Source organism: Wolbachia endosymbiont (group A) of Barypeithes pellucidus (assembly GCF_964030885.1).
Lineage (GTDB): Bacteria > Pseudomonadota > Alphaproteobacteria > Rickettsiales > Anaplasmataceae > Wolbachia.
Genome location: NZ_OZ034985.1, coordinates 865,073 through 922,743, shown reverse-complemented (window position 1 = coordinate 922,743; position 57,671 = coordinate 865,073). Strand labels below are relative to the sequence as shown.

56 protein-coding genes and 9 pseudogenes (1 of these 65 cut by a window edge) are annotated in these 57,671 nt (G+C 35.8%); 39 read left to right on the top strand and 26 right to left on the bottom strand.

The annotated features are described in order from the left end of the window. Positions 1-752: 752 nt before the first annotated feature. Positions 753-2,468 (top strand): ABC transporter ATP-binding protein, encoded by a 1,716-nt coding sequence (locus ACQH1X_RS04740; protein ID WP_425385849.1) that lies wholly within the window; start codon positions 753-755, stop codon positions 2,466-2,468. A 627-nt stretch (positions 2,469-3,095) separates the two neighbouring features. Here the strand turns inward: ACQH1X_RS04740 and ACQH1X_RS04735 are convergent. Then, positions 3,096-4,046 (bottom strand): IS481 family transposase, encoded by a 951-nt coding sequence (locus tag ACQH1X_RS04735; RefSeq protein ID WP_425385848.1) that lies wholly within the window; start codon positions 4,044-4,046, stop codon positions 3,096-3,098. A 149-nt stretch (positions 4,047-4,195) separates the two neighbouring features. Here ACQH1X_RS04735 and ACQH1X_RS04730 point away from each other — a divergent pair. Then, positions 4,196-4,947, top strand: a pseudogene (locus tag ACQH1X_RS04730) (IS5 family transposase). A gap of 252 nt (positions 4,948-5,199) precedes the next feature. Here the strand turns inward: ACQH1X_RS04730 and ACQH1X_RS04725 are convergent. The 6 genes from ACQH1X_RS04725 to ACQH1X_RS04700 all read right to left on the bottom strand — a co-directional run bounded on the left by ACQH1X_RS04725 (position 5,200) and on the right by ACQH1X_RS04700 (position 10,230). Then, positions 5,200-5,682 carry an IS630 family transposase gene (locus ACQH1X_RS04725; protein ID WP_252154099.1) on the bottom strand — a complete coding sequence of 161 codons (483 nt, stop codon included), beginning with the start codon at positions 5,680-5,682 and terminating at the stop codon, positions 5,200-5,202. A 28-nt stretch (positions 5,683-5,710) separates the two neighbouring features. Continuing rightward, positions 5,711-6,058, bottom strand: coding sequence for an IS630 transposase-related protein (locus ACQH1X_RS04720; RefSeq protein WP_425385784.1), 348 nt, complete (start codon positions 6,056-6,058; stop codon positions 5,711-5,713). Positions 6,059-6,361: 303 nt separating this feature from the next. After that, positions 6,362-7,300, bottom strand: a complete 939-nt coding sequence (locus tag ACQH1X_RS04715) for a hypothetical protein (protein WP_425385847.1) — start codon at positions 7,298-7,300, stop codon at positions 6,362-6,364. 152 nt (positions 7,301-7,452) lie between these two features. After that, complete coding sequence (tatC, locus tag ACQH1X_RS04710; protein WP_425385846.1) at positions 7,453-8,211, bottom strand: twin-arginine translocase subunit TatC; 759 nt, start codon at positions 8,209-8,211, stop codon at positions 7,453-7,455. Then, positions 8,208-9,326 carry a type I glyceraldehyde-3-phosphate dehydrogenase gene (locus ACQH1X_RS04705; RefSeq protein WP_425386670.1) on the bottom strand — a complete coding sequence of 373 codons (1,119 nt, stop codon included), beginning with the start codon at positions 9,324-9,326 and terminating at the stop codon, positions 8,208-8,210. The genes tatC and ACQH1X_RS04705 overlap by 4 nt, the downstream gene beginning before the upstream one ends. Positions 9,327-10,035: 709 nt before the next feature. Continuing rightward, positions 10,036-10,230: a hypothetical protein gene (locus ACQH1X_RS04700; protein WP_425385845.1), complete on the bottom strand. Its 195-nt coding sequence runs from the start codon at positions 10,228-10,230 to the stop codon at positions 10,036-10,038. 209 nt (positions 10,231-10,439) lie between these two features. Between ACQH1X_RS04700 and ACQH1X_RS04695 the strand changes: the two genes are divergently transcribed. Beyond that, on the top strand, positions 10,440-10,973 hold the full coding sequence (locus ACQH1X_RS04695; protein ID WP_425386669.1) for an HK97 family phage prohead protease: 534 nt from the start codon (positions 10,440-10,442) through the stop codon (positions 10,971-10,973). Between the two features lie 442 nt (positions 10,974-11,415). Beyond that, the gene (locus ACQH1X_RS04690) at positions 11,416-13,038 is read left to right on the top strand and encodes a coiled-coil domain-containing protein (RefSeq protein ID WP_425385844.1); all 1,623 of its coding nucleotides are present in this window, start codon (positions 11,416-11,418) and stop codon (positions 13,036-13,038) included. Here the strand turns inward: ACQH1X_RS04690 and ACQH1X_RS04685 are convergent. Further along, positions 12,979-14,208: an IS256-like element ISWpi15 family transposase gene (locus tag ACQH1X_RS04685; RefSeq protein ID WP_425385843.1), complete on the bottom strand. Its 1,230-nt coding sequence runs from the start codon at positions 14,206-14,208 to the stop codon at positions 12,979-12,981. The two genes, ACQH1X_RS04690 and ACQH1X_RS04685, sit on opposite strands and share 60 nt — an antisense overlap. A gap of 61 nt (positions 14,209-14,269) precedes the next feature. Further along, complete coding sequence (gene murG / locus ACQH1X_RS04680) at positions 14,270-15,286, bottom strand: undecaprenyldiphospho-muramoylpentapeptide beta-N-acetylglucosaminyltransferase (RefSeq protein WP_425385842.1); 1,017 nt, start codon at positions 15,284-15,286, stop codon at positions 14,270-14,272. Between the two features lie 69 nt (positions 15,287-15,355). On the opposite strand from murG, the gene ACQH1X_RS04675 reads away from it, so the two are divergent. Continuing rightward, positions 15,356-15,751, top strand: coding sequence for a hypothetical protein (locus tag ACQH1X_RS04675; RefSeq protein ID WP_425385841.1), 396 nt, complete (start codon positions 15,356-15,358; stop codon positions 15,749-15,751). 1 nt (position 15,752) lies between these two features. Here the strand turns inward: ACQH1X_RS04675 and lpdA are convergent, their stop codons facing one another. Continuing rightward, on the bottom strand, positions 15,753-17,138 hold the full coding sequence (lpdA, locus tag ACQH1X_RS04670) for a dihydrolipoyl dehydrogenase (protein WP_425385840.1): 1,386 nt from the start codon (positions 17,136-17,138) through the stop codon (positions 15,753-15,755). Positions 17,139-17,553: 415 nt separating this feature from the next. On the opposite strand from lpdA, the gene ACQH1X_RS04665 reads away from it, so the two are divergent. The 4 genes and pseudogenes from ACQH1X_RS04665 to ACQH1X_RS04650 all read left to right on the top strand — a co-directional run bounded on the left by ACQH1X_RS04665 (position 17,554) and on the right by ACQH1X_RS04650 (position 20,589). Then, entirely contained in the window at positions 17,554-18,246 is a 693-nt protein-coding gene (locus ACQH1X_RS04665; RefSeq protein ID WP_425385839.1) for a WD_0033/WD_0034 family tandem repeat-containing protein, read from the top strand. Then, on the top strand, positions 18,168-19,148 hold the full coding sequence (locus tag ACQH1X_RS04660) for an IS481 family transposase (RefSeq protein ID WP_425385838.1): 981 nt from the start codon (positions 18,168-18,170) through the stop codon (positions 19,146-19,148). The genes ACQH1X_RS04665 and ACQH1X_RS04660 overlap by 79 nt, the downstream gene beginning before the upstream one ends. Next, positions 19,114-19,523, top strand: a pseudogene (locus ACQH1X_RS04655) (IS5 family transposase); the annotation flags it as partial. The gene ACQH1X_RS04660 and the pseudogene ACQH1X_RS04655, both read left to right, overlap by 35 nt. A gap of 67 nt (positions 19,524-19,590) precedes the next feature. After that, positions 19,591-20,589: a pyruvate dehydrogenase complex E1 component subunit beta gene (locus ACQH1X_RS04650; protein ID WP_265025990.1), complete on the top strand. Its 999-nt coding sequence runs from the start codon at positions 19,591-19,593 to the stop codon at positions 20,587-20,589. Between the two features lie 5 nt (positions 20,590-20,594). Here the strand turns inward: ACQH1X_RS04650 and ACQH1X_RS04645 are convergent, their stop codons facing one another. Beyond that, entirely contained in the window at positions 20,595-20,954 is a 360-nt protein-coding gene (locus ACQH1X_RS04645) for a TrbC/VirB2 family protein (protein WP_425385837.1), read from the bottom strand. Positions 20,955-21,450: 496 nt separating this feature from the next. After that, complete coding sequence (locus tag ACQH1X_RS04640; RefSeq protein ID WP_264735368.1) at positions 21,451-22,407, bottom strand: IS5 family transposase; 957 nt, start codon at positions 22,405-22,407, stop codon at positions 21,451-21,453. Between the two features lie 153 nt (positions 22,408-22,560). Here ACQH1X_RS04640 and ACQH1X_RS04635 point away from each other — a divergent pair, with 153 nt between their 5' ends. Next, positions 22,561-22,689: a hypothetical protein gene (locus tag ACQH1X_RS04635; RefSeq protein ID WP_425385836.1), complete on the top strand. Its 129-nt coding sequence runs from the start codon at positions 22,561-22,563 to the stop codon at positions 22,687-22,689. 181 nt (positions 22,690-22,870) lie between these two features. Here the strand turns inward: ACQH1X_RS04635 and ACQH1X_RS04630 are convergent, their stop codons facing one another. Further along, complete coding sequence (locus ACQH1X_RS04630; RefSeq protein ID WP_425385829.1) at positions 22,871-23,893, bottom strand: IS110 family transposase; 1,023 nt, start codon at positions 23,891-23,893, stop codon at positions 22,871-22,873. A gap of 223 nt (positions 23,894-24,116) precedes the next feature. Here ACQH1X_RS04630 and ACQH1X_RS04625 point away from each other — a divergent pair. Both ACQH1X_RS04625 and ACQH1X_RS04620 read left to right on the top strand, forming a co-directional pair. Beyond that, positions 24,117-24,662 (top strand): annotated as a pseudogene (locus ACQH1X_RS04625) (IS256-like element ISWpi15 family transposase); the annotation flags it as partial. 34 nt (positions 24,663-24,696) lie between these two features. After that, a pseudogene (locus tag ACQH1X_RS04620) lies at positions 24,697-25,002 on the top strand (transposase); the annotation flags it as partial. A 41-nt stretch (positions 25,003-25,043) separates the two neighbouring features. Here the strand turns inward: ACQH1X_RS04620 and ACQH1X_RS04615 are convergent. After that, positions 25,044-25,493, bottom strand: a pseudogene (locus tag ACQH1X_RS04615) (transposase); the annotation flags it as partial. A 424-nt stretch (positions 25,494-25,917) separates the two neighbouring features. Here ACQH1X_RS04615 and ACQH1X_RS04610 point away from each other — a divergent pair. The 11 genes and pseudogenes from ACQH1X_RS04610 (at position 25,918) to ACQH1X_RS04560 (ending at position 35,873) form a co-directional block, all read left to right on the top strand. Next, positions 25,918-26,253, top strand: a complete 336-nt coding sequence (locus ACQH1X_RS04610) for a recombinase family protein (RefSeq protein WP_419247151.1) — start codon at positions 25,918-25,920, stop codon at positions 26,251-26,253. After that, positions 26,202-27,707: a recombinase family protein gene (locus ACQH1X_RS04605; RefSeq protein ID WP_425385835.1), complete on the top strand. Its 1,506-nt coding sequence runs from the start codon at positions 26,202-26,204 to the stop codon at positions 27,705-27,707. The genes ACQH1X_RS04610 and ACQH1X_RS04605 overlap by 52 nt, the downstream gene beginning before the upstream one ends. A gap of 42 nt (positions 27,708-27,749) precedes the next feature. Next, positions 27,750-29,156, top strand: a complete 1,407-nt coding sequence (locus tag ACQH1X_RS04600) for a cytochrome ubiquinol oxidase subunit I (protein ID WP_425386668.1) — start codon at positions 27,750-27,752, stop codon at positions 29,154-29,156. Beyond that, the gene (gene cydB, locus ACQH1X_RS04595) at positions 29,149-30,132 is read left to right on the top strand and encodes a cytochrome d ubiquinol oxidase subunit II (protein WP_425385834.1); all 984 of its coding nucleotides are present in this window, start codon (positions 29,149-29,151) and stop codon (positions 30,130-30,132) included. Before ACQH1X_RS04600 ends, cydB begins: the two co-directional genes overlap by 8 nt. A 26-nt stretch (positions 30,133-30,158) precedes the next feature. After that, positions 30,159-31,460 carry a group II intron reverse transcriptase/maturase gene (gene ltrA, locus ACQH1X_RS04590; RefSeq protein ID WP_425385808.1) on the top strand — a complete coding sequence of 434 codons (1,302 nt, stop codon included), beginning with the start codon at positions 30,159-30,161 and terminating at the stop codon, positions 31,458-31,460. An 11-nt stretch (positions 31,461-31,471) separates the two neighbouring features. Beyond that, a complete protein-coding gene (locus ACQH1X_RS04585; RefSeq protein WP_425385833.1) occupies positions 31,472-31,594 on the top strand; it encodes a hypothetical protein in 123 nt (40 codons plus the stop codon). 67 nt (positions 31,595-31,661) lie between these two features. Further along, entirely contained in the window at positions 31,662-32,060 is a 399-nt protein-coding gene (locus ACQH1X_RS04580) for a dihydroneopterin aldolase (RefSeq protein WP_425385832.1), read from the top strand. Then, positions 32,060-33,341: pseudogene (gene folP / locus ACQH1X_RS04575) on the top strand (dihydropteroate synthase). Before ACQH1X_RS04580 ends, folP begins: the two are co-directional and overlap by 1 nt. Then, the gene (locus tag ACQH1X_RS04570) at positions 33,338-33,850 is read left to right on the top strand and encodes a dihydrofolate reductase (RefSeq protein WP_425385831.1); all 513 of its coding nucleotides are present in this window, start codon (positions 33,338-33,340) and stop codon (positions 33,848-33,850) included. Before folP ends, ACQH1X_RS04570 begins: the two are co-directional and overlap by 4 nt. A 76-nt stretch (positions 33,851-33,926) precedes the next feature. Next, positions 33,927-34,706 carry a putative folate metabolism gamma-glutamate ligase gene (locus ACQH1X_RS04565; RefSeq protein WP_425385830.1) on the top strand — a complete coding sequence of 260 codons (780 nt, stop codon included), beginning with the start codon at positions 33,927-33,929 and terminating at the stop codon, positions 34,704-34,706. Positions 34,707-34,850: 144 nt separating this feature from the next. Beyond that, complete coding sequence (locus ACQH1X_RS04560; RefSeq protein ID WP_425385829.1) at positions 34,851-35,873, top strand: IS110 family transposase; 1,023 nt, start codon at positions 34,851-34,853, stop codon at positions 35,871-35,873. A gap of 181 nt (positions 35,874-36,054) precedes the next feature. On the opposite strand, the gene ACQH1X_RS04555 is transcribed toward ACQH1X_RS04560, so the two are convergent. The 3 genes and pseudogenes from ACQH1X_RS04555 to ACQH1X_RS04545 form a co-directional block, all read right to left on the bottom strand. After that, a complete protein-coding gene (locus ACQH1X_RS04555; RefSeq protein ID WP_425386667.1) occupies positions 36,055-36,558 on the bottom strand; it encodes a DUF1016 N-terminal domain-containing protein in 504 nt (167 codons plus the stop codon). After that, on the bottom strand, positions 36,542-36,733 hold the full coding sequence (locus ACQH1X_RS04550; RefSeq protein ID WP_425385828.1) for a hypothetical protein: 192 nt from the start codon (positions 36,731-36,733) through the stop codon (positions 36,542-36,544). Before ACQH1X_RS04550 ends, ACQH1X_RS04555 begins: the two co-directional genes overlap by 17 nt. 826 nt (positions 36,734-37,559) lie before the next feature. Then, positions 37,560-38,270: pseudogene (locus ACQH1X_RS04545) on the bottom strand (Rpn family recombination-promoting nuclease/putative transposase); the annotation flags it as partial. 356 nt (positions 38,271-38,626) lie between these two features. On the opposite strand from ACQH1X_RS04545, the gene ACQH1X_RS04540 reads away from it, so the two are divergent. Next, complete coding sequence (locus ACQH1X_RS04540; protein ID WP_425385827.1) at positions 38,627-38,752, top strand: type II toxin-antitoxin system RelE family toxin; 126 nt, start codon at positions 38,627-38,629, stop codon at positions 38,750-38,752. 486 nt (positions 38,753-39,238) lie between these two features. After that, positions 39,239-40,384: an ATP-binding protein gene (locus ACQH1X_RS04535; protein WP_425385826.1), complete on the top strand. Its 1,146-nt coding sequence runs from the start codon at positions 39,239-39,241 to the stop codon at positions 40,382-40,384. Positions 40,385-40,398: 14 nt separating this feature from the next. Here ACQH1X_RS04535 and ACQH1X_RS04530 read toward each other — a convergent pair whose 3' ends face one another. From ACQH1X_RS04530 to ACQH1X_RS04515, 4 genes are all read right to left on the bottom strand, one after another. Next, a complete protein-coding gene (locus ACQH1X_RS04530; protein ID WP_425385825.1) occupies positions 40,399-40,689 on the bottom strand; it encodes a hypothetical protein in 291 nt (96 codons plus the stop codon). 113 nt (positions 40,690-40,802) lie between these two features. Beyond that, the gene (locus tag ACQH1X_RS04525; protein ID WP_425385824.1) at positions 40,803-41,216 is read right to left on the bottom strand and encodes an AAA family ATPase; all 414 of its coding nucleotides are present in this window, start codon (positions 41,214-41,216) and stop codon (positions 40,803-40,805) included. Between the two features lie 148 nt (positions 41,217-41,364). Further along, positions 41,365-41,505 carry a hypothetical protein gene (locus ACQH1X_RS04520; RefSeq protein ID WP_425385823.1) on the bottom strand — a complete coding sequence of 47 codons (141 nt, stop codon included), beginning with the start codon at positions 41,503-41,505 and terminating at the stop codon, positions 41,365-41,367. Positions 41,506-41,507: 2 nt separating this feature from the next. Continuing rightward, positions 41,508-41,756, bottom strand: a complete 249-nt coding sequence (locus tag ACQH1X_RS04515) for an ATP-binding protein (protein WP_425385822.1) — start codon at positions 41,754-41,756, stop codon at positions 41,508-41,510. A gap of 186 nt (positions 41,757-41,942) precedes the next feature. Between ACQH1X_RS04515 and ACQH1X_RS04510 the strand changes: the two genes are divergently transcribed. Both ACQH1X_RS04510 and ACQH1X_RS04505 read left to right on the top strand, forming a co-directional pair. Then, complete coding sequence (locus ACQH1X_RS04510; protein WP_425385821.1) at positions 41,943-43,001, top strand: RDD family protein; 1,059 nt, start codon at positions 41,943-41,945, stop codon at positions 42,999-43,001. A 178-nt stretch (positions 43,002-43,179) separates the two neighbouring features. Beyond that, complete coding sequence (locus tag ACQH1X_RS04505; RefSeq protein ID WP_425385820.1) at positions 43,180-44,091, top strand: ankyrin repeat domain-containing protein; 912 nt, start codon at positions 43,180-43,182, stop codon at positions 44,089-44,091. Here ACQH1X_RS04505 and ACQH1X_RS04500 read toward each other — a convergent pair. Together ACQH1X_RS04500 and ACQH1X_RS04495 are read right to left on the bottom strand one after the other, a co-directional pair. Beyond that, positions 44,086-44,863 (bottom strand): annotated as a pseudogene (locus tag ACQH1X_RS04500) (IS5 family transposase). The gene ACQH1X_RS04505 and the pseudogene ACQH1X_RS04500 sit on opposite strands and share 6 nt — an antisense overlap. Before the next feature lie 48 nt (positions 44,864-44,911). Beyond that, a pseudogene (locus ACQH1X_RS04495) lies at positions 44,912-45,014 on the bottom strand (4-hydroxy-tetrahydrodipicolinate synthase); the annotation flags it as partial. Positions 45,015-45,512: 498 nt separating this feature from the next. On the opposite strand from ACQH1X_RS04495, the gene ACQH1X_RS04490 reads away from it, so the two are divergent. From ACQH1X_RS04490 to folD, 5 genes are all read left to right on the top strand, one after another. Beyond that, positions 45,513-46,691 (top strand): aspartate aminotransferase family protein, encoded by a 1,179-nt coding sequence (locus ACQH1X_RS04490; protein ID WP_425385819.1) that lies wholly within the window; start codon positions 45,513-45,515, stop codon positions 46,689-46,691. Between the two features lie 90 nt (positions 46,692-46,781). Then, positions 46,782-48,062 (top strand): HlyC/CorC family transporter, encoded by a 1,281-nt coding sequence (locus ACQH1X_RS04485; protein ID WP_425385818.1) that lies wholly within the window; start codon positions 46,782-46,784, stop codon positions 48,060-48,062. 13 nt (positions 48,063-48,075) lie between these two features. Continuing rightward, complete coding sequence (locus tag ACQH1X_RS04480; protein ID WP_341818653.1) at positions 48,076-48,342, top strand: DUF2312 domain-containing protein; 267 nt, start codon at positions 48,076-48,078, stop codon at positions 48,340-48,342. Then, positions 48,335-48,997, top strand: a complete 663-nt coding sequence (locus ACQH1X_RS04475) for a UbiX family flavin prenyltransferase (protein ID WP_425385817.1) — start codon at positions 48,335-48,337, stop codon at positions 48,995-48,997. The genes ACQH1X_RS04480 and ACQH1X_RS04475 overlap by 8 nt, the downstream gene beginning before the upstream one ends. After that, positions 48,981-49,859, top strand: a complete 879-nt coding sequence (gene folD, locus ACQH1X_RS04470) for a bifunctional methylenetetrahydrofolate dehydrogenase/methenyltetrahydrofolate cyclohydrolase FolD (RefSeq protein WP_425385816.1) — start codon at positions 48,981-48,983, stop codon at positions 49,857-49,859. Before ACQH1X_RS04475 ends, folD begins: the two co-directional genes overlap by 17 nt. On the opposite strand, the gene ACQH1X_RS04465 is transcribed toward folD, so the two are convergent. From ACQH1X_RS04465 to ACQH1X_RS04455, 3 genes are all read right to left on the bottom strand, one after another. Next, positions 49,852-50,100, bottom strand: a complete 249-nt coding sequence (locus tag ACQH1X_RS04465; RefSeq protein WP_265035044.1) for a hypothetical protein — start codon at positions 50,098-50,100, stop codon at positions 49,852-49,854. The genes folD and ACQH1X_RS04465 overlap by 8 nt on opposite strands. Then, positions 50,097-50,408 carry an NUDIX domain-containing protein gene (locus ACQH1X_RS04460; protein ID WP_265025840.1) on the bottom strand — a complete coding sequence of 104 codons (312 nt, stop codon included), beginning with the start codon at positions 50,406-50,408 and terminating at the stop codon, positions 50,097-50,099. Before ACQH1X_RS04460 ends, ACQH1X_RS04465 begins: the two co-directional genes overlap by 4 nt. A 266-nt stretch (positions 50,409-50,674) precedes the next feature. Next, on the bottom strand, positions 50,675-51,046 hold the full coding sequence (locus ACQH1X_RS04455; RefSeq protein WP_425385815.1) for an ankyrin repeat domain-containing protein: 372 nt from the start codon (positions 51,044-51,046) through the stop codon (positions 50,675-50,677). Positions 51,047-51,203: 157 nt separating this feature from the next. Between ACQH1X_RS04455 and ACQH1X_RS04450 the strand changes: the two genes are divergently transcribed. From ACQH1X_RS04450 to ltrA (ACQH1X_RS04420), 7 genes are all read left to right on the top strand, one after another. After that, positions 51,204-52,391: an MFS transporter gene (locus ACQH1X_RS04450; RefSeq protein WP_425385814.1), complete on the top strand. Its 1,188-nt coding sequence runs from the start codon at positions 51,204-51,206 to the stop codon at positions 52,389-52,391. 61 nt (positions 52,392-52,452) lie between these two features. After that, a complete protein-coding gene (locus ACQH1X_RS04445; protein ID WP_425385813.1) occupies positions 52,453-52,758 on the top strand; it encodes an integration host factor subunit alpha in 306 nt (101 codons plus the stop codon). Continuing rightward, positions 52,758-53,084, top strand: a complete 327-nt coding sequence (locus ACQH1X_RS04440; RefSeq protein ID WP_425385812.1) for a MerR family transcriptional regulator — start codon at positions 52,758-52,760, stop codon at positions 53,082-53,084. Before ACQH1X_RS04445 ends, ACQH1X_RS04440 begins: the two co-directional genes overlap by 1 nt. Before the next feature lie 53 nt (positions 53,085-53,137). Beyond that, positions 53,138-53,752, top strand: coding sequence for a M23 family metallopeptidase (locus ACQH1X_RS04435; RefSeq protein ID WP_341818814.1), 615 nt, complete (start codon positions 53,138-53,140; stop codon positions 53,750-53,752). A 12-nt stretch (positions 53,753-53,764) separates the two neighbouring features. Continuing rightward, positions 53,765-56,299 (top strand): leucine--tRNA ligase, encoded by a 2,535-nt coding sequence (gene leuS / locus ACQH1X_RS04430; RefSeq protein WP_425385811.1) that lies wholly within the window; start codon positions 53,765-53,767, stop codon positions 56,297-56,299. A 201-nt stretch (positions 56,300-56,500) separates the two neighbouring features. Next, positions 56,501-56,887 carry a hypothetical protein gene (locus ACQH1X_RS04425; RefSeq protein ID WP_246433168.1) on the top strand — a complete coding sequence of 129 codons (387 nt, stop codon included), beginning with the start codon at positions 56,501-56,503 and terminating at the stop codon, positions 56,885-56,887. Positions 56,888-56,913: 26 nt separating this feature from the next. Beyond that, on the top strand, positions 56,914-57,671 hold the 5' portion of the coding sequence (gene ltrA / locus ACQH1X_RS04420) for a group II intron reverse transcriptase/maturase (RefSeq protein ID WP_425385808.1). 544 nt of this gene lie beyond the right edge of the window; only the first 758 of its 1,302 coding nucleotides appear in the window; it begins with the start codon at positions 56,914-56,916; its stop codon lies off the right edge, out of view.

The window sequence follows — 57,671 nt, the reverse complement described above, 5'->3', positions numbered from 1 at the left end:
ACTTGGCGTCTTATTTTTAATTTTTCGCACTATGTGCACCTTATGTCTTCACAATATTTCTAGGTTTTTACCTATATAAGCTGAAACGCGCTTATAAGTCGTTTAAGACAGTATAGTACGCCAATTTGCAGGATTAGAGAGTGACAACTAGCTAACACGGGATTTCTTTGCCTTTTTTTCTGCTTAGTAAATTTCTTAAACATTTAAACAAAAGTGAGTTGCATTTAAAAGCAGCTAAATTGCAGTGTTTAAGACTTAAAAAACGCCAATACTGAAAGTAGACAATGACTAGGGCTTCTTTTGCCTTTTTTTTCGTTTGGTAAATTTCTTAATGTTTGTAGCTAAAAGAGCCCAAGAGAGGTGTCATTCCAGTGCCCCTGTGATGTCATTCCAGTGCTTGACACTGGAATCCAGTTTTCCATATAATCTCATCGAAAACGTTGTAACCACTTTCTATGCTAGTTTGCTTGTAAACAAGCAAACTTTCCTGGATCCCAGTGTCTGGGCACTGGGATGACAGCTAGCCTGACAATCGTCATCCCGCTGCTTGTTAGCTGATGAGATACCGCGGCGGTATGACGGTTCGCGGTGGCATGACGATAAGCTCGTCATCCCGCTGCTTGTTAGCGGCTAAAAGATACTGCGGCGGTATGACGGTTCGTGGCGGCATGACGTTAGCTATTGTGCTACACCTTTCCCCTTTCCCCTGAAACTAAAATCTATATACTTAACTTTAGAAACTTCAAAATACGATGCGATCTAATATTAGAGAGTTATTTTGCTATATAAAGCCTAATCTATCTTATTTCATCATAGCTTTTATTGCAGTTTTATTTTCAGCCTTAACGATCCTCCTCTTTGGCAGAGGCTTAAGCAATATAATTGATTCTGGTACAGAGCACGATTTTACTACCAAACTATTAGTTGCAACACTTATAGTTTTAGCCATTTCTCTCACTGCATTTACTCGGTTATATTTCATTGGCATTGGCAGCGAGAAAGTTATCGCAAGAATCAGATATGACTTATATAGCAGTATCACTGACTTGCAACCAAGTTTCTTTGAGAATACGGGCGTACAAGATGTTATCTCAGCACTCATTACTGATACCTCTGTGCTGCAATCAATAATAAACAGCAGCCTACTCACCATATTGCGAAATTTTGTAATATTAATTGGCAGTGTTGCCATGTTATTATATACAAATCTGCACCTAACTGCGTATGCAGCCGCAATAGTACCTATACTACTCATTATTATGACCTCATTTGGAAAAAAAGTGCGTAGCTATGCACGCTTTGCCCAGGATAAATTAAGTGAGCTTGCATCACTTAGTGAGGAAAATTTTCGATCTATAGTGACTATCAAATCGTTTGTACTCGAAGAAAATGAAAAAACCCGTTTTAAGGAGCATTTAAACTCAGTATCAAAATCATACGTAAAATTAGTACTCTTGCGTGCTATTCTAGTAACTCTAGTTATCACGTGTGTGATAGGTTCACTAGTTGTTTTGCTCTTTTTTGGTATTAAAGAAGTCTTAAGTAATAATATAACTATTGGAAAACTCTCCTCATTTGTGTTTTATTCAGCGCTTGCAGCAGGAGCTATAAATAATTTTAGCGATAATATCAGTGATTTACAACGAGGTCTTGGAATAGTAGAGCGTTTATTTGAATTTAAAAATATGAAAAGCTCTATAGCAGATGCCGATGATCCTATAAAAACTTGTAGTGTTCAAAAGGGAATTTCGTTTAATGGCGTGACATTTTTTTATGAATCTCAGTCTGATAAGCCAGCGTTAAATAACGTATCATTTTCTATAAAGGCAGGTCAAGTAGTATCAATTGTTGGACCATCTGGCAGTGGTAAAAGCACCATTTTAAAACTTCTGCTCCGTTTTCATGATCCAAGCAGAGGCAGCATTACTATCGATGGGCACAATATTAAGTCAATTGCGCTAAATGACCTCAGATCGTTGTTTGGCTTAGTGCCACAAGATAACATAATATTCTCTTGCTCAATAATGGAAAATATACTATATGGCAAACCTGGTGCTGAATATGAAGAAGTGAAGCAAGCAGCTATCAGCGCTTATGCGATGGAATTTATTGATAAGCTGCCTGATAAATTTGATACATTTGTAGGAAAAAGAGGATTAAAACTTTCTGAAGGGCAAAAACAACGTATTATAATAGCAAGAGCCATACTCAAAAACCCTCAGGTTTTAATACTGGATGAAGCAACCTCTGCCCTTGATTATAAAAGTGAGAACCTCGTGCAAAAAGCATTAAGCAAGTTAATGCAAAACAGAACAACGATCGTAATTACACACAGACTATCAACTGCACTTAAAACTGACAAGATTATAGTAATTAATCATGGGAAAGTAGAGGAAGTAGGAACTCATGACTCTCTAATGAGTAAAGACGGGCTATATGCAAAACTGGCGAAGATACAGTGGAATTGAAAGAAAATTTACATCACATCGTTAGTTGATATGCTAGATTTATAATTAAATTATTAAATTTTTAATCATTTTAACTTATAATAATCTCATAGTATTTTTTAGAGGATTATTATGACCCATAATTTTTTCATCTTCATGCACTCCTGTAGATACAGCTTGCATAACGGTAAACTTATGGGCAGCTGTGAAAACAATTCTTCATGTGTGATTCATGTGTAGAAGTAATAAACTCTTCTGTGTTAGATTTAAAAGAGGTTAAAACCTATTTTTCTGTCCATCAGTACCAGAGGGTGCTGTTGATATTATATCAAAGTGATGAAGTGTGTACATTGTCAGTACACACTTTCACTTTATGGTTAATTTTTTAATAATTTCATTTACCAATGGAGGTACTTTATGCTAGTAAAAAATCTTTCTTGTCCGAATCAGGAAAATACAAATTATATGTATCGGTTGCCATTTAATACGTGCTGTGCCAGTGATACATTAGGAATTAATTTTATTATAGATCCATGTGATGATACTGCCAATAGGAGTAAGGTGATCTATAATAAATGTGGTAAAGATCTTAAGTGCGAAATTGATGATGAGACTAAGAATGAATTGAAGAAAAATATTAAGGGTGAACTAGGTGTATGGTCCCAGAGTGTAATGGTGTGGATTTAGTATAAATAATTCTGGAGACTGTGTCCACTGATAACATATAAATTCATAAGGAGTAAGACCCTTAAGAGTTTTGAGTCTCTTTGCATAATTATAAGCCATAACAAAGTTATAAAGGTGTTCTTTAAGTTGCTGGTGCGATTGATAGTAATACTTCTTAACTGTAGCATCCTTTAAAGTTTTATTCATACGCTCAACTTGCCCATTTGTCCAAGGATGGCTAACTTTTGTCAAACGATGTTCAATAACATTCTCTTCGCAAACTCTATTAAATATGTGTTGGAAAGCATACTTATGACGCTTCTGGTTTGTAAATTGTATACCGTTATCTGTCAAAATAGTATGGATTTTATACGGTAAAATTCTAATCAAATTACGTAAGAACTCAGCAGCTATGGGTTTTGTAGCACTGTTACGCAACTCAACATAGGTAAATTTGGATGTCCTATCAATAGCAACAAACAAATGTAATTTGCCCTCCTCAGTTCTAACTTCAGCAATATCAATATGAAAGTAACCGATAGGATATTGTTTGAATTTCTTTTTTGACTTAACTTCTCCATCAACAGTTGGTAATCTGCTAATGTTGTGTCTTTGTAAACAACGATGCAAGCTAGAGCGAGTCAAATGCGGAATTGTAGACTGCAGAGCGTAAAGGCAATCATCTAGTGGCAGTAGTGTATACTTGCGAAATGTAACTATTATAGCTTCCTCTTCTAGCGTTAAAACAGTCGATCTTGGATGCTTTGGACCCATATCAGCATCTTTCGTAAATGAACGTTTTCTCCACTTAATAATAGTTTTTGGATTAAGGTTATAATGCTTGGAGAGTTTTGCTATGCTCTCTTTTCTATTTTGTATTGCTCTACGAATCGTCTGTGTTGTTTTGGCGCACCCATGTAATATTTGTCCCATAACTCCTCCTTTGATGGTATTTTTTTCTCATATTTTATCATACCATCACACTCTAGGACTGTACAACTAGGCTCTGTGGACAAAAAATATGAAAAGAGAGAAAAAGATGGTAGTTTAGCTTAATAGGTAAAAAATGGAGAAACTACCATATGCAATATTACATCAAAGAGGAAAATTGGAAACAAATTTTAGAGTTCATAAAAAGCGTAAAAGGAATGCATAGCAAAGATGAAAAACGTTTAAGAATATTCATAGAGGCAGTGTGGTACATAGTCCGAAGTGGTTGCCAATGGAGACTTTTACCAAAAACTTATGGTAATTACAGGAGTATACATAAGCGATTTAAAAGATGGTGTGAAAGAGATGTCTGGGAAAAATTGCTTGAATATACTAAACAAGAGCCTGATTTAGAAGTTGCTATAATCGACGGTACGATCATCCGAGCCCATCCATGTTCATCTGGATATACAAAAAACTCCAAGGATCAAGAAGCTTTAGGGAGGAGCAAAGGTGGCTTTACAACTAAAATACATGCGCTTGTCGATGCACTTGGAAATCCACTTAAATTTACTCTGACCCCTGGTCAAAGAAATGAGATTACACAAGCAGCAACATTAACTGAAAGTGTCTATAATACCACTGTAGTGGCTGATAAAGGCTATGACAGCAATGCTTTTGTTACGAGTCTTGAAAGCAAGGGATGTACAGCAGTTATTCCTCCGAAGCGTAATCGAAAAGTGCAGAGGGGTTACGATAAACACATTTATAAAGAGCGTCATTTAATTGAGTGTTTTTCGGTAAAATTAAGAACTTTAGGCGTATTTTTTCCAGATTCGATAAAACGGCTGAGGTTTTTATGGGTTTTCTAAATTTTGTCGGGGCTCTTGTATGGCTTCTCTAAAATTTTGTCCACAGAGCCTACCAAACCTTACTATATTATTATCTTGGTAGAAGTTATAATAATTCGTTAACTTGTATTTTAAATCTGTATATAAGTGTACTTTTCTCGTAAGGTGCCAATTGTGAAGCTAATGAACTTTATTTGTTTGAAACTTTGCTGAAATAGCTCTTTTTATACTATGTTTTATATAGCTAAACTGACTTAGATTTACCGACAATTTGAAAAACCGTCATTCCGCTACTATAGTATTTTCTAAAATGAATGATAAATTTCCATTATGGTATTACCAACCAAAAGTTGTAAGTCTGTACATTTATACATTAGAGGTCTGAGGCGGCTTTTGATGGTATGCCAACAGTGTTCTATGGGATTCAAATCTGGTGAATATGTTGGAAGATACAGCACATGACAGCCAAAAGACTCTATTAATGATTTTGTTTTAGTGGTCTTATGAAATGTAGCATTATCCATAACTATGGTTGTGCCAAGTGGCAATTTAGGTAATAACATCTTCTCCAACCATATATTGAATACCTCTTTGTCACACCCACCTTTGAAAGTCATTGGTGCAATAAATCTCATTCCAATCCACCCGGCTACTATACTGATTCTCTCTCGAGTTCTCCCTGGAATATCTGCATAAATTTTCTTTCCTCTTGGAGCACGTCCATATTCTCGGTATAATTTATTATCAACTCCTGCTTCATCTATATATAAGATGCTGGAATGGTCTATTTTTGAGATTTTATCAATAAACTGCTGCCTATCTTCTTGATTGCGCTCTTGATATAGTGTGACTTTTTTTTAAAGTAATTTTTAGCTGTTTTAGTCTATACCAAATTGAATTTATTCCAAATCCAAGATTTTGTTTCATCTCTGCCAGAGTATGATCTGGATTCTTTGTAACATATTCTTCGAGTATTTTTGGGTCTATTTTTCGAATAAAGCTGCCGTTTTTAGATGGCTTGAGGCTTTCACCAGCAGCTTTCTTTTTTAACCAGCGGTACAAAGTTGCTATTCCTATCTCCAGAAGCTCTGCCACCTCAACCTTCTTCTTCCCTTTTCCTATCATCGATATTGCCTTTTCTCTTAAATCCACACTATACGCCATTATAACCCAAATACCTTATTATACCTTTATCATTTACTTTGGGAAATACTATAGTTAGCGGAATCTATACCGCGAATGAATCCACAGCTGTACGAACATTGCAATTAGCAGGTAATTTGCGCAACAGACGGTGTCATCTCAGTGCTCCGACACTGGGATCCAGCTTTTCCATAATGTATATTATGTAATTTTCAATGCTAATAAAACTACTTCCCAACCTTTCAAACAGCAACTTGTTGAACCTCCAGATTAGCACTTAAGAAGAAGTGTTAAAGTATCTCTTTAAGTATTATATATTAGTATTTAGAGATCATTTTTATTATAAATGTCCAAAGTACTCATAACGCGTTCTGAGCAACACTCGCTACTTTGTTTGAGGTCTGGTCCATCTAGTTTATTACTAGGTTTTAATACTGCATATGTAATGCCACCAGCAACAATCCCGACTGCCAGCGCAGCAGCTACAGCTATACCAACTAAAGCCAATATTGGTAATTGAACACCAGCAGCAAAACATCCACCGAAAGCTATTAATCCAGCTATAATACTAGAAGCACCACCAACTTTCATTGCTATATCAATTGCCATACTCTTCTCAATTTTATAAATTTCGTTTAGAGAATCATGATTTTCAGTTACCCATAAAGAACGTTTTAATCTTTCATAATCACTTTCTACCATGCTAGTAAGAACTTCTTTTAATATACCTTCCTCTTTAGCTGCATCTAAAATAGCTTTAGTTCTTTCTCCCCCATCATTAAAACCTAGAGCATAGACAATCGGTGTTGCATACGTATTTGCACAAATAAGAACCTCTTTTAATATACCTTCCTTTTTCGCTGCACCTAAAAGAACTCCAGCTTTTTCTTTCCAATCATTAAAATCTAGAGCATAAGTAAACGGTATTATATATTTCGTACTATCTGGATACTTTTTACATATATTTGCAGAAGTAAGAACTTTTTTTAATATACCTTCCTCTTTAGCTGCACCTAAAAGAACTCCAGCTTTTTCTTTCCAATTATTAGAATCCAGAGTATAGCCAAGCGGTGTTATATCATACTCCACACCATCTTGGCACTTTTTACGTATATTTGCACAAGTAAAAATCGTCAAAAAATCATCTCTTGATCTTCCCTTTAAAAGGTCATTAACACTCTCGCCTTCGCCTTGCTCTATTATTTCCCTTAACTGCTCGTATACTCTCTGTAATCTTTGATCTAACATATACTTACCTAACATAAAAACTTAAGCTTAATTATTCCATATTTTAGCAAAAAAATCAACCGGAGTGGCATCACATATCACATACACTCAAACAAGAAAAGGCGCTCAGGTATTCATCTTTTTTTCAACAACTAATATTCTTGTTTTTTTAAGCACTCTATCTATATTCAATCCTTTGCCTTTTTCTCAATATACCTACATATCAGAATGGACAATTCATATAGAATCAGCATAGGTATTGCAAGCCCTACTTGGCTTAATACATCAGGTGGAGTTAAGATTGCAGCGATAATAAAAATTACCACTATCGCGATTCTGCGTTTATTTGACAAACTTTGTGTAGTGAGTAACCCTACTCTCACCATCAATGTGAGTATTACTGGAATTTGAAATGCAGTGCCAAATGCAAACATAAATTGGAGAACGAGGTCTAAATATTCGCTAACTGATGGCATAAACTCTATTGGTATACCGAAAGATTTCCCACTATGTTCAAAAGTGATGAAAAACTTCCAGGCTAAAGGAAATATATAGTAATATACTACAGTAGCTCCCATTACAAATAAAACCGGTGTTGCAATTAAGTATGGCAACAACACTGCCCTTTCACTTTTATATAACCCAGGTGCTAAGAACATATAGAATTGCCATGCAAACACAGGAAAAGAAAACAAAAGTGCGCTCATTATTGCAACTTGGAGATACACAAAAAATGCCTCTGTTAAGTCTGTGTAAATTAAAGAAAAACCTTCGCTACCTTTTGTTGCTTCTATTAAAGGTGCGAGTAAAAAACGGTATATATTTTCCTTAAAGTAATAACAAAAACCAAAAGCAACGCAAAAAAATAGAAAGCAAAAGATAACTCTTTTTCTGAGTTCCGCAAAGTGCTCATAAAATGAAGCATATTTGTTTAGGTTTCCATTCATACTTTACTATGGCTCAATAATGCTATGTCTAACATTCTCAACGAAAAAGCCCACTCATTGTCATACCACGCTGCAACTCTACAGATGTCACCTGTAACATATGTACCAGTTAAATCCACAATTGCACTATAAGGGTTATGCACAAAGTCTATTGAAACTAAAGGTTCCGTGCATACAGAAAGTACATTTGACATTGGATAACCCTCTGTCATCCTAGTACCCTCTGATGTCATCCTAGTACCCTCTGATGTCATCCGAGTAGCTGACACTGGGATCCAGAAATTAGATTCCAGCGTCACGCGCTGGAATGACGTAGAGGAGAGAGCTGCATCCTTAAACATTTCATTGATTTCTTCAACGGTCGCTTTCTTATCAGTCGTAAATTTAAAATCAACCATAGAAACATTGCTAACCGGAACTCTGACGGCAGTGCCATCTAGCTTGCCCTTTAATTCAGGAATTATAGAACCAATTGTTTTTGCTGCTCCAGTTGTAGTTGGTACCATAGATAATCCGCAAGCCCTTGCTCTACGCAAATCTTTATGATTACCATCAAGAACATTTTGATCATTCGTATAGGCATGTATAGTAGTCATAAAACCGCTTTTTATGCCTAGATTGGAGTGTAGAATCTGCACAATTAGAGCCAGGCAATTTGTAGTGCAAGAACCTGCTGATATTACTTTATGCTCTTTTTTGAGCATACCATTATTCACACCATAAACTATAGTTACATCAGCATCTGGAACTGGAGCAGAGACAATCACTTTCTCTGCATTGTGCCTTATTGCTTCTTCACGCTTGTTAAATGCACCAGTACATTCAAGTATTACATCAATATTCCAAGGAATACTTTCAGGGCTCCGTTCTCTATATAAAGAAAATTTTCTGCCATTTATAGATAGCCAATTTTGAGACTCATTAAAGTCAATATCACCACTGAATTTGCCATGAACGGAATCATATTTAATCAAATGTGCATGCTGCTTTGCACTGAGCGATCCATTGACAGCTACAACTTCTATTTGCTTACTATACTTTTCTATTTCAAAAATAGCGCGTAAAACACTTCTGCCTATTCTACCAAGACCATTAATTCCTACACGAATCGTCATCTCTTTCTTCATCTAAAAAATTTAATTATAGAGGATATCGCTTGATATTTCATTCTATTCTTTTGCTTTTCTATCGATATGAACATTATAGCAAGGAGACAGGGCTAAAAACTTGCTTGACAAACTCCGCCAGCGCCCTTATCATGAAACTGAAGCTATTTATTTATCTTCGCAATCTGTGCAGGTTAATGACAAAAAACTTAGGGTATTTGGCGTTTCATGTTTAATTTTTCGCACTACGTGCATCGCATGTCTTTAAAAATTTTTAGGTTTTTACCTATATAAGCCGAAACGCGCTTACAAAGCGTTTAAGACAGCAAAAAACGTCAAATTGACAAGGGAGAATTTGAATACTAGCTACCCTAGGGTTTCTTTGCCTTTTTTCCTGCTTGGTAAATTTCTTAAACACTTGCGGTGTAGGTTAGTTGCAAGTTAAAAGCAGCTAAATTGCAGTGTTTAAGACTTAAAAAAACGCCAATACTGAAAATAGACAATGATTAGGGCTTCTTTTGCCTTTTTTTTCGTTTGGTAAATTTCTTAAATATTTATGGCTAAAAGAGCCCAAGAAGAGAGGTGTCATTCCAGTGCTCCTTTTTTTGTCATCCGAGTAGCCCCTTTTTGTCATTCCAGTCTGGAATCCAGTTTTCCATATAACCTCATCGAAAACGTTGTATTTTAACGTAAAACATCTATTTTTATGCTTACCAACTTAATAAAATTCCTGGATCCCAGTGTCTGGGCACTGGGATGACATCATCATAAAGGAACCAGTGTCAGCTACTTGAATGACATCATTCTTTTTCCTGGATCCCAGTGTCAAGCACTGGGATGACATTATAGGGGCTACTCGGATGACAAAAAAAGGAGGCACTGGGATGACATCATAGAGGCGCTGGCCTGACAATCGTCATCCCGCTACATGTTAGCGGGATCTAGAGATACCGCGGCGGTATGACGTAGAAGCTATACTTTTATAACCCAGTGTCCAATCTGGATTCCAGTTAGCGTTTTTAGTAACTAAGAAAAGTGCTTCCCCCTTTTAGAGCACTGCATATAATAGAATTATATCGCAGTGCATTGCGAAATAAAATTCCCAATACTACAGGAGGCTTTATGAATAAGAAATTTCTCTATTCACCATTGTCAATAAAAAGCATAGGAGAAAATGGTGTATTTTCTGGTTATGCTAGCGTTTTTAATATAGTTGATAAACAAAATGACCTGATCTTACCCGGAGCATTTAAGGAAAATTTAAACAGAAATAAAATAAAACTCCTTTGGCAGCACAATCCAGGTGAACCTATAGGTAATATTATAGATATTTGCGAAAATGATGTTGGCCTGTATATAACCGCACACTTACTTTTGGGCATCCAAAAAGCAAAGGAAGCGTACTTAATGCTCAAAACTGGAGTAATCAATGGACTTTCCATCGGCTATATACCTATAGAGTATGATGTTGATCATAAAAGCGGAGCTAGAGTGTTAAAACAAGTGGAATTATGGGAAGTCAGTTTGGTCACTTTTCCTGCAAACTTAGCTGCTCAGGTGATCAACGTAAAAAATCAGAACAATGAACAGGAAATGTTAGCAAGAGTGATAGAAAAAGCAAATGCTGTACTTACAAACACGTGTATTTCTGCTTAAAGTGTATTATAGCTAAAGTAGCTCTACAATTTGAAAACCCGTTATTCCGCTACTTGTTAGCGCCGCGGCGGTATGACGTAGGACTGCTGTCATTCCAGTATGGAATCTAGTTCTTATTGTACATTTACTTAGTGTAGAGTTAAGTTTCCTGGATCCCAGTGTCTGGGCACTGGGATGACATCATAGGGGCGCTGGCCTGACAATCGTCATCCCGCTACGTGTTAGCGGATGAGATACCGCGAATGAATCGCGGTATGACGGTCTGCGGCGGTATGACGTAGGAAAACCTTTCTTGGGTTAGCTATAAAGTGTATTAGGCGGGCAAAGACTTTACCATAATTTGATACCTGCGTTAGTATTTATTTAACATTTATACTAATATATATAACTTTACTACTGTTAAAATTTTCTGTAAATCGAAGTTAAAAAATAAGGTAATTTTATGCTAAATACTAACAATACGGTTAATTATGAAATTAATGTTAAACGAAAGGAAAAAAAATACAGTTGGTCTACTGTATTTGCTTGGTTGTACTTAAAAACGGTTGGACGAATACTACCAAAGAAATGGAACAAATGGGCGGAAAATATTCTATCTAATAAAGTGACATTTCAAGATACGACAATGCAGACCGAATGTATTGAAACAACGGATAAAAATAGTGATCAAGCACGGCAGGTTGAAGACTTACAATCAAAAAATGGCTTATTGGAAGTGAAAATTGAAGAATTGCGATCTATAATCATAAGGCTTAAAGCGGACTTACAATCAAAAAATAGCTCGTTAAAAAAGGAAAATAGAGAATTGCGATCTATAATTGAAAGACTTAAAAAGGATTATAGAGAATTGGTAGAAGTTACAGATAAACAAGAGAAAGAGTTTTTAGTAAAGTTGAAGGCAAAATCTGAGATGATAGAGTGCCAGGGAAGAGAATTAACTGAACTCAGAGCAGAATTTACCGATAAAATAAACGAGCTTTTAGAAAGGGTGGGAGAAGTCAGGAAAAATAGTTTAATTAAGCAGTCACAAAAAGAACAGAAGCAAGTAGTAGATCAATCAAAAGCTGATATTAAGAAACTACAGGAAGAAAAAGAAAACATAGAAAAACAATTAAAAATAATGCAACAACAACTGTTAAATCACCAAGAACAACGAAAGTTGGAGGAAAAGTTAAAGGGTGTTGATAAAAGGTTAGAAGATATTGATGGAGAAACTAAAGAACAAACAGAAGCTAAAGCACCAGATACAGTGAGTACAGTATCTACTGCAAAATCAACTACTGGTTCTATGAAATCAACTCAGTCAAACGTTTCAAAGGTTTTCTCTAAGCTTTTTGGGGATAAGAATCTCAATAACTTTTTATCTAGGAAAAACGAGGAGTTAAAAAAAGGGTTTCCTGAATTTAAAGAAAAACACTTTTGCCATAACATGCTTAATGAAACTATAAAGTCTCTATCAAATCAAGATGATGGCAAATTTGAAAGCAGTAAGCTGCTTGAATTATTAGAAAGTAATTTGAAACAATCCGCAAGGGGGATCATAGAAGCCAAGGTTAAAGAAGTTGTCAACAAACATTGTAACATTGGAAAAAATGTAGGTAAAGAACTACGAGATGGCACGTTAAAAGCCAAGTTGTCACCTTCTGTTAGAAAATGCGTAAAAAAATTAGAATTTAACAAACAAGAAGAAGGGGTAAATAAGATTGTAGACTCTATCTTGCACAGCTTTAATAGCAAAAATAATAATAATAACGACTCAGGAGAATTACTTAAAGAAATTGTTGTGAAAGAGCTAGTAGAAGCTAGAATGAGATTTTTTTCAGATAAGATTCAAGAGTTACAACTGACACCAAGCATAAGAGATAAATTTTTATCTCCAGATCAGAAAATGTGTAGCCAAATTCCAGGGAAAGAAAATATGTACGAACTCAGTACTAACAAGGTAAGCAGACCTCATTCCTCGATGAGTTCGGGAGTGTTAAATAAACTGTGTCAAACCGCATTTTTAGTTCGACTCAATTTTCAATCTGCCAGGAAAGAAAACATCAAGTTGAGAGATAGTTAATGCCCAATCATGTACAGGCATCGTCCACTTTTCCTCTGCCTTCTTTATAGCACAATATACCTGCTTATACAAGGCATTTATGCTGGTAAATGAGCCTTTGGTCTTAGTGAATTTCCTAATTTGCCTATGTAGCCCCTCTATGGGATTGGTGGTGTAGATTATCCTCCTAACTGGACCAGAATACTTAAAATAACCAGACAAGTTTTCCCAATTATTCTGCCAAGATTTTATAACCATAGGGTACTTTGTGCCCCATTTTTCATCCAATTCCAACAGATAATTCTCGGCAATTTCCTTGCTTGAAGCTTGATATACCTTCTTTAAATCGCTCAAAAAACTCTTCGCATCTTTACTGGCCACATACTTCAGTGAGTTGCGTATCTGATGCACTATACACATCTGCACTTCCGCATTAGGAAAGACACTGTTTATAGCTGCAGGAAAGCTTTTTAGCCCATCAACGCAGGCAATAAGGATATCTTCTACTCCTCTTTCTTTGAGGTCATTTAACACTCCCAACCAGAAGTTAGCTCCTTCACTTTCAGCCAAATAAAAACCTAATACTTCTTTTTTGCCATTTTGATCTATGCCTAATATGTTATACATGCATTTACTTACGCAATGCCCGTCCTCTTTGACTTTAAAAAACATGCCATCCATGAAAACTATCGGATATACAGACTGCAGCGGGCGACTACGCCATTCGTTGATTACTGGTAGCAATTTGTCAGTAATACTTGATATCTCTGCCGCCGATATTTTGTGATCATAAATTTCCTCAACATGTGACACTATATCTCTATAGCCCATACCACTGGCAAATGTGCTCAAAATCTTCGTTTCAAGCTCTGGATGTAAGTTTGTTTGCCTTTTTTTGACTATTTGTGGTTCGAAACTTCCTTCTCTATCTCTTGGTGTTAATAGCTCTGCACTTGTACGTAAAGTTTTTGCATTTCTCCCATTTCTTCGATTATTCTCTTCGCTTTTAGCCGACAAGTGGTTTTCTATTTCACCTTCCAGGCTTACCTCCAGCAACTTTTTTATAAACGGTGTTAATGCTCCATCTCTTCCTGTCAACGGTCTTCCTTCTCGTATAGACGACAGGATATTTGTTTCTAATTCTTTATAATCTACCAAACCGGTAGTTCTGTTTACTACTTTCTGACTCATTGTCAAACCTCCATTTTTTTATATCAATTTATTACTTTTTTTTCGGTTTGACACAGTTTATTTAACACTCCCTAACAAACTCAGTAGTCCCATTCTTTATCCCTGTTTTTTTTGTATTATTGGTCATATCACGCAATTTTTGAGAATTACTGAGTAGATCAAATAGTAACTCTGTTAGATTTTTTTTTGCTTCACTATTCTGCTCAATTATCATAGCTGCTCCCAAATCTTCAATATATTTTGCGTTATAAAATTGGTGATTATCTTTTGAGTAAGGGTAAGGAATATATATAGCAGAACGCCTAGCAAGAGTGATCTCTGCTATTGAAGTTGCCCCTGCTCTGCTAATTACCAAGTGAGCATTGGCCAGTCTATTTTCCATATCATCAAAAAATTCACTCAATTCACAATCGATCTTTTCACTTTTGTATAGACTCTTGACCTTGTTTACATTTTTCTTCGTACATTGCTGCGTCACTCTAATTTTCTTTTTCATTTTAATAGGCAAATTACAAATTACGCTGCTTACTACATCATCAAAAAAATTTGCACCTTGGCTACCTGCTATGACTAATATGTTTAGGGCTTTCTCAGTGCTAGAATGGCTCTGTGCTTTTATATCAATAAAATTTCCTGTAAAAATACATTTATTGCCTTCTGCATATTTAGTCTCCGGAAAGCTGGTTGCAATTAATTTTGCACTCTTGAAAAAGAATCTATTTACTCTCCCTAAAACTGTGTTTTGTTCATGTAAAATTATAGGTATAGAAAGAACCCTTGCTGCAAGAAGAGTTGGAAAAGAAGCGTAGCTACCAAACCCAATTACTAATCTTGGCTTCAATTTTCTGATTTTATATATTGCTAGCACACAACTATACATTAATAAAAGGAAAAACTTAAATTTGTTGCCGCTCGGTTTACGTAATGGTAAGGTGTAGTTTTCTATGTCGGTATTTTTATTTGTTTTTTTATCAGTGAATAATATGCAATTGTATCCTTGTGCCTTTAGTGCTCTTGCTAAAGTTATAGCTGGAAAAATGTGTCCGCCTGTGCCACCTGTTGCTAAAATAATATCCATCTGTAAATAATGAATCCTAGATTGTTAACTGTTATTTAATAATTTGCACGTAGAATTTTATTAAGCTTTATGATAGTTGAGTTAAAAATGCCTAAAAGTAGTAACAGTAAAAAAGAATCTAACGTGAAAAATAAGCCTCAAGAACAAAGAGAATGCAGAAGCGGAGGTTTTTTAGAGCTGCTAAAAAATATAATAAAAATTCTTTTCAATTCGGTTGTTGACCTACCTGAGCACGAGCAGCATAATAAAATGAAAAGCACTAATCTACAACAAGGTTTGGATACTAAAGGAAAAGGCCCAGAAGATCTTCATCCAAAGGCAAAGCTTAAAGTTAAAGAAGCAGCTAAGGGATTGAAAGAAGAGTTACAGAATTCTGATGCTGGTGGTAATCAATCTATTGAAACTAAAGTGCCTAATCAAACTACTACTCAAGACATTGACAACTCTAAAACGATGGAACGTTAGTTCAACTATTTAACGACTCATCATCTGCAGCAAGCACTGATTCGTGTATCATCTCTGAAATGGTTGGATGAGGAAAAATCGTAGATTTTATGTCGAAGTCTGTTCCTTCTAGTTGCTTTGCAAGAGCAAAATTGCTAATTAACTCCGTTACTTCTGCACCTATCATGTGGCTACCCAGAAGTTCGCCTGTCTTTTTGTCTATAATTGTTTTCACTAACCCTTCAGTTTCACTGAGTGCAATAGATTTACCATTAAAGTTAGAGTGAAATTTTCCTATTTTTATATCATACCCACCTTTTATTGCCTGTTCCTCAGTAAGGCCGATGCTCGCTATTTGTGGATGAGAATAAGTGCAATTTGGTATGCGTTCTTTTTTTAACACATGAGCACTTTTACCAGCAATCTTTTCAACGCAGATCACAGCTTCATGGCTCGCTTTATGTGCTAAACATGGTGGGCCAGCTACATCACCTATTGCATACACATTTGATTCACTAGTTTCATACCATTCATTCATTTCAATAAAACCAGAAGGGCTTAATTTAATTTTTGTATTTTCTAAACCTATATTTTCAATATTTGCTTGAATTCCAACCGCAACAATCACCCTATCAAATTCTTTGCTCTCGCCACTACTTAGTAGCACTTGAGCAGAGTCTTTACTTTTAGTAAGAGCTTTTACGCTACTGTTTGTATATATTTTTATCCCCTGTTTTGTGAATATTTCTTGTGCTAAATCTGAAATGTCTTTATCCTCCAGCGGCAAAATAGTGCTCTTTATCTCTATGATTGTTACATCAACCCCCAAAGTACTATAAAAACTTGCAAATTCTATTCCAATTGCGCCAGACCCTATAATTAGTAGTGATTTTGGTAATTTGCCCGGCATCATAGCATGCTGCGCATTCCATATTAAATCTCCATCTGCCTCTATTCCAGGCAGATTCCGTGCCCTCACGCCTGTTGCTAAAATAATATGCTTGGAAACAATTCCTTGTTCTTCCTTATCGCTAACAACTTTTATAGTATTATTACCCGCAAGTTTACCAAAGCCCTGATGAACTTTGATGTTATTCTTCTTCATCAAATAAGCAACACCTCTTGACAATTTATCAACAACGCTTCTTGAATATTTCACTATTGATTGTATATCAAAACTTGCTTCCTTTACTTTTATACCAAATTCCTCTGATCTTTTTATTAATCCATAAATTTCAGACGCCCTAAGTAGCGATTTTGTTGGTATACATCCCCAATTTAAGCATATACCACCTAAATTTTTTTCTTTTTCCACAATTGCAGTTTTAAACCCAAGCTGTGCCGCTCTAATTGCTGCTATATAACCACCAGGACCGCTACCTATAACCGTAATATCATACTCATTCATCAGTTTTCTTCGTATTCAAAAAGATTATATATAACAGATGGAACCCGTATGATCAATATTCAGGTAGCTGACAACATAGAAACGAAAAAACTTGCTTGACACCCTTTGCCAGCCCCTTTATCATGAAACTGAAGGTATTCAGTTATCTTCATCTGTGCAGATTAAACAGTAAGAGACTCGTGCTTGAATGTTAAACAAAATACCATAGAGTTTAAGAGAACAATTCCTAGAAAATTCCTACATCCAAAAAAAGGCAAATCGTGTTAATGCTGTTTAGATGTAAAAGATAAGCTAAATCTTTACAAAGAAAACATTTCAAACAGCAAGACACCTTTGATTGAAAAAGAGCACCAAATTTATGGGGTGAGCAACTGCGCTACAACTAAATCAATAAATCTTAATAGGGGAAAACATTATGGAAACATCAAAACTGACATTAGTATGTGATATATATGAGTTAACAAATAAAGATGGAAAGAATATTCAAAAGCTAGCAAGAAAAATAGAGGAAGGGAAAGGTGTTGCAGAAAAGTTTAGAAATAGAATATTCAAAAAGTCCAGCTATAACGCAAGCACGATTCTTTTAGCAAAAATAACTTACAAGTATCAGGGTAGAGAGGAGACATTATCACTACTACATTATGCTATAAGTCATAAAAATAATCAAGCTGTAAAAGATCTTTTAGAAGAAGCCAAAAAACAAAAACTATTAAAGGAAGTTCTGAATGAAGAGATGACCACAAAACATTCAGATGGTCGGGAAGAAACTCATACAATACTTACAGATGCTATATCACGTAGAGACAATGACATTATGAGAGTAGTGTTAAAAATCTCTGAGGAAAATGGTATTTTGAAAGAGATTGTCAAAAAAAGAATAACGATAAAACATTCAAATGGCAAGGAAATGACTTACACCCCATTCACCTATGCTGAAGCGTGTGAAAATAGTGAAGCTGTAGGATGCACAGTCCCAGAGTGTGATGGTATGATAAAATATGAGAAAAAAATACCATCAAAGGAGGAGTTATGGGACAAATATTACATGGGTGCGCCAAAACAACACAGACGATTCGTAGAGCAATACAAAATAGAAAAGAGAGCATAGCAAAACTCTCCAAGCATTATAACCTTAATCCAAAAACTATTATTAAGTGGAGAAAACGTTCATTTACGAAAGATGCTGATATGGGTCCAAAGCATCCAAGATCGACTGTTTTAACGCTAGAAGAGGAAGCTATAATAGTTACATTTCGCAAGTATACACTACTGCCACTAGATGATTGCCTTTACGCTCTGCAGTCTACAATTCCGCATTTGACTCGCTCTAGCTTGCATCGTTGTTTACAAAGACACAACATTAGCAGATTACCAACTGTTGATGGAGAAGTTAAGTCAAAAAAGAAATTCAAACAATATCCTATCGGTTACTTTCATATTGATATTGCTGAAGTTAGAACTGAGGAGGGCAAATTACATTTGTTTGTTGCTATTGATAGGACATCCAAATTTACCTATGTTGAGTTGCGTAACAGTGCTACAAAACCCATAGCTGCTGAGTTCTTACGTAATTTGATTAGAATTTTACCGTATAAAATCCATACTATTTTGACAGATAACGGTATACAATTTACAAACCAGAAGCGTCATAAGTATGCTTTCCAACACATATTTAATAGAGTTTGCGAAGAGAATGTTATTGAACATCGTTTGACAAAAGTTAGCCATCCTTGGACAAATGGGCAAGTTGAGCGTATGAATAAAACTTTAAAGGATGCTACAGTTAAGAAGTATTACTATCAATCGCACCAGCAACTTAAAGAACACCTTTATAACTTTGTTATGGCTTATAATTATGCAAAGAGACTCAAAACTCTTAAGGGTCTTACTCCTTATGAATTTATATGTTATCAGTGGACACAGTCTCCAGAATTATTTATACTAAATCCACACCATTACACTCTGGGACCATACAGCTTTAGGGAGGAGCAAAGGTGGCTTTACAACTAAAATACATGCGCTTGTCGATGCACTTGGAAATCCACTTAAATTTACTCTGACCCCTGGTCAAAGAAATGAGATTACACAAGCAGCAACATTAACTGAAAGTGTCTATAATACCACTGTAGTGGCTGATAAAGGCTATGACAGCAATGCTTTTGTTACGAGTCTTGAAAGCAAGGGATGTACAGCAGTTATTCCTCCGAAGCGTAATCGAAAAGTGCAGAGGGGTTACGATAAACACATTTATAAAGAGCGTCATTTAATTGAGTGTTTTTCGGTAAAATTAAGAACTTTAGGCGTATTTTTTCCAGATTCGATAAAACGGCTGAGGTTTTTATGGGTTTTCTAAATTTTGTCGGGGCTCTTGTATGGCTTCTCTAAAATTTTGTCCACAGAGCCTAGTAATTCTGATATAGTTACTTTAGTTAAAGTCTACAAAAGTTTATAAATGGCAACCTTAAGTGTAAGAGAAGCTTTATGCACAGCAATCAGAGAAGAGATGCAAAACGACCCTGATGTGCTTATCATGGGTGAAGAAGTTGCAGAGTATGATGGTGCTTATAAAGTAACGAAAGGATTACTGAAAGAGTTTGGAGAAAACAGAGTAGTTGATACTCCTATTACCGAACATGGATTTGCTGGCCTTGCTGTTGGAGCGGCATTTGCTGGATTAAAGCCAATAGTCGAGTTTATGACTTTTAATTTTTCTATGCAGGCTATTGACCAAATTGTGAATTCCGCAGCAAAAACAAATTATATGTCAGGCGGACAACTTGGATGCCCTGTAGTATTTCGTGGACCAAATGGCGCTGCAGCAAGAGTTGCTGCACAACACTCTCAATGCTTTGCATCTTGGTATTCGCATATACCGGGGTTAAAAGTAATAGCACCCTATTTTGCCTCCGATTGCAGAGGTCTGCTTAAAGCTGCAATTCGTGACCCTAATCCGGTAATATTTCTAGAAAACGAAATAGCTTACGGACATGAACATGAAGTTTCTGACTCTGAGCTGTCAAATAAAGATTATCTACTTGAGATAGGCAAAGCTGCTGTTATACGAGAGGGAAAGGATGTAACTATCACTGCTTTCTCATTAAAATTAATGGATGCCTTAAATGCAGCAGATTTACTTTCTGATGAGGGCATAGAAGCTGAAGTTATTGACCTCAGAACCTTAAGACCACTTGACACTCAAACTGTTATTAACTCTATTCAGAAGACTAATAGGTTAGTTAGTGTAGAAGAAGGATGGCCATTTGCAGGAATAGGAGCAGAGCTGTCAGCCGTTGTCATGGAACAAGGATTTGACTACCTTGATGCTCCAGTTATACGCGTAACTGGCAAGGACATCCCCTTACCTTACGCTGCAAATCTGGAAAAAAAAGCATTACCGCAAGTGGAAGATATAGTTGAAGCCGTGTATCAGGTCTGTTTTAGAAAAAAATAACCCTATTAGTTCTTTTTTGTAATATCTCCTATTCCACATCGTTCCATAAAAGAAGCATCTGTAGTGTTTATACTAGCCATTACTTTCGTGACAATAGCTTTAGTACCGAAAAATACAGCACAAAATACACCTAGCGCAAAAAGAGCTGGCCATGGCATTCTACCAAATATCGCAAGCAAAGCTGCACCTATTATCACTACGGTCATAAGCGGTCCGCCTATTCCCCAAACGTAGCCAATAATATTACATATTACTTGAGCAGTTGTATCAGCATTAGTGTCAGCGGCAGCACTCCCAACATGAGAAAAAGAAATAAATAATACTATAAGAAAAATATTGAAAATTCTCTTGATTGTAGGGTTCATCCCTATACCTTAAACTTAGATATTGTAATTATATCCAAAATACTATAATTTTTAGTAAAACTAGCATAAAGATTGAATAACAAACGGTGCCACAAAAGTAGTTGATACACAACTGCACAAACATTGTAATATAGACATAGTAAACGATATTATTCCAGTGCTTGACGCTGGAATCCAGATTGGATACTGAGTTGGTGAGTATAAAAGTATAGCTTCTACGTCATACCACCGCGGTATCTCAGCAGATCCCGCTAACACGTAGCGGGATGACGAGCTTATCATCATGCCGCCGCGAACCGTCATACCGCGAATGAATCGCGGTATCTCAGCCGCTAATAAGCAGCGGGATGACGGTTGTCAGGGTGTCATCCCAGTGCCTTGACACATAGCTGTACAAACGTTTTTGGCTTGACTCACCAGTGGGTGTCATTCCAGTGCTTGACACTGGAATGGCTTTGTTGCATAGCACCTTAAGCAGTGATGGTTTACGACAAATTTATGTAATGATTTCAAATTTAGCCATACCAATATCAGTGAATTTGTTGAGCAAATAGCACTTAATTAGTAATTCTTTTTCACGATTTACTTCAGATTTATTCCTAAAGCTAAATCCAAATACTTGCTTCAACCTTGAGAAAAATCCTTCTATGTAAGATCTCTTTCCATAAATCGCTTCCTTTTTCCACTCTTTTACACCATCTTGTCCATATAATTTTATTAACCTAATAGCAGCATTTCTGTCAGACATATAATCTATTTTTGAATGTTCTGCTGCATCCTTTTTTGGTAGAACTTTTGTCTTTATATCGTATTTCTTACACAATTTATAAAGTTTGTGCCTATCGTATGCCCTATCTGCATATAATGCTTTTATTTTGTGCTGAAAATTAACTTCTTCAAGCAAATCGCAAGCTCCATAGTGGTCAGAGTAGACGCCATTACTGTATCTTGCAGCTATAGCTTTTTTACTATTCACACTTAACATAACATGTAACTTTCTTACTTGCTCGTAGCTTCGGTACTTTCTATCTGCACTGTTTTCCTTACTGTGGCCAGGAGTGTTACTGTAAATGCTGATACTTGTGCTATCTATGATAATTTCAATATTTTCCATGTTGCTTTTATCAACCCTGCAATCATTTATCTTAATATTAAGTTTTTTAAACCTTCTTGATGCTTGTGAATAGCTGATAACTGCCAAATTTTTTCCTATTTGTTGCAGATATCCTTTTATAAACCCCACCGTTTGTCTTAAACCAATTCTAAAAAGATTGACAATTATATGCACCAAAATTACGACTTTATCACTGTAAATATAGTTGCCGCCCTGCATTTTTGGACTATTTTCATACCAATTTTCGATAGCTTCATCGATGTAACGAAAAATATTTCCCCTTTTTTCAAGGAATTTGTTATATTCGTTTTGGTTACTGACTTTCATTTTCTGTGGCATATTTTTTCTTCAACAGTTAAATGGTTATTTATAATGAATTTTGTCAGTAGCTACCAGATTTTTTCGGTTGCTATGCAACAAAGCCATTCCAGTGTCAGCTACTTTCATGACATCATCATAAAGTAAAATGAGATCCCAGTGTCAGCTACTCGGATGACAGGAGATACCGTCTCGCCAGTCAACAAGAAAATTACAAAAATTGAATCTAAATTGCCTAAGTTATATTGTGAAATCAAAAAATACTGCCAATTCCCGTCCTGTGTAGCGGTATACAGATTGTAGTTGTATTAAACAAGAGCCTGATATTAGTTTTGACTACCTCAATTCTTCTGTCAGTTAATTCTTGTCTGTCAGATTAAATCTTGTCTTTTACACTTATCAACATATACACTAACCAACTACATTCAATAAATTTGTGTAAGATACCATTTTACATAAGATAGAATGGAAGCATTTTTCGATTTTAAATTACTAAAGCTTCAGTCAATCTCCTAGTCCTGTAGCTTTTGATATGGTCAGGATTAAAAGCCTTTTTTGATTTTAAAATACCAAAAACAATATGAAGCAACTTACGCATTGCAGCACCAACAATGGCCATATTATGCTTGCCTTTTTCTTTTAATCTCTTGCAAAAAGTCATAATAATAGGATTGTGATTTTTAGCTACTATAGCAGGAAAATACATGGCCTTACGTAGTGTTCGTGAACCTGATTTACTTAATCTGGGCTTGGCATATACAGATGAACCTGATGTTATATTTCGTGGTATAGTTCCAGCGTATGCTGCCAATTGTCTGGCATTTATAAAAGCCTTTGTGTCAGGAATTTCAGCTAAAATAGCTATTGCTGATTCCTCTCCTATTCCTGGAATAGTCAATAAGAGTTGAAAGTTTTCCAACAACTCTTTGTGCTGTTTTAATAGTTCACGTATGGAGTTTTTTATTGTTTCTATTGATTGTTCTATGTTCACTGCAAGGTTTTCCCAAGCATTTGCAACTTCTTCAGGCAGTCTCTCCTTCTTTTCTAAATGATTATTTACGAATGTTAATCCATCTTTTAACGCAACCGAGCAACGATAAAGATGTTTTAATTTTTTCATTTCAGGAGAAGGTGGTGTCCAACGAGTAGGTTCCTGTCTTTGGCAATAATCAGCAATAATTTCTGCATCGGTCTGATCATTCTTTTGTCTTACAAGCTTACTCCTCGCATAAGATTTAATACAATAAGGATTTACAACACTTACAAAATGTCCAGCATTGTGTAGAAATTCAGCCAAAGCTTCACTATAACAACCGGTAGCTTCCATACAAGCTTTCACTTGCTCTACGTTATGTTTTTGTAGAAAGCTCTGCAGACCTTGAAACCCATTATCATCGTTCTTAAAGCTTCTTTTCCTAGTTTCACGTTTTCCTTTTTTACTTATAAATGAGAGAAAAACATCAAAGCGATCTTTTGATACATCTATTCCCAGAAAGTTGTTGATCATATATAACCCCATACGTTACTATTTAAAATGAAAAGTAAGGCTAACCTTGTGAATACAGAATTAGAACCATTTAGGTTTTTCTACGATACCGTCCAGCCTATACTTTTGAGAAGGGAATTCTTATCTCCTCTACAGATTTTATATCTAAGAAGAAGCACAGAGTTCCTCCCTTCTCCACCTAATGCTTAAGCTTAAAACATTAGATGCTTTTGACAAGATACAAGTAGAAGATATCCTTATTGCCTGCGTTGATGGGCTAAAAAGCTTTCCTGCAGCTATAAACAGTGTCTTTCCTAATGCGGAAGTGCAGATGTGTATAGTGCATCAGATACGCAACTCACTGAAGTATGTGGCCAGTAAAGATGCGAAGAGTTTTTTGAGCGATTTAAAGAAGGTATATCAAGCTTCAAGCAAGGAAATTGCCGAGAATTATCTGTTGGAATTGGATGAAAAATGGGGCACAAAGTACCCTATGGTTATAAAATCTTGGCAGAATAATTGGGAAAACTTGTCTGGTTATTTTAAGTATTCTGGTCCAGTTAGGAGGATAATCTACACCACCAATCCCATAGAGGGGCTACATAGGCAAATTAGGAAATTCACTAAGACCAAAGGCTCATTTACCAGCATAAATGCCTTGTATAAGCAGGTATATTGTGCTATAAAGAAGGCAGAGGAAAAGTGGACGATGCCTGTACATGATTGGGCATTAACTATCTCTCAACTTGATGTTTTCTTTCCTGGCAGATTGAAAATTGAGTCGAACTAAAAATGCGGTTTGACACAGTTTATTTAACACTCCCAAAAATCTACTATTACATAGTGATCAAGGTTCACAATATACTTCGCAAGGTTATCAATATCTCTTATCCATAAAAAACATAGTACCTAGCATGAGTCATAAAGGTTGTTGTTACGACAATTCTGTTGTGGAAAGCTTCTTTAGTTCTCTAAAAAGGGAGTTACCAATAGACACCTCTCGGCACTCTAAACAGCATATCAAAACTGCTATATTTGAATATATAGAAATTTTTTATAACAAACAACGTAGACACTCCACTATTAACTATTGCATTCCTGAGCATTTTGATTCATCATTCTCTTTGTAAAAAACATTCCAAACTTTCTCTCCACTTTTTCTGGGTAAGGTCAGTTTGTCAGTAATACTGGATATCTCTGCTACCGATATTTTGTGATCATAAATTTCTTCTACATGTGATGCTATATCTCTATAGCCCATACCACTGGCAAATGTGCTCAAAATCTTCGTTTCAAGCTCTGGATGTAAGTTTGTTTGCCTTTTTTTGACTATTTGTGGTTCGAAACTTCCTTCTCTATCTCTTGGTGTTAATAGCTCTGCACTTGTACGTAAAGTTTTTGCATTTCTCCCATTTCTTCGGTTATTCTCTTCACTTTCAGCTAATAAGTGATTTTCTATTTCACCTTCCAAACTTGCCTCCAGCAGCTTTTTTATAAATGGTGTTAATGCTCCATCTCTTCCTGTCAGCGGCCTTCCTTCTCTTATCGATGATAGAATATTTGCTTCCAGTTCTTTATAGTCTACCAATCCGGTAGTTTTATTTGCTATTCTTTGATTCATATGTGAAACCTCCATTTTTTTATATCAACTTACTACTTTTTTTCGGTTTGACACAGTTTATTTAACACTCCCTTCCTAGAATCAAAAACTCTGTATTCCACAACTGCAGGTACCCCACAAGGTGGTATCATTACTCCGCCAACAATGTTGCAAAAAACATAAAACTAGAGAAAACTATTTCTCGAAAACTTCTGTGTCCAAAAACAAGAGTTCCATTTATTTATAGCGCTAATAATCAATTAACCATCAGCTTCAATGAATGATATGAACATATTATTTCAAGGAAAGATAATGGGAAATAAGAGATTAGCTATACGGATTAGTTGTAGCCATGAGCCTAACCGGTTGGCAGAAAAGTATTTATCAGATGCTTATGAAAAGTCAGCATCAAAGGGAGAAAGTCAAAAAAACTTAAAGGGTAAAAATGGGATTCAAGGAGGATCAAATGGTAACAGTGAGTTTATATGCAAGGGTTTCTTCAGGGAAACAAGCACAAGAAAATACAATAGCAAGTCAAGTTGCAGCTTTAGAGAAGCAAATTGGTATGGATGGGTACAAATTATTGAGTGAGTATAAATTTATTGATAACGGCTACAGTGGATCTAATTTGGTTCGTCCTGATCTAGAAAAATTACGCGATAAAGTAACAGAAGGTAAAATTGATAGATTCACTCTCCTGATCGTTTATCTAGAAAATATGCATATCAAATGGTATTACTTGAAGAATTTGAGAAAACAGGAGCAGAAGCGGTTTTTTTAAATTATGAGATTAACGATAACCCAGAATCTCAATTGCTGTTACAAATGCAAGGTATGATAGCAGAATATGAACGAGCGAAAATTATGGAACGAAGTCGTCGTGGAAAGATTTATGCAGCTAATAAAGGTTGTGTAAGCGTAATGGGAGGAGCTCCTTATGGCTATCGTTATATAGATAAACATATGGGAGGAGGACAAGCTTTATTTGAGATTAACGAAGAAGAAGCTGATATTGTTCGCAAAGTATTTTTGTGGGTAAGCAGGGAAAGAGCAAGTATTGGGGAAGTATGCCGTCGGCTAAATACTATGTCTATTATAACACGAACAGGAAAAAAGTGCTGGGATAGGAGTGTAATTTGGGGTATGTTAAAAAACCCTGCTTACAAAGGACAAGCAGCTTTTGGTAAAACAAAAGTAGGTGTAAAGTTACAACATATAAGACCACAAAAACATTCTTGTGAACAACCGAAAGATAATTACTCTACTTATTCTGTTGAAAAAGCAAATTGGATTTATGTTGAAGTGCCAAATATAGTGGACGAAGATGTGTTTGATATAGTTCAAGAACAATTAGCTGAGAATAGAAAAATAGCAAGGACAAGAGAAAGAGGAGCAAAGTATTTACTACAAGGTTTAATCGTATGCAAGCATTGTCGTTATGCATATTACGGAAGTTCTGTAAGAAATAAGCGAGGAGAAAAAGTTGATCATTATGCATATTATCGTTGTATTGGTAGAGATTCTTACCGTTTTGGTGGTAATAAGATTTGTGATAATAAACACATTCGTACAGATGCATTAGAAACAGCTGTGTGGGAAGAGGTTAAGCATTTATTAAAAAATCCAAATAGGGTTTTAGAAGAATACAAGCGTAGACTTTCAGAGCTTAAAAAATTATCATGGGATCAAAAAAGCAATTTACTAGAGAAACAAGAAAGTAAATTAAAACGAGGTATTGCTAGACTTATTGATAGTTATGCTCAAGAATATATTAATCAAGAAGAATTTGAACCACGAATTAAAGCAATGAAACAAAACTTAAAAACAATTGAAGAGGAGAAAAAAAGGATATTTGATCAAAAGAAATTAAAACAGGAATTAACCCTGGTTGTAACCAATTTAGAAGACTTTTCTTCTAATATTGCATTGAACCTTGATAACGCAGACTGGCTAACCAAACGTGATACTATCAGAACGTTAGTCAAGAGAATTGAAATCAATCTTGAGGATGTAAATGTGGTATTTCGCGTAAAAGAGCTACCAAACTCTTCTGGACATAATGGAGAAGAAAAGAAAAATTTGCGACATTGTTGGCGGAGTAAAGTTGACGCCATTGGGAGAACAGTTGCATTCCTGCACAATTTGATGCATCATTCTCATGACAAAAACGTCTTAACTTTCTCTCTACTTTTTCTGGGTAAGGTCAATTTTGTGAAAAAATGGATTGAATTATAGGTGGATTTGGCTATTATTTGTAATACATGGGTATTGGGTAAAATGTTTGAATTTAGTTCTGTGCTGCTAGCTCGAATTCAGTTTGCCTTCACAATAGGCTTTCACATTATATTTCCTGCTTTCACGATCGGACTTGCAAGTTTTCTAGCCTTTTTGGAATGGTGTTGGCTTAAGACTGGTGATACACGTTTCCGTGATGTTTATAAATTCTGGATCAAGATTTTTGCCGTTGCTTTTGGCATGGGAGTGGTATCTGGAGTTGTAATGTCATATCAACTTGGTACCAATTGGTCGATTTTTTCTGACCGCATAGCCAACGTTCTCGGCCCTCTATTTTCCTTTGAGGTTTTAACAGCCTTTTTTCTGGAGGCATCTTTTTTGAGTATTATGCTATTTGGATGGAATAGAGTAAGTTCTCGTATGCACTTTGCTTCTACTTGTATTGTTGCAGTGGGAACGCTTATTTCAGCTTTTTGGATTATTGCGGCCAACAGTTGGATGCAAACACCCGCTGGATTCACGATTAGTGAGAATGGTCTCCTATATCCAACCAATTGGTTAGAGATTATTTTTAATCCTTCTTTCCCTTATCGCTTTATTCATATGGTAACAGCAGCCTATCTTACAACAGCTTTTGTGGTTGGTGGTGTAGGAGCATTTTATCTTTGGAGAAAACGACATGCTCCTCAAGCAAGAATTATGCTTGGTATGGCAACCATTATGGTAGCTTTAGCTGCACCATTTCAGCTGTTCATGGGGGATAGGCATGGATTAAATACACTAAAGCATCAACCTGCTAAGATTGCTGCAATGGAAGGTATATGGGAAACCGAAAAAGGGGCTGGCTTACTTTTGTTTGCTTATCCGGATCAGCAAAATGAAATTAATCACTACGAGATAAAAATTCCTAATCTTGCCAGCTTGATCTTAACACATGATTTTTTAGGAGAAGTAAAAGGATTAAAGGAGTGGAAAAAAGAAGATAGACCACCTGTAGTATGGGTATTCTGGTCCTTCCGTATAATGGTTGGAGTTGGAATTTTAATGATCATAATTGGGTTAGTAAGTGTTATACAGTATCTTCGTGGCAAATTATTCCAAAGTTGTTTCTTACATGGATGGTGGATATCAATGATGCCGTCTGGGTTCATAGCGTTACTTGCAGGTTGGTTTACTACTGAAATTGGCCGTCAACCTTACACTGTATATGGAATTATGCGCACAATTGAATCATTTTCACCTGCGATTACCGGTCCTCAGGTTGCATGGTCTTTGATTGCATTTATCGTTATGTATACCCTTATATTTGGAGCAGGCAGTTACTATATCCTGAAACTTATATACAAAGGAATTCCTGTCATTAAAGAAGAAGAGCAATTTTATAAACACGGTATCGGAGCTTCAGTGATTGATGCTGGTACATCTGGAAAGGGCAACAATCATGTTTGATTTCTCTTCCTTAATTAATTTACCCCTAATCTGGGGATTACTAATTGCCATAGCTGTTTTACTGTATGTTTTAATGGATGGGTTTGATTTAGGTATTGGTATTTTACTTCCTTTTGCACCGTCAGATAAATGCCGTGATCACATGATAAGTTCAATTGCACCATTTTGGGATGGAAACGAAACATGGTTGGTATTGGGTGGAGGAGGGTTGTTTGCTGCTTTTCCTCTTGCATATTCAATATTAATGCCTGCTTTTTATATTCCAATCATTATTATGCTGCTTGGCCTTATAGTGCGCGGAGTATCCTTTGAGTTTCGTTTTAAGGCAGAAGGAAAATACAGGCAATTATGGGATTATGCCTTTCATTTTGGGTCACTTGGTGCTGCATTTTGCCAAGGCATGATTTTAGGCGCATTTATACATGGTGTAGAAGTAAACGGACGCAACTTTTCTGGTGGCCAATTTGATTGGGCAAGTGCTTTTAGTGTAATGACAGGCATTGCTGTGGTGCGCCAAGAAGTGCTTGGAGAACAGTTGGTGAAAATCCAACACAAACAAAGTCTAGCCAACAGTTTGGAACAGACCACTATGTTGCATGAGGTAACGAGTGTAATAGAGCTAGTGGGATGGACAATGCAGGGTACAACGAAAGTGAAGGGATTGAGTTCCGAAATACCTGAAGACATAGAGGTCGACATTTTCATGGCCATGGAAGACAGCATGAAGGATAACGTAAAGGCAAGTTATCACTCACTCTATCGGGATCTGAGACCGTGCCATGTATTGAAATGGACTTCAAGTGAACTTGGGAGATCCTATGCATTCCTACAAAGGTACGCTGGAACAAGTCAACAAAGGCAAGAACTAGCGGAAGATGCAGGGGAAGTCGGACTGATTGATAGTACTCAGAATGTGGGAAAGCCACGTACAAGGGGAAGCGATCAGCAATATAGTAACTGGAATAGGGATTGCTAGGCCAATACAACGGAGGTTGGAATAACATGCAAAATAAACTAAACCAGATAGCAGTAAGAGCAAAGCAAGATAAGCGACTAAAATTCACATCGTTAGTCCATCTGATAAATACAGAGAATCTTGCGAGATGTTATAAAGAACTGAAGCGTAACAAGGCTTGTGGAGTAGACCAGATAACAGTGGAATCATACGGAGAAAATCTGAATGAGAAACTCGAAGTGCTAGTAGAAAGTATGAAGAGGAAGCAATATCAACCACAACCAGTAAAGAGGGTATATATACCGAAAGCTGGAAGTAAAGAGAAACGCGGACTCGGAATACCATCGACCGAGGATAAATTAGTACAGATTATGCTGAAGAAGATATTAGAAAATATTTACGAGGCAAACTTTCTGGACAGCTCATATGGATTTCGACCTGGAAGAAACTGTCATCAAGCGGTAAATGCACTAGATAAAGCAGTTATGTACAAGCCAATAAACTACATTGTAGAAGTGGATATCAAGAAGTTCTACGATAATATACAGCATAAATGGCTAATGAGATGTCTAAGGGAACGAATAACTGACCCAAATTTGCTGTGGTTAGTAAAGCGGTTTCTCAAGGCAGGGATAGTCGAAGCTGGAAATTATGAAGCAACAAAACAAGGTACACCCCAAGGTGGTATAGTAAGTCCTGTATTAGCAAATATATACTTACATTATGTGTTGGATTTATGGATAGAAAAGAAATTTAAACCAAGATCCAGAGGATATATACAACTAATAAGGTTTTGCGACGATTTTGTGGTTTGTTGCGAAAGTAAGGTAGACGCGGAAGAATTTCTGGAATTACTGAAACAAAGGCTAAATAAATTTGGGTTGGAAGTATCTGAAAACAAGACCAGAGTAGTAAAGTTTGGCAAGAGGGAGTGGCAACAAGCGATAAGAGAGAAACGAAGGACGGAAAGTTTCAATTTTCTGGGGTTTACGCACTATGGTGCAAAAAGTCGTCGTGGTAGATTAATAATGGGACATAAAACCTCAAAGTTAAATCTAGCCAGAAAACTAAAAGAAATCAAGGAGTGGTTGAAAATAGTCCGCGGAAGTATTCGACTTAAAGATTGGTGGCAAGTACTGAAGGCTAAATTAACAGGACACTATAACTACTTTGGTATTAGCGGAAATTATTGGTGTTTGAAACAATTTTACACATCAGTAAGAAAGCTAGCATTTAAATGGATAAATCGGCGTAGTCAGAAAAAGAGTATGACCTGGGAACAGTTTGTACACTACGTAGAAGTAAATCCATTACCAAAGCCAAAAATACATTTTTCTTTATATGCATAAGAGGGACGACTGTGAAAACTAATATTGATGAGCCGTGTGCGGGAAATCTGCAAGCACGGTTCTTTAGGGGGAGTTGTAGTAATATAACTCAAACGAGAGGAGTAAAGCTACAGCTTCTACCGAACATGGAATGATGAATGCTAGCGTGTGTTAGTAGTTGTAAGTAGCTTAAGAATTAAAACTCAGTGATGTTGGAATGCAATGTCTACATGTAATCTTCTTATATCTGATTTACGGCTTTGGGTTCATTTAGGCTATAGTGCAGAAGAGAAGTCTCATTCCCAATTAGTTAGTATTGATGTTGATTTTATTTTTAAATCTCCTCCGTTAGGGCTTATGACTGACCGGCTTGAAGATACTGTCTGCTATCTAGAGATAGTACAAAATATTCAATCTCTTGTTCAGAACAAGCAATTCAATTTAATCGAGCATTTAACTCATGATATATACAGAACCATTAATAATCTTTTGGTGCAAAAAAAACATATTATTTCTTCCATAAGAGTGACTACTCACAAAGTTGCACCACCCGTTCCTAATGCGCATGGAGGTGTCTTTTTTACCTATTGTAATGCACTGCAAGAACAGGAAGATAACTAATGATCTATATTTCTATTGGCTCAAATATGGGAAATCGCTTTTCCCATTTACAAAATGGCTGCTCAGTTACTGAAGGAGCGCTATTTTAAAAATTTAAAATCTTCAATTGTTCTGGAGACTAAGGCTATTTTACCAAATGATGCTCCACCTGGGTGGGACAAGCCGTTTCTAAATATGGTTGTGTATGGAAGTTGTTCTTCTTCTCCTGAAGAGCTGTTAAAGGGACTTAAACAAATCGAATGTGACATTGGCCGCCTGCAGGTCTATGAAAAATGGGCACCTCGCGTTATTGATTTGGATATTTTGTTATGGGATGACCTGACACTTGATACATCCTACCTTAAGATTCCTCACCCAGAATTGATAAACAGACCATTTTTGCTTCACTTGATGGCAATGCTGAGCCCCATGGCAGTAGTTAACAAAACGTTTGGTACTGTTAACCCTAACATTAAGGATTGCTTTTTAGGAAGTTTTACGCTTTCACCAGAGCTTGTAGGTATTGTCAATATTACTCCTGATTCATTTTCAGATGGTGGTCTTTATTATGATGCAGATCAAGCAACCAAGCAGGCACTGCGGCTGTTATCAGATGGTGCAAGCATAGTTGAACTTGGTGCTCAATCAACAAGACCTGGCTCCTCAATACAAACTCCAAAAGCAGAATATGCACGCTTAAAACCAGTGCTTGATAATCTTAGTCATTATATGGAAGCTGGTGATATTAAAGTCAGCATCGATAGTTTCTGGTCAGATGTTATTTTGAACGTTTTGGAGCACTACAACATTGCCTGGGTAAACGATCAGAAGGGAGATCTAGATGATAATACCTTAAAAGCAATCGCTAGCAGTGGATGTGGCATCGTTATTATGCACTCACTCTCCATACCACCACATAGAGACAACATTATCCCAAGTGACACTGATCCAATTGATACCATAAATAATTGGGCAGAGAAGAGCATTAGCAGGTTATTTGCCCTAAGTTTTGATAAAAATTCAATAATTATTGACCCTGGTATTGGTTTTGGAAAATCTATGTACCAGAATATCCAGATTTTACGCAATATAGAAGCATTGCAAAGTTTTGGCTGCAAAGTTCTGGTTGGTCATTCTAGAAAGTCATTTATTTCTTCTTTTTCTACAGAACCTGTCTTTAACCGAGATTTAGAAACAATTGCTTTATCATCTGCATTGCACAACAAGGTTGATTTCCTTCGAGTGCATAATGTGCGTGATCACATGCGATTTTTTGTAGCTCAAGCTGCTTTACAGGGATGATAGTTATCGGAATTATGGCTGTTGATCCCAAGGGGGTAATTGGAATAAACAATGGATTGCCCTGGCATTATTCAAGTGAGTTAGATCATTTTCGTCAGGTAACTGACAAACAAGTTATTATTATGGGAAGAAAAACATTTGAGATAATATCCCAAAACATATTGAAGGATCGTATCCCTATTGTTTTTTCTCGTAACAAATTAAGTCCTTGTTTTAATAAAGGCATAAAATGCACTATTGTTTCTTCTATGCAAGAGTTTTTGTCAATCCAAAGTAGTTCTAAAGTCTTCATGATTGGTGGAGCACAAATAGCGCACCTTTTTTTGGAATATGATCTAATCTCAGAGTTTATCATAACAGAAATTCAAAAACCCTATAAAGGTGATGTATATTTCAACTTAACACTTCTTAGTGGATGGAATAAAACTATTCTCACCAAAACAAAAGATTATACTATATGTAGATTAATACGTGATAAAGATGGAAGAAAAAATTGTGAAGCTCATTAAGTCTCTTAACTATAAATTATGCCAACTAGAACAACAGGTAAGAGGGCTTTTATGAGAAACTTTTTGATGTAATAGTATGTATGTTAAAGCAATTTATACCCACCGCATTGAATGTGGAGAAGTATTAGAGCAGGTTCTTGATCGCTATGTTTCAGAGCTGCTAAGAGAGGAAGTTGTTCTTGCTATCACATCAAAAATCATTTCTGTTTGTCAAAAACAGGTGGTTTGCAAAACTGCTTGTTCTAAAGAAGAGCTAATCAAAAGAGAAGCTGATGCAATTGTTGATGTGGACCACAATCCTCATAGTATCTGTTTAACGATTAAAGATAATATCTTAATTCCATCTGCTGGTATTGATGAATCAAATGGTAATGAAATGTATATTTTATACCCAAAGGATGTTCAGAAAACAGCTCTATCAATATGGAACTATCTCAAGACAAAACACTGCATAAAACATCTTGGTATTTTGATTACAGATAGTAACATAACACCTATGCGCCTTGGGGTTACGGGCGTTGCTCTTGGTTGGTGTGGATTTGAACCACTTTATTCCTATATAGGCAAGCCAGATCTTTATAATCAACCACTGCAAGTAACACAAGTCAATCTTCTTGATGCACTGGCAACATCTGCTGTTTTAGTTATGGGAGAAGGGGCAGAGCAAACACCAATGGCAATAATTAGTGGTGCACCAAAGGTTCACTTTCTTACTCGTCCGCCAACTACAGAAAAAGAAAAAAGTGTTAAGATATCTATGAAAAAAGACCTTTATTCTTGTATCTTGTCAAAAGCATCTAATGTTTTAAGCTTAAGCATTAGGTGGAGAAGGGAGGAACTCTGTGCTTCTTCTTAGATATAAAATCTGTAGAGGAGATAAGAATTCCCTTCTCAAAAGTATAGGCTGGACGGTATCGTAGAAAAACCTAAATGGTTCTAATTCTGTATTCACAAGGTTAGCCTTACTTTTCATTTTAAATAGTAACGTATGGGGTTATATATGATCAACAACTTTCTGGGAATAGATGTATCAAAAGATCGCTTTGATGTTTTTCTCTCATTTATAAGTAAAAAAGGAAAACGTGAAACTAGGAAAAGAAGCTTTAAGAACGATGATAATGGGTTTCAAGGTCTGCAGAGCTTTCTACAAAAACATAACGTAGAGCAAGTGAAAGCTTGTATGGAAGCTACCGGTTGTTATAGTGAAGCTTTGGCTGAATTTCTACACAATGCTGGACATTTTGTAAGTGTTGTAAATCCTTATTGTATTAAATCTTATGCGAGGAGTAAGCTTGTAAGACAAAAGAATGATCAGACCGATGCAGAAATTATTGCTGATTATTGCCAAAGACAGGAACCTACTCGTTGGACACCACCTTCTCCTGAAATGAAAAAATTAAAACATCTTTATCGTTGCTCGGTTGCGTTAAAAGATGGATTAACATTCGTAAATAATCATTTAGAAAAGAAGGAGAGACTGCCTGAAGAAGTTGCAAATGCTTGGGAAAACCTTGCAGTGAACATAGAACAATCAATAGAAACAATAAAAAACTCCATACGTGAACTATTAAAACAGCACAAAGAGTTGTTGGAAAACTTTCAACTCTTATTGACTATTCCAGGAATAGGAGAGGAATCAGCAATAGCTATTTTAGCTGAAATTCCTGACACAAAGGCTTTTATAAATGCCAGACAATTGGCAGCATACGCTGGAACTATACCACGAAATATAACATCAGGTTCATCTGTATATGCCAAGCCCAGATTAAGTAAATCAGGTTCACGAACACTACGTAAGGCCATGTATTTTCCTGCTATAGTAGCTAAAAATCACAATCCTATTATTATGACTTTTTGCAAGAGATTAAAAGAAAAAGGCAAGCATAATATGGCCATTGTTGGTGCTGCAATGCGTAAGTTGCTTCATATTGTTTTTGGTATTTTAAAATCAAAAAAGGCTTTTAATCCTGACCATATCAAAAGCTACAGGACTAGGAGATTGACTGAAGCTTTAGTAATTTAAAATCGAAAAATGCTTCCATTCTATCTTATGTAAAATGGTATCTTACACAAATTTATTGAATGTAGTTGGTTAGTGTATATGTTGATAAGTGTAAAAGACAAGATTTAATCTGACAGACAAGAATTAACTGACAGAAGAATTGAGGTAGTCAAAACTAATATCAGGCTCTTGTTTAATACAACTACAATCTGTATACCGCTACACAGGACGGGAATTGGCAGTATTTTTTGATTTCACAATATAACTTAGGCAATTTAGATTCAATTTTTGTAATTTTCTTGTTGACTGGCGAGACGGTATCTCCTATACCTAAAAAATCAAAAATGTACGGATCTTTTAATGTATAATGTGCTAGATCTGATTGAGGTGATGGTAACTTATCTTCAAAGTTAGTTATTGCTCGTCCTTGACGTTTATATAACCCACGTTCTATCTGCATTACCATGATGTTTCTTGACCAGCCATGTTCTATAGCTCCCTTTATATAGAATAATCTTATCTCGCGATTTTCTATTTTTTCTAAAAGAGTAACATTGTGGTACCAAGTTAATTGTGCAAGAGGTTCCTGCACAAATTCAACATTTGGATATTCTTCAGCAAACTTACGCATGTATTTTAGGTTTCTCGTACTAAAACCTTTCATTTCTGGAAATGCACCTTTCAAATCCTTACTCAGTTGTTCGATAACTTTCGCTCCCCAGCCGTGTTCTCTTTGCCGTTTTAAGATTTCTGTTCCAATAATGGTAGAGCAAGGTAAGCTTACTGTTTACTGCAAGTGCTGCTTTATAACGACTAGTAGCAATATGTTCCTTCAACTGCTCTAAAAATTCTGTATATTCTTTTGCTATAATTTTTGTCATAGAATTCCTTTCAACGATTTTTATTATTACATGATTCTTTTATTTGTTGAAATTCTCTCTTCGGCCTGCTATTTTCAGCTCAGCCTTGTCTTAAGTTCAGTAATGCATTTATATCAACTTCTAATACCAACTTTGTTATTGGGAAGGCAAATATCACAAATTCGCTCAAATCCCCATCTATAGGCAAAAAGGCGCTCTTTTTAATTTACCATTGAGATTTATGAGTAAATTATACAACAGAGATTATATAGCCCTCCTTTCTTTATTGAAAAATTAAAAAAAATCCTGTACACTGGGTGTAGTAAAGGTCATTTCTATTTTCCATGACGCGCATCGTGGCTGTGGTTGTTTTGCCACTGCCACCTTTTTGACCACCGACAACTATTATCATATCCCCTACTTTAATTCTATTCCGATATTTAGAGTCAAGATATTTTAGTATTTTAATACTTTACTGCTTTAGTATTTTGATATTTTAGTACTTTAATATTCTGATACTTTAATGTTTTAGTATTTTGATATCACAAACACTTAAATAAGAAAAAGTCTGCCATACAGATTTGCTTACACTAAGACTTGCCCTTTTATTCAAATTCTAAAGGGTATTACAGATGTTTTCTGAATAAAGCTATAGACAAATTCCCATACCTGATTACAAACAACACTATAAAAACCTTTTAAAACGCTTTAAATGCCCACCGTGTTTCTATTACACTTAAACCTCAAAGCATGTCTGCAAACTTACAAACGAGCTAATTAGTAAAGCATGAATTGTTCACTAACTCATGTGCACAAAATTTCTTGGCGTGAGTTCTTAGATTTTATTAGCAGCTATCTCATCCATTAGGCGTTTCTTCTCTTGTTCATATGCTAGTAATTCTTCTTCCGACCAACTAAGCTTGTTCATCTCTTCATATGCTCGTTTTATTATTACATCGCTACCGACTATTTTATCTAGGTCCTCTTCCCTTGTTTCTGCTGCATATCGAAAAAAATAACACCATTTCTCAACTATGTTTTCTAGTTGATCCTCTTTTGTTTTTGGAAATTTTGGTAGTTCTATGAAAGTAAAACTAAAGTCATTCAGGTAATGTTTGCAAGTAACCTTACCTAGAATAGCATGATCTGACTTGTACTCATTCTTGTTTGGAAAAATAATACAATCAGCAACAGTCATAAAGATAACTTTCTTGAGTTTATGATACTCTTGATCTACTTTATCTATATCTATTTGGTTTACGTAAGTTTTAGCAGCATAATATTGGACACATTTCTCAAAACCTTTGGTCTTAGTGAATGCCATTTTAATAATGTAACTGGAACCTTGAGAGTCCTCACAAAGAACATCAAAAATGCCCTGCTCTTTAGCGGCAATCTCAAAATCCAAAATGGCAGCTAAAAATTGAACATTCTGCAAACCAGTAAAGCCTAAAATATCATTGAGAAAATGAATGAGGATGTCTTTATTCCTCTCAGTACCGAATATTCTCTTGAAAGCGCAATCGGTTCGTGCATCAAGAAATTTTAACAAAGCCATAGTAAAAATGCCCAAAAAATATTAGCAATTATACACTACTTTCTACAAATAGAAACCTTATTTTTACTACACAGTTATATTATGTATTCCTATACAGGCATCTTTCCTAATTCATTTTCTTTATTGAAAAATTAAAAAAAATGCTGTATAATTATTAGTAGACTCAAGGGTTAATATAACCTTCGATTCAGAAACTTCACAACACCTTATTGAACTAGCTAAGGCCACCAAGCAGTCTGTTCAAAAATTAACAGGAAAGCTAGTCAAGGAAGCAATCGAGCTTGAAGCGGAAGATATCGCGTTTTCTAAAATTATTAGGGAATTAAGCGATGATGATGCAGAAGAAGTAGAGGATAGTGAAGACATCTGATTACCGTATCGTCTACCGTGTAAATACTGCAAAACGTACAGTAACTATTGTTTCAATAGGACATAGGGACAACATTTATAATCAGGCAATATTAGACCTACTAAAACATTAAATATATTTCTATATACCTGCCCTTTCCTGTGTCAATTAAAAGATATTCTATAAACATCAAATATATTTTTATACACCACTCCTTCCTGATCCATTCTCTACCTTAGGTGGCTTCGCTCAGCTCAAAGAAAGCTCATTTTTTTGATTACCCCCCTATAAATTATATTATATATATAATTTATAATTAGGGGAGAGGCGACGAAAACAAGATTTGGAGTTTGAAGAGCCTCCGGTTCAAGGTAGAGAATGGATCAGGAAGGAGTGGTCAGGGTCGATGGACGTTGAGTTGTTAATTACCTTAAGGATTACAAAGACTACATTGATAAACTACTTAATCCCAGAGATATCAACTATGTTTTTGTAGGAAGTTCAGCAAGCCTTGTTTTTTTGTGCGAAACCCTGTTTTCAAACCATAATGTTCGTGCAAGTGTTGTCATTTTTAACCTTTTATAGTATTCTTGCATATTGAAACTATAAAATTCAATTTATGTACTTACGCGCTATAACCCCAGTTTTAGAAAGATTTTCTAAGCTTTATCCTGCTTTGGGCATTACAGGACCTAGACAGTCTGGTAAAACAACTATTGCAAAAACGTTGTTTAAGCATTTGCCGTACGTATCTTTAGAAAATATTGACACTCGTTTTCAAGCGCAAAATGATCCTAGGGCATTTCTAGCTAATTATCGTCAGGGCGCTATTTTTGATGAAGTACAGCACGTACCTGAGTTGTTATCATATCTTCAAGAAATAGTTGATGAGTCTCCTGTAAAGGGTCGATATGTACTAACAGGGTCTCAAAATTTTGCTCTTAGTCATCATGTTTCTCAATCTCTTTCAGGACGCATAGGCATGACAACACTATTGCCCCTCAGTTTATCTGAGCTTGGTATGCCTATAAACATTAATTCAGCTATTTTTAAGGGAGGATACCCTGGGTTACATAGCCTTAACATGCACCCACTGGATTTCTATCCTAGTTATATCCAAACCTACATTGAGAGAGACGTTCGACAACTTAAAAATATTGAAAACATTGGTAGATTCCAAACCTTCCTCAAACTGTGTGCAGGTCGAGTAGGTCAGATTCTTAATTTATCATCTTTTGCTCAAGATTGTGGCATTTCTCATACAACCGTACGGCAGTGGCTGAATATTTTGGAAGCTAGTTACCTAATATTTTTTCTTCAACCATTTCACCAAAGTTTCAACAAGCGTTTAATCAAGATGCCAAAGTTATACTTCTATGACACTGGTCTTGCTTGTACGCTCCTTGGCCTTGAAAAGGAGAGTCAACTAGAAACACACTACCTTAAAGGAGCTCTGTTTGAAAATTTGATTGTTTTGGAGATTTTCAAGAAGCGCCTCAATCAGGGATTACCTGCCAACCTATACTTTTGGCGTGACCGAACGGGACACGAAGTAGATTTATTAGCAGAATGGGGTGGTAACATTCATGCTATTGAAATTAAGGCTGGTTCCACGTTTCAGAGTGATTTTATTAAAAATGTACAGTATTTTTGTGAACTCTCTCAAACAGCTAAGGGGTATTTAATCTATACAGGTCAGCAGAATGGTTCACACGCAAAAGTTAAACTTGTGCCAATAAATGAAATAGATCAAATATACCCTTAGCCAGAAAAAAAACATTACTTACAATTCAATAATTCTCCAAAATCAATTATGTTTGAAAAGTAATCACTATCTATAACGTCATCACTCACACCATTAACGTGAATAAGGACTGGACGACATGAAAAGCCTTTTGGACGCTTTAGTGTATCTATTTTCTTTTGTACTTCTTGTATTATTGAATGACCGATTTTATTTTTTGAAAATTTGATTTCGCAAATGTAGAGAGTGTTAAACCTTGTTTGAATCATGTAATCAATTTGACAACCAGCACCTGTCTTCCTCTGAAAAAATGGATTTTCGCTCATCAATTCTCAAGATATTATGTATACTCTTTCTATTGTTAAGCACCAAATTTTCAAACTGAAGTCCAATAATTGTATGCCACTCTCCTGGAGATCTCATAGAGTAGGTGTCACGATTAATTTTTCCTAGATTTTTTTTCAATATATTTTAGATAAAACCTTAAATAATTATCTTGAAGTCTGTACCTTCTGAGTCGTGAATCAGTACCAGTTTTTATATTCCAAGTGTGATCCCTTGCAATAAAACCAGCAAGCTCCAGCTCATGTAGATACTCAGAAATGCGTCCGTGTCTTGCAATGTTTAAAGCAGTACAAATTTCTTCCTGTTCTTTAGCTCCAGTAGAAAGAGCTCTCACTATTTGCTTATAAAAAGCTGTTTTTCGCATGAATAGATCTGAAAATATTTGGTCAAACTCCTCAACTAAAAAACCACCTTTTGTAAAACAAAGCTTTTTAATATTTTCTTCAGCACCATGTTTAAAATTTACCTCTTCTAAATATTTTGGAATTCCACCGGTTACTGCAAGCACCTTAAACTTTTCGTATGCTGAAATATTTTTTGGCCAAAATCTGTTGCAATCAGAAAGTCCCGAGTGTTAAAGTCAACGATACTCTTCCTACAAAACCAGTACTACTAAGTATGTTTTCAGGATGAAACAAACAACAAAAACTAGCTTGTTATAGCTGTGTATCCCAAAAATTCTTTATTTTGCCTAAAAAAGTTGGATCTTTTGAGCCCATCCAAGAAATTTCATCAAATAGCAACAATATTTTCCCTGATAGTAGACGTTCACCAACTGCCCATACTCCAGTCATCATATCTAGCAAAAAAATTGTCTAGCAATTTGCCTAGAAAATTCATTAAGTTGGTGGGATGTTGTAGTATGCTTTTCTGGTGGCAAACCTATAAATGAGTAATACTGCTCGAAATGCTTACCAAACTCTTGAATTAAACGACTTTTTCCTATACGACGCCTTCCTTTGACTACTACAAAAGATGCAGTGTTTTTTTCCGTAAGCTCCAGCAGTTGCTTCAACTCGGTTTGCCTACCAATAAATGATGGAGACATAAAATACAAAATATAAATCCTTGTCTCCATTATACATGATGAAATTGGAGACGTAAATAAGTAAATTTTGATCTTTGTCTCTATTTTGAACTATCGAGGAATCCTCTTATAAAAATAAACCAATCCAAATAGCAATACAAACAATTTTACTATTATTTAATTGCTAGTCTGGTATGTTAGGCAATCGTGTTAGGTACAAAAATGGATAACTATGCGGGAATTACTAAACGCGTTGCAGCGTATATAGTTGACCAAACAATATTCCTAGTCTTCTGTTCATCGTTTCTTTCATTAATTTTATTTATATTACCAGAAGAATTCCTTGCCGACTTTTTTAATTATGTCTTTCCTGGTATCGACACTGATAATGACCTTATATCAGAGCGACATGAAATATTAGAAAACTTAGGAGAAAGCTTAGTATATATAGCATTAGAAGTGTTAATGATAACAAGACTTGGTTGGACTCCAGGAAAACTACTACTTGGTATATACATAAAAGATGCAAACACGCTTAAAAACGCTGCTTTAATGCAAATAGTGATGAGAAGCACTCTCAAGGCACTTTTGTTTGTACCTCTTTATATTTCTGAGTGGTTTTTAATTTTACCAATATTGATCCTAATACTTGCAATATTTGATCAGCACAAACAGACTTTTTACGATAAAATTGCAAACACGGTAGTGATAGACTATAAACCTGAAGAATGTCACTTAAATTTAAACTATGTGGGAATAACTAGACGCATTATAGCGGACATTATTGACTATTTTATTCTTAAGGGAATTTCCTTAGTCTATGTGATTTTTGTATGGGTAATTTTGCGCACTACTATACCTCAATCATTAATTACACATACTTGCTCATCTTTTTTGCTATCAGTGATATTTGGAGTATTCATGGTAAAAAAATCTGGTGGTACTCCAGGACAATTATTATGTGGTATTCATATAAAAGATGCAAATACACTTGAAAATGTTACCCTAGTGCAAGCAATAATTAGGTATATTTTGATTGAAGTTATTCACTTCCCTATACTTATTACGAGAAGGGAATTTTTTAATAAGTATACTTCTGAGTGGTGGATTGACCCTTCGTCAGGCTTAATCTTTGTGGGCATAATACTAATTTTCATATGTGCAATATTTGACCGACGCAAGCAATTTCTTCATGATAAAATTGCAAAAACAGTAGCTGTAAAAAAGAAAGCAGAAGTAATAGTGATAAATAAACCTACAGGCTAATTTACGTGTTTTGTTTTTTCTATTCAATTTCTGATCTGTATAAAATTTACTTAAAAAGTTGTTGACACTAAAAATATTCGTGTTACAGGTAAGGTCATATTTGGTATTTACATAAATTGTCTACGACCATTTAGTTTTACAGTGAGGGTAATTTCTAATTACACTTAAGGGGGGTGAAATGGGTATAGGTCAGCAACAGTTAACTGGTAAAATAGCTACAAGAGATTTAATGTTACGGTCTAGCACTTTAAAGCAGGGAAGTCTAAGTGATAAAATTGATTGTGCAGAGGTAAGTAGCTTCATATATGATGTTATCGCCGAAAATCAGAAGGATAATGCACGTAAACTTCTTAGTTTAGCGCTAAAAGTGAGGAAATTTTCGTTAAATGCTAATTTAGGTGGGTTTGTAAATGCTCTTTGCAAGTATATTACTGGGGAACTTATAGATAATTTTATAGAGCAGCTTATTGAAAAATATACAACCGAAGAACAACGTAAGGCTTTTATACAAGAAGTTTGTGAAATTGTTTTAGATCCTTTTCCTAGGCTCAGAGTTGCAGAGAAGTTTTCTCAGATATTAGATAAAGAATATGTCACAGAGGAATATAGCAATACATCTTTACACTTAGCTGCTGAGCAAGGTGATTTAAATGCAGTAAAATATTTTGTGGAAAAAGGTGGTGACATTAGTGCCCAAAATGAAATGGGCTACACACCTCTGCATTTGGCTGCTAAGAATGGTAACTTAGATATGGTGAAATACCTTATAGAAAATGGCGCTAATCCAAAAGCTATTGATAATGATGGTAAGACTCCTCTGGATTGGGCTGCTCAGGACTGTCGCTTAGATATAGTCGAACACCTTACGGAAGAAGGACAACAGGTTACAACAGAAGGGCAGCAAATTACAGGTAAAATTCCTTTAGATGAAGGTTCTGGTCATGTAGATATAGTTGGATACTCTACAGAAGAAGGACAACAGGTTACAGAGAGAACACGAGTCACATGTGAGCATGATAATACGTCTTTACATTCAGCTGCTAAATATGGAGAATTAGATAGAGTGAAATGTCTTAGAGCCTGTTCATAATCTTTTAAGGAGTAAAGCAGTGAAAGCAAGAACGACCATTTGCAGGCTAGTGTTGAGTTTCCGCTCACAATTTTTCCACAATCTTCTACATTTTTCTAACCAAGCAAAAGATCGCTCCACAACCCATCTTTTGGGCAACACAACAAAGGAATGTAATTCATTTCTTTTTACCACTTCAACGGTTGCACCAATAATCGTTTTTATTTGAGTTGCAAAATTCTCTCCACTGCATCAACCAGTACATTTTTTACTCTCGAGAGGTTTTCTTTTGCATTTTCGACCATTCTCACAGCACTGCTACGGTCAGTTATCTCTGCTGTCGTTATATAAATTGCATGCTTGCGTATCTACTGCAATATGGCGTTTTATTCCTGAAATCTTTTTGCCTGCATCATAGCCTTTTTCTTCAGCAGTATCTGCATTTTTTACACTTTGTGCATCAATTATGCAGAAGCTGGTTTTTTCTTTCCGACCATTGTTTTGTCGGACCACGCCAACTATTTTTTTTTAATACCAGCTCCAGAACACTTTCTTTATTTACATCTGATTTTTCACTCCACTTCTTAAAATAGTCGTAACAATTGCGCCATTTTGGAAACTCTTTTGGTAACATTCTCCACTGGCAGCCGCTTTTTAAGACGTATAGCACCCCACAAAATACATCATATAAATCAAGTGTTCTTGGTTTTGTCTTCTTTCTGCAAGATTCCAGATCTGCTACAATAATCTCAAACTTTTCTCGACTTATGTCACTTGGGTATAAACTCCTCATATATCCTCATTTATATACACTATCTCTTAGTTTATTCCTTTCTTGAGATCATGTACAGTCTCTTAGCATTTCAATAGAAGGCAAGTCTTCTGTGCTGAGTGGGTAACCGGACAGTTTTGTGTTCTATGAGCCCAATATCATGCAAAAGTGCTATTCTTAGACGTTTTTCGTCTTTACTATGCATTCCTTTTACGCCTTTTATAAACTCTAAAACTTGTTTCCAATTCCTTTCTTTTTTATAATATTCCATTCGGTAGTTTCTCCATTTTTATATCTATTAGGTTAAACTACCACTTTTTTTCTTCCCTCCCTTATTTTTTGTCCACAGAGCCTAGAACTTCTTGAACAATAAGCTCTCTCTTAATACACAATTGTACGAACGTTGTAATATTTAAGAGTAATTTTCGCCAAGAAGGATGACCTTTACAGGATGACACAGACGCCATACTGTGCTTATTTTCGATATCTCTGGATTTCGCTAATAAGTGGCGAATCGTTGGTAAAACTAAGTCACTTTAGCTATAGAATGACAAAAAAGGTTTGCATTGGCTAAATTTTTAGTTGAAGTAGCATAAGAGGTTAAAGGAAAAGCTTTGTGTTAATGGATTCATTTCAGGTATAGTATAGATAATACCACAATACTTATAAAATGGATCATGTTGTTAATGCGTATAATAGACTTGACACTCCTATAGTCAGGGGAGAAGGGGTATATCTTTTTGATAGAGGTGGTAAAAAATATTTAGATTTTGCTGCAGGTATTTCTACAACTTCTTTAGGGCATTGTCATCCATACATTACAGATAAGCTGAAAGAGCAATCGAGCTCATTATGGCACTGCTCTAACATTTTCACTATTCCCGAGCAAGAAAGGCTTGCCGAGCGTTTAACAACCCTTACTTTTGCAGATAAAGTTTTTTTCTGCTCAAGTGGGCTTGAAGCAACAGAAGCTGCAATTAAGTTTATTCGTCGTTACTTTTATTCAAATGGGCAAGCAAAACGTAATCGTATTATTACAATTGAAGGAGGGTTTCATGGCCGCAGTATTGCTGCAATTTCTGCTGGAGGCAATGAAAAATCACGCGAAGGTTTTGCTCCGCTCCTTTCTGGTTTTGATAAAGTTCCAAGAAATGACATTAAAGCATTAGAAGAAAAAATCAATAATGAAACATCTGCTGTGTTTTTAGAGCCCATACAAAGCGAAGGTGGAGTATACCCACTAGACGTAAAATATCTTCAAAAAGTAAGGAAAATAACAAAAGCTCAAGGAATAATTTTGTGCTTTGATGAAGTGCAATGTGGATATGGACGCATCGGTTCTTTATTTCATTATCAAAATGTCGGCATTGAACCTGATATGCTAACCTGTGCAAAAGCTATGGGTAACGGTTTTCCTCTAGCTGCATGTTTAGTAAAAGATTACATAGCAGAAGCAATTACTCCAGGAACTCATGGATCAACCTATGGTGGCAATCCACTTGCCATGACTGTTGGTAATGCAGTACTCGATATAATGCTAAAAGAAGGCTTTTTTGGTCACGTTAAAAGTGTAAGTAAACGCTTGAAAGAAAAGTTGTTGTCTTTAGCTAAAGAATTTCCGGAGATAATTTCAGAAGTTCGTGGAGAAGGGTTACTAATGGGAATAGAATTAGCAACTCCTGTAGCCGATAAAATTATTAGTCGATCTCTTGATAAAGGTTTAATAATAACTAGGGTTTTAAACAACAAAGTAGTAAGGATAACCCCACCACTTATCATTGAGGATGAGCATGTGAACGCAGCTTGTAATATACTTTATGATTTGTTTTTTAAGATTAAAGATGTATAAAATTTGGCAATATAAAACTTCAAGCTTGCAAATGCCTTTCATAACATGTAAAATCAGTTTTGTTTTTTATCACAATAACATCGTACTTTAATGGATTGGTTATTGGTCTTAGTATCATCAGCAATTTTTATTTTGTTAATTTTATCGTTTTTGTTCTCAGGAGCAGAAATAGGCTTAACCTCAATTAGCCGTTCTCGAGTTAATAAGCTAAAGCTAGACGGTAACAAAAGAGCCAGGATAATAGACCGCTTATTAAATAAGAAAGAATTGACAATAGGAACGGTATTGCTCGGCAATACAATTATTAATATTACTTGCTCTGCTTTATTTACAGCAATATTTATCAATCTTTTTGGAAATGAGGGCATTCTCCTATCAACAATTATAATGACATTTTGTATTTTATTGTTCTGCGAAGTTCTACCAAAAACTTATGCTATTCAAAATCCTGAAAAATTTGCATCATTTTCTGCTTATTTTGTATTGTTTTTTGTAAAGATTTTTTCTCCATTGACGCTAGGTATTCAATTTATTGTTAACCTCATCCTGAAATTATGTGGGCTGCATAAAGATAAGGAAGTGATATCTGCAGCGGATGCAATGCGTAATATGATTACTCTTCACCGCAGTGAAGGAACTATGTTACAACAGGATTTAGATATGCTAAGCAGCATACTTGATTTAGCTGAAACAGAGATATCACAAATCATGACTCACAGGAAAAATTTGTTCTCTCTTGATATAAATCAAAATAAAGAAGAGCTGATAAGGAAGATTTTAACCAGCAGTCACAGTAGAATTCCTTTGTGGCAAGAAGAATCAGAAAAAATTGTAGGTGTAATTCACGTGAAAGGTCTAATAAATGCCTTGCGTGAAAAGAATAATAAAGCGGAAGAAGTTGACATTACCCAAGTTATGTCAAAGCCTTGGTTCATACCAGAAAGTACACCGCTCAGCGTGCAACTTCACAACTTCCGTAAGAACAGGAAACACCTTGCATTTGTTATTGATGAGTATGGAGCACTGCAGGGAATTGTAACTCTTGAGGATATACTGGAAGAAATAGTTGGAGAAATTTCAGATGAACATGATTTGATCACGGAGAATTTTATAAAGAAAATATCTGATAATATGTATCACATAGAAGGAAAATCTACTATTAGGGACATTAACAGGCAGTTACACTGGAATCTCCCTGATGAAGAAGCTACAACTCTAGCAGGTATGATTGTGAATGAAATAGAGCGCATTCCTGACGAAGGCGAGGAGTTTTCCATGTATGGTTTTCGCTTTAAGATTTTAAAAAAAGATAAAAATATTATTACTGTTGTTGAAGTGCAAGTAAAAACTGGTAATACTAGTAGCAATTAATTAGTGGAGTTTCATGGAAGATACAGTAAAAATAACGGCTGAAGAGTTGAAGGGTTACATAGAGAGAGTCGAAAAACTTGAACAAGAAAAGAGGGATGTGCAAGATCACATTCGTGATGTATATGCAAAAGCCGCAGATGAAGGTTGGGATACAAAAGTGATGAAACAAATTATTAGGCTGAGGAAGATGGATGATGATGACAGAGAGGAACAGGAAATATTGCTTGATACCTATAAACGTGCATTGGGAATGAGCTACGAAGAAGAGTTAAGTGAATAGCAGAATTGTAATTGGAATAAGTGGAGCATCTGGTTCTATTTACGGTGTACGTATTTTAGAGGCGTTAAGAAATATTAATAGATCTCTTATCCGAGTAGCTGACACTGGGATCCAGAAAAAGTGTATAGATTCCAATGTCAGCTACTCAAATGGCACCAAACCTGGTTATGAAACTCATTTAGTGATAAGCCGTGCTGGGAAAATAACTCTAGCTCATGAGATTAAAGAAAAACTTGAAGATATTATATCACTTGCAGATTTTTACTATTCTGAAGAAAAAATAGGAGAAAAAATAGCAAGCGGCTCATTTAAAACTTCAGGAATGATTGTAGCACCATGCTCTATGAAGACAATGTCTGAAATCGCATCAGGTGTTACTTCCAATCTATTGACAAGAGCTGCAGATGTAACACTAAAAGAAAGAAGAAAGTTAGTTCTTATGGTGCGAGAGTCACCACTGCATCTTGGGCATTTACAAAATATGTTAAAATTAACGGAGATGGGAGCGATTATTGCTCCACCAGTGCCTGCTTTTTATATTAAACCGAAATCGTTGGATGATATTATTAATCATTCTGTTGGCAAAGTATTGGATTTATTTGATATCAAATTACCTGACTTTAAGGAGTGGCAAGGAAGTGACAATTATTATTGATGGTAAAAAAATAGCAAACGACCTATGTGAGAGGCTATCACAAAAGATTAATGTTCTAAAGAGGGAGCATAATATTTTTCCTTGCCTGAAAGTAGTTCTCGTGGGCAGCAATCCAGCAAGTCAGGTTTATGTTCGCAACAAACAGAAAAAAGCAGAATCAATAGGCATAAGTTCTGAGACCATTGTTTTGCCTAATAATATTTCAGAAGATGAATTGATTGAAAAAATCAATGAGTTAAATGAAGATCCATCTGTGCACGGCATTTTAGTACAGTTGCCTTTACCAAATCATATTAGTGCAAGCAGAGTAATTAACGCAGTAAGTATTGAAAAAGATGTAGATGGCTTCCATGATGAAAACGTTGGCAAATTAGTTAAAGGTGAAAAAAACTGCCTTATACCTTGCACTCCTAAAGGTTCTTTGCATTTAATTAAATCAATTGAAGAGAACCTTTCCGGTAAAAACGCAGTGGTAATTGGTAGGTCAAATATCGTGGGTAAACCAATGTTTCACCTGCTATTGCAAGAAAACTGCACTGTTACCATCTTGCATTCACAAAGCAAGGATTTAGCTGAATATTGCTCTAAAGCGGATATAGTAGTTGCAGCAGTCGGAAAGCCAAATTTTGTTCAAGCAGACTGGATAAAGAAAGGTGCAATAGTGATCGATGTTGGCATAAATAGCGTTAACGTAGGAGAGCTTGTAGGTGATGTTGACTTTGAGGGAATAAAAGGGAAAGCCAAAGCTATTACTCCAGTACCCGGGGGCGTTGGCCCAATGACCATTGCATTTCTAATGATGAACACTGCCATTGCTGCTTGCTTACAGAAGGGAGTTGATGCTTCTAATTTTATTAGTTGAGGTATGAAGAGGAAAGCTGTATGAAGATAGACATCTCACAATTAATAAAAAATTGAGATTTTTGAAATTCCTCAGTAGTCAAATTTATTAAATATTTAGGATCATCATCTATTCTTTTTTCTCTACAAGCAGTTAGTGGAATCGCAAAGTTTCTAGGCACAAAAAGCTTTGAACCTAATATATGAGCTAAACTTGATTTTTCAACCGTGGATACACCTGTAATAAAAATAATAGTCTTCATTTTATGAATTTACTTGCTATATGAACCATCGGAGAAATTTTTTTATAGTTTATAGTATCTATATTTTGCCATATACAACCATCAGAATCTTTTCCATCAGATTCTCGCTTTATTTCTCCTATGATTTCAATTTTGTATAAAACTGCTATATGTTTTAGACATTTATTTACATTGTCTTCATTATAATGATATAGGCTAGTAACTGTTCGGATTTGGTCGTATTGTTTCACTAAACAACCTGTTTCTTCTCTAATTTCTCTTACAAGCGCCTCTTCAAGCGTTTCAGCAATTTCTACCTGGTAAATCAAATAACCCTTTATAAGGACCTCGACTTTTTTTCACCAAAACTATACTTTTAGGTTTTAAAATTAAACCATATACGCCTAAGTGAGAGTGATAAATAATATTATCTTTCATTAAACCAAAAACATTAGAGTTAATATAATAACTTAAAAAATTAATTATACAAAATAATGTATTATAAATACAATTACTCAATATAAAAATTCCACTTAACAAATTTATAAATTTGCAAGGAACTAAAAGTGAACATTAATAAAGCTATTTAACTGTATCAGTTTAGAATGATTTTAGAGGTTGTCCGAAAACTAGTAAATTCAAGAATATCATTGGGATTAGCCCCCTTATCCAACAAGCATCGAACTATTGGTACACAAACGTTATTTTTTCTGCATAGAATGGCAATGTGCAGTAGCGTTGTTTCTCTAATTGGACTACAATCAGTTAGCCTGAACCTAAAATTTATATCAAATCCGCTTCTTTCCCATTCTTCATATACTGCCTTAAGTTCTTCTTGCAACTGCAACCTATGCTTTACTTCATCAATAAATTTAGTTGGGTTGCCCTGACCGGAGTCAATACTATCACTTACTTTTGCAAGCATATTATTGAATTTTCCAAGCTGAAACATATCTTGTGGTGGCATACTACTAACCTCTAGAATAAAACCCCTTAAGTATACAGTAAAGCTAAAGGAAATCAAGGGTTCTTGCTTTCAACACTTATGTCTATCATCAGGACCTATAGCTTCGAAAAAGGTTTAGTGTTAAATTATTAGAAAATTACTTATAAAAATAAATCTTATGGAAAGTAGAACTAAGGCTTGGTTCATTTGGCTGATTAGTAACTTGGTTGTTATATTCAGCAACATGCAGATAATCTACACCTTTATAAGTGTGCATCTTGAAAAAGAACTTGGGCTCACAATCACGCAAGTTGCACTGGCTAATTCAGCATATACTTGGACTTTTGCCATCTTACAATTTTTTAGTGGGGCAATGTTTAATGTTTTTTCCAGTAAAAAAATTTATTCTTTCTCATTATCAACTATAATCCTCGGGTTTCTTGTCCTTGTTAACGGTAACAATTTTTCCCATTTAATTTTATCTCAAGTGTTTATTGCAACTGGAGCATCATTTGGTTTTATTGGTGCTGCTCATACAAGTAGCATATGTTTTCCTGTTGCCCAATTTGGATTGATGTTTTCACTAGTGCAAACGATTTCAAGTCTTTCTGCACTGATAATTCAAATATTGTTCTCTAGCTTGCTTGCTGAAGGTGCAGATTGGAAGAATCTGATTGTATGCATAATACTGTTTGGTGTGTTGATATTTGTACTTACGCTTTTTTATCCAAACACACTTCCAGAAAGCAGCTCAGAAAAGTGCACAATAAAAAGCTCTATAAGAACAGTAATGTGCTCTGTACTAACGGTGCTAAAATTAAGAAATATCTGGATAACTTCAGTGGTGGGTGCTATTACTTTTGGAACATTTTTAGCACTTAATACCTTGTGGGCTCCAAGGTTACTGAGCAACTCAGAACTCAATGTAGTGGAGTCAGGTATAGCAACTGCAATACTATGGCTTGGTCTTGCAGTTGGTGCTCCAATTGCAGATCGAATCTCAAACTTATTTAAAAATAGAAAGCATGTAATCTCTGCTTTTGCTCTGTTACAAGGCGTCTCAATTATTATTTTACTATGCAGCCATTTAACAGTCCACGTTGTGTACTTTTGTATGTTAATGTTCGGGTTTTTTGCGGGAGGACATATGCTTAATTTTACTGTCGGCAGCGAGATTGTGAAACGAAAATACATTAGCACATCATCATCCATTATCAATGGATTTATGTTTATTGGCAGTGGAGTTATAGTGTCAATGTTAGCACTTTTTACAGATTATCAAATGGCGCTTTTTGCAATATTCGTAACGTTGGCAACTGCCAGTATTTTAAATTATGCTACAAAAGAGACATACCCTAAAAAATAAAGTAGCTGAACCTTAAGTCAGTTGCTATATTGTGTTTACATATTGCAATACTTACTCAATTATGGATCACGTTACAACAAAAGACACAACAGTAACTAAGGCAATGATAGCTGAAAATATAAACCAAGAAATAGGATTATCAAAGGAAGACTCTGCTTCGATAATAGACGATATATTGGACGAAATGAAGACGAGCTTGGCAAAGGATGGAATAGTGAAAATATCGTCATTTGGAACATTCTTGGTCAAAAAAAAGAAGGGAAGACCAGGAAATATACCAAATACATCAGAGAAAGTGATGATTCAAGCAAGAAACTCAGTTTCTTTTAGGCCTTCAAAAACTATAAAAAAATCAATAAATAATTAATGAATAAGGAAAAATTATTTTATACGATTGGGGAAGTAGCTGAAGAGCTACATTTGGAACAGCATGTTTTGAGATTCTGGGAAGGTCAATTTCATCAAATTAAGCCTACAAAGCGTAAAGGAAGAAGGCTATATGATCGTAAGTGTATAGAGGCCATAAAGAAAGTAAAATACATGCTATATGATAAAGGATATACAATAAAAGGAGTGCAAAAAGAATTTGGTAATGATATAAAAGTCACAAAGAATTTGTTGCAAGAACTTACCGATTTGAGGGACTATTTAACTAGTAAAATAAATAACAAGGAAAGTAACGAACAGGCGTGAAACACTACGTCTCGCTAAAATTTTGGAGTTTTGTGAGAGTTGATATATCTAAAATGTGGCATATAGCCTCATTTCTTATGTTATTAGCAATATTAATAGGCTGTGGCCTGCAAAAACCTGCACCTGTGCTGCTTAAAGGCGAAGGATTTTACGGAAAAAGAGAGCTGGAATATACAAGAGAGTACCATTTAACTAGGGAGCCTTCAGTGCAAAAAGAAAGTAGAAAAGCCATCATAAACAGGATATACAAAGATAACAATAATGCACAAAACGTGGAAATTAATGGGGTAAATTGTAAATTTGTAATGCCAGTTAAAGGTACAGTTATTTCAGCTACCTCTTCTGATGAAATGTGTAAGGATGGCATAAAAATTGCTGCTCAAAATGGAACGAACGTAGTTGCCTCTGCACCCGGCAAAGTGGTATATGTAGGCAAAGGGCTGAGATGGTATGGGAATTTAATTATAGTGGAACACAAAGATAATTACATGACTGTGTACTCCTATTTAAAAAACATACATGTTGAAATTGGCGATAAAGTAAAGCAAGGTCAAGTAATTGGATCTGCAGGTAAATCAAGCACACAAGATAAAGATCCACAGATGTGTTTCACAATACGGCATAATGGCCAAGCGGTTGATCCTTTGATGCATATGAACTGTAATTGAATTTGGATTTATATGAAATATGATTTTAAAAGTGTTGAAAAATTTTATCAAGATAAATGGGATTTTTCTGTAAGCAAGAATAGTAAACAAAAAAAGTGTTACGTGTTGGAAATGTTTCCATATCCATCTGGTAAAATTCATATGGGACACTTACGTAACTATGCAATAGGGGATGTGATAGCACGTTACAAGAGAGCTAATGGATTTGAGGTTTTGCATCCAATTGGCTGGGATGCGTTTGGATTACCAGCTGAAAATGCAGCAAGGGACAACAATATTAGCCCTGAAATATGGACAAAAGAGAATATAGATAATATGCGTACACAGTTGAAATCTATAGGTCTTTCTTATAATTGGGAGCGTGAACTCTCCACATGTGAGCCTGATTATTACAAACACGAACAAAAATTTTTCCTGGATTTTTTAAAGCATGGGCTTGCCTATCGAAAAGAGTCATGGGTTAACTGGGATCCAGTGGACCAAACAGTGCTTGCAAATGAACAGGTGGTTGATGGAAAAGGATGGCGATCAGGTGCAGTTGTTGAAAAACGTAAGTTGTCCCAATGGTTTTTAAAGATTACTGATTTCGCTGAAGATTTACTCAAGTGCCTGCAAAGTTTGAAAAATTGGCAAGAAAAAGTCAAAACAATGCAGGAGCGTTGGATAGGAAAATCTGAAGGAGCAACTATAGAGTTTGAAATCGTTGGCCTGAATAAGAAATTAAAAGTTTTTACGACTTATCCTCATACTTTGTTTGGGGCTTCTTTTTGTGCAGTGGCAGCAGAGCACCCTATTGTGCAAGATATCAGGCTTCCAAATGCTCCTGAAGTTTTGTCATCCCAGTGCTTGACTACTTGGATCCAGGAAATAGAATCGAAGAGAGGGAGTGACGAAAAAATAGGAGTTTACACCGGATTAAACGTAAAACATCCATTTCTTGATAAGGAATTGCCACTTTACATAGCGAATTTTGTGTTGATGGAATATGGAGAAGGCGCGATTTTTGGTTGCCCTGCACACGATCAGCGTGATTTTGAATTTGCGCAGAGGTACAATTTGCCGATTATTCCCGTTATTTCTTCAGCCCACTTAGATGTCATTCCAGCGCGTGACGCTGGAATCCAGAATTCTTACAATGGATCCCAGTGTCAAGCTACTCAGATGACAAAGGAGGCGTATACTGGCGATGGGGTAATGTTCAATTCTGAATTCTTAAACGGATTAACGGTAAGTAGAGCAAAGGAAGTAATCATTAAAAAGCTCAAAGAAAAAGGGATAGGTGAGAAAACAACAAACTATCGTTTGCACGATTGGGGAGTTTCAAGACAGCGTTATTGGGGATGCCCTATACCTATCATATATTGCAAAGACTGTGGTACTGTTCCAGTACCAGAAAAAGACCTTCCTGTAGTTCTACCAACAGATGTGGAATTTGCAAGTGGTGGTAATCCGCTTGATAAACACCCAACTTGGAAATTTGTTGACTGCCCAAAATGCGGAAAGCAAGCAGAGCGTGAAACTGATACATTCGACACCTTTTTTGAGTCTTCCTGGTATTTTGCTGCATTCTGTAGTGAAGATAAATCAATAGACAAAGATGCATGTAATCGTTTTATGCCTGTTGATTATTATATAGGTGGGATAGAGCATGCAATTCTGCATTTGCTTTACTCACGATTTTTCTGCCGTGCTTTAACCAAATGTGGCTATTTTGATATTAAAGAGCCTTTCTCTACTTTAATCACTCAAGGAATGGTCTGCCATATAACTTACAAAGACGAGAATGGCAAATGGCTGTTTCCCGAAGAAGCAAAAGAGTTGATTGCACAAGGAGCTAAGGTTCAAGTTGGAAAAGTCGAGAAAATGAGCAAATCGAAAAAGAACACAGTTGATCCAAATTTTATCATAGAAAAGTATGGTGCTGATACTGCCCGCTTGTTTGTGTTGTCTGACACTCCTCCAGAGAAAGATATGGAATGGTCCGATGATGGTGTGGAAGGTTGTTCTCGTTATGTAAATAAATTGTGGCGTATGGTCATGCAGCTTAAGCCTGTGAATATGCACTATGATAACAAAAGTGTTACGGGTGGACTTCTAGAGTACAGAAAAAAAATTCATAAACTCTTACACGGACTTACAGATGACTTGGAAAGCTGCAGATTAAACTGTGTAGTGGCAAAATTCCGTGAAATGACAAATTTAATAGCTGAAATAGATGTCAAAACTGGAAAATCTCTTATTGATGAAGGTATATGTATACTAATCAGAGTAATTGAACCGTTCATGCCACATCTAGCTGAAAGCCTATGGCAAGAAATAGGAGGTCAACCTTGGCCAAAAGCTGATGAATCATTATTAGTTGACGATACGGTAACTATAGCAGTGCAAATCAATGGAAAATTACGTACAACAATAAAGGTGGCAATTAACTTACCTCAAGAAGAATTGAAGAAAATAGCGATAGACTCTGTGTCCAGTAAGATCGATCAAAGCAAAGTTCGCACTGTATATGCTGTACCAAATAAGATAGTAAATATAGTTATATAAAAAATCCGAGTGTATCTGTTCAGGGGCATCGCAAATATTGAAGCAAAAGTGGTCAGTGCTTGACACACAGCTGTACGAACATTGCAATTTGCAGGTAATTTGCGAGTAAGTGGTGTCATGGTGCGCCAAGAAGTGCTTGGAGAACAGTTGGTGAAAATCCAACACAAACAAAGTCTAGCCAACAGTTTGGAACAGACCACTATGTTGCATGAGGTAACGAGTGTAATAGAGCTAGTGGGATGGACAATGCAGGGTACAACGAAAGTGAAGGGATTGAGTTCCGAAATACCTGAAGACATAGAGGTCGACATTTTCATGGCCATGGAAGACAGCATGAAGGATAACGTAAAGGCAAGTTATCACTCACTCTATCGGGATCTGAGACCGTGCCATGTATTGAAATGGACTTCAAGTGAACTTGGGAGATCCTATGCATTCCTACAAAGGTACGCTGGAACAAGTCAACAAAGGCAAGAACTAGCGGAAGATGCAGGGGAAGTCGGACTGATTGATAGTACTCAGAATGTGGGAAAGCCACGTACAAGGGGAAGCGATCAGCAATATAGTAACTGGAATAGGGATTGCTAGGCCAATACAACGGAGGTTGGAATAACATGCAAAATAAACTAAACCAGATAGCAGTAAGAGCAAAGCAAGATAAGCGACTAAAATTCACATCGTTAGTCCATCTGATAAATACAGAGAATCTTGCGAGATGTTATAAAGAACTGAAGCGTAACAAGGCTTGTGGAGTAGACCAGATAACAGTGGAATCATACGGAGAAAATCTGAATGAGAAACTCGAAGTGCTAGTAGAAAGTATGAAGAGGAAGCAATATCAACCACAACCAGTAAAGAGGGTATATATACCGAAAGCTGGAAGTAAAGAGAAACGCGGACTCGGAATACCATCGACCGAGGATAAATTAGTACAGATTATGCTGAAGAAGATATTAGAAAATATTTACGAGGCAAACTTTCTGGACAGCTCATATGGATTTCGACCTGGAAGAAACTGTCATCAAGCGGTAAATGCACTAGATAAAGCAGTTATGTACAAGCCAATAAACTACATTGTAGAAGTGGATATCAAGAAGTTCTACGATAATATACAGCATAAATGGCTAATGAGATGTCTAAGGGAACGAATAACTGACCCAAATTTGCTGTGGTTAGTAAAGCGGTTTCTCAAGGCAGGGATAGTCGAAGCTGGAAATTATGAAGCAACAAAACAAGGTACACCCCAAGGTGGTATAGTAAGTCCTGTATTAGCAAATATATACTTACATTATGTGTTGGATTTATGGATAGAAAAGAAATTTAAACCAAGATCCAGAGGATATATACAACTAATAAGGTTTTGCGACGATTT

Excerpts from the sequence above, each read along its gene's own strand:
- ACQH1X_RS04740 (WP_425385849.1), top strand. The coding sequence starts at position 753 with ATGCGATCTAATATTAGAGAGTTATTTTGCTATATAAAGCCTAATCTA.
- ACQH1X_RS04735 (WP_425385848.1), bottom strand. The coding sequence starts at position 4,046 with ATGGGACAAATATTACATGGGTGCGCCAAAACAACACAGACGATTCGT.
- ACQH1X_RS04720 (WP_425385784.1), bottom strand. The coding sequence starts at position 6,058 with ATGGCGTATAGTGTGGATTTAAGAGAAAAGGCAATATCGATGATAGGA.
- ACQH1X_RS04715 (WP_425385847.1), bottom strand. The coding sequence starts at position 7,300 with ATGTTAGGTAAGTATATGTTAGATCAAAGATTACAGAGAGTATACGAG.
- tatC (WP_425385846.1), bottom strand. The coding sequence starts at position 8,211 with ATGAATGGAAACCTAAACAAATATGCTTCATTTTATGAGCACTTTGCG.
- ACQH1X_RS04705 (WP_425386670.1), bottom strand. The coding sequence starts at position 9,326 with ATGACGATTCGTGTAGGAATTAATGGTCTTGGTAGAATAGGCAGAAGT.
- ACQH1X_RS04695 (WP_425386669.1), top strand. The coding sequence starts at position 10,440 with ATGAATAAGAAATTTCTCTATTCACCATTGTCAATAAAAAGCATAGGA.
- ACQH1X_RS04690 (WP_425385844.1), top strand. The coding sequence starts at position 11,416 with ATGCTAAATACTAACAATACGGTTAATTATGAAATTAATGTTAAACGA.
- ACQH1X_RS04685 (WP_425385843.1), bottom strand. The coding sequence starts at position 14,208 with ATGAGTCAGAAAGTAGTAAACAGAACTACCGGTTTGGTAGATTATAAA.
- murG (WP_425385842.1), bottom strand. The coding sequence starts at position 15,286 with ATGGATATTATTTTAGCAACAGGTGGCACAGGCGGACACATTTTTCCA.
- ACQH1X_RS04675 (WP_425385841.1), top strand. The coding sequence starts at position 15,356 with ATGATAGTTGAGTTAAAAATGCCTAAAAGTAGTAACAGTAAAAAAGAA.
- lpdA (WP_425385840.1), bottom strand. The coding sequence starts at position 17,138 with ATGAATGAGTATGATATTACGGTTATAGGTAGCGGTCCTGGTGGTTAT.
- ACQH1X_RS04665 (WP_425385839.1), top strand. The coding sequence starts at position 17,554 with ATGGAAACATCAAAACTGACATTAGTATGTGATATATATGAGTTAACA.
- ACQH1X_RS04660 (WP_425385838.1), top strand. The coding sequence starts at position 18,168 with ATGGGACAAATATTACATGGGTGCGCCAAAACAACACAGACGATTCGT.
- ACQH1X_RS04650 (WP_265025990.1), top strand. The coding sequence starts at position 19,591 with ATGGCAACCTTAAGTGTAAGAGAAGCTTTATGCACAGCAATCAGAGAA.
- ACQH1X_RS04645 (WP_425385837.1), bottom strand. The coding sequence starts at position 20,954 with ATGAACCCTACAATCAAGAGAATTTTCAATATTTTTCTTATAGTATTA.
- ACQH1X_RS04640 (WP_264735368.1), bottom strand. The coding sequence starts at position 22,407 with ATGCCACAGAAAATGAAAGTCAGTAACCAAAACGAATATAACAAATTC.
- ACQH1X_RS04635 (WP_425385836.1), top strand. The coding sequence starts at position 22,561 with ATGACAGGAGATACCGTCTCGCCAGTCAACAAGAAAATTACAAAAATT.
- ACQH1X_RS04630 (WP_425385829.1), bottom strand. The coding sequence starts at position 23,893 with ATGATCAACAACTTTCTGGGAATAGATGTATCAAAAGATCGCTTTGAT.
- ACQH1X_RS04610 (WP_419247151.1), top strand. The coding sequence starts at position 25,918 with ATGGGATTCAAGGAGGATCAAATGGTAACAGTGAGTTTATATGCAAGG.
- ACQH1X_RS04605 (WP_425385835.1), top strand. The coding sequence starts at position 26,202 with ATGGTATTACTTGAAGAATTTGAGAAAACAGGAGCAGAAGCGGTTTTT.
- ACQH1X_RS04600 (WP_425386668.1), top strand. The coding sequence starts at position 27,750 with ATGTTTGAATTTAGTTCTGTGCTGCTAGCTCGAATTCAGTTTGCCTTC.
- cydB (WP_425385834.1), top strand. The coding sequence starts at position 29,149 with ATGTTTGATTTCTCTTCCTTAATTAATTTACCCCTAATCTGGGGATTA.
- ltrA (WP_425385808.1), top strand. The coding sequence starts at position 30,159 with ATGCAAAATAAACTAAACCAGATAGCAGTAAGAGCAAAGCAAGATAAG.
- ACQH1X_RS04580 (WP_425385832.1), top strand. The coding sequence starts at position 31,662 with ATGTCTACATGTAATCTTCTTATATCTGATTTACGGCTTTGGGTTCAT.
- ACQH1X_RS04570 (WP_425385831.1), top strand. The coding sequence starts at position 33,338 with ATGATAGTTATCGGAATTATGGCTGTTGATCCCAAGGGGGTAATTGGA.
- ACQH1X_RS04565 (WP_425385830.1), top strand. The coding sequence starts at position 33,927 with ATGTATGTTAAAGCAATTTATACCCACCGCATTGAATGTGGAGAAGTA.
- ACQH1X_RS04560 (WP_425385829.1), top strand. The coding sequence starts at position 34,851 with ATGATCAACAACTTTCTGGGAATAGATGTATCAAAAGATCGCTTTGAT.
- ACQH1X_RS04550 (WP_425385828.1), bottom strand. The coding sequence starts at position 36,733 with ATGACAAAAATTATAGCAAAAGAATATACAGAATTTTTAGAGCAGTTG.
- ACQH1X_RS04535 (WP_425385826.1), top strand. The coding sequence starts at position 39,239 with ATGTACTTACGCGCTATAACCCCAGTTTTAGAAAGATTTTCTAAGCTT.
- ACQH1X_RS04530 (WP_425385825.1), bottom strand. The coding sequence starts at position 40,689 with ATGAGCGAAAATCCATTTTTTCAGAGGAAGACAGGTGCTGGTTGTCAA.
- ACQH1X_RS04520 (WP_425385823.1), bottom strand. The coding sequence starts at position 41,505 with ATGATGACTGGAGTATGGGCAGTTGGTGAACGTCTACTATCAGGGAAA.
- ACQH1X_RS04515 (WP_425385822.1), bottom strand. The coding sequence starts at position 41,756 with ATGTCTCCATCATTTATTGGTAGGCAAACCGAGTTGAAGCAACTGCTG.
- ACQH1X_RS04505 (WP_425385820.1), top strand. The coding sequence starts at position 43,180 with ATGGGTATAGGTCAGCAACAGTTAACTGGTAAAATAGCTACAAGAGAT.
- ACQH1X_RS04490 (WP_425385819.1), top strand. The coding sequence starts at position 45,513 with ATGGATCATGTTGTTAATGCGTATAATAGACTTGACACTCCTATAGTC.
- ACQH1X_RS04485 (WP_425385818.1), top strand. The coding sequence starts at position 46,782 with ATGGATTGGTTATTGGTCTTAGTATCATCAGCAATTTTTATTTTGTTA.
- ACQH1X_RS04480 (WP_341818653.1), top strand. The coding sequence starts at position 48,076 with ATGGAAGATACAGTAAAAATAACGGCTGAAGAGTTGAAGGGTTACATA.
- ACQH1X_RS04465 (WP_265035044.1), bottom strand. The coding sequence starts at position 50,100 with ATGAAGACTATTATTTTTATTACAGGTGTATCCACGGTTGAAAAATCA.
- ACQH1X_RS04455 (WP_425385815.1), bottom strand. The coding sequence starts at position 51,046 with ATGCCACCACAAGATATGTTTCAGCTTGGAAAATTCAATAATATGCTT.
- ACQH1X_RS04450 (WP_425385814.1), top strand. The coding sequence starts at position 51,204 with ATGGAAAGTAGAACTAAGGCTTGGTTCATTTGGCTGATTAGTAACTTG.
- ACQH1X_RS04445 (WP_425385813.1), top strand. The coding sequence starts at position 52,453 with ATGGATCACGTTACAACAAAAGACACAACAGTAACTAAGGCAATGATA.
- ACQH1X_RS04440 (WP_425385812.1), top strand. The coding sequence starts at position 52,758 with ATGAATAAGGAAAAATTATTTTATACGATTGGGGAAGTAGCTGAAGAG.
- ACQH1X_RS04435 (WP_341818814.1), top strand. The coding sequence starts at position 53,138 with ATGTGGCATATAGCCTCATTTCTTATGTTATTAGCAATATTAATAGGC.
- leuS (WP_425385811.1), top strand. The coding sequence starts at position 53,765 with ATGAAATATGATTTTAAAAGTGTTGAAAAATTTTATCAAGATAAATGG.
- ACQH1X_RS04425 (WP_246433168.1), top strand. The coding sequence starts at position 56,501 with ATGTTGCATGAGGTAACGAGTGTAATAGAGCTAGTGGGATGGACAATG.